The sequence below is a fragment of the Streptomyces sp. ME19-01-6 genome (assembly GCF_033793745.1).
Classification (GTDB): domain Bacteria; phylum Actinomycetota; class Actinomycetes; order Streptomycetales; family Streptomycetaceae; genus Streptomyces.
The window spans coordinates 627498-682170 of record NZ_JARAXF010000003.1; the positions used below are offsets into that span (position 1 = coordinate 627498).

The 54673-nt window shown below is 71.8% G+C and carries 58 protein-coding genes (1 of these 58 running past the window's edge); 30 read left to right on the forward strand and 28 right to left on the reverse strand.

Features of this window, described 5'->3' with window-relative positions; genetic code table 11:
• The 4 genes in view from PV419_RS09475 to PV419_RS09490 are tightly spaced (at most 5 nt apart) and all read right to left on the reverse strand, a layout consistent with a single transcriptional unit that may run on beyond the window.
• Positions 1–1381, reverse strand: partial view of an ABC transporter ATP-binding protein gene (locus tag PV419_RS09475; protein ID WP_319687407.1) — the 5' portion only. The gene continues 425 nt to the left of window position 1, outside the view; the window shows 1381 of its 1806 coding nt (coding positions 1–1381); it begins with the start codon at positions 1379–1381; its stop codon lies beyond the left edge, outside the window.
• The gene (locus PV419_RS09480; protein WP_319687409.1) at positions 1381–2298 is read right to left on the reverse strand and encodes an ABC transporter permease; all 918 of its coding nucleotides are present in this window, start codon (positions 2296–2298) and stop codon (positions 1381–1383) included. The genes PV419_RS09475 and PV419_RS09480 overlap by 1 nt, the downstream gene beginning before the upstream one ends.
• Entirely contained in the window at positions 2295–3254 is a 960-nt protein-coding gene (locus PV419_RS09485) for an ABC transporter permease (protein WP_319687573.1), read from the reverse strand. Before PV419_RS09485 ends, PV419_RS09480 begins: the two co-directional genes overlap by 4 nt.
• 5 nt (positions 3255–3259) lie before the next feature.
• A complete protein-coding gene (locus PV419_RS09490; protein ID WP_319687411.1) occupies positions 3260–4876 on the reverse strand; it encodes an ABC transporter substrate-binding protein in 1617 nt (538 codons plus the stop codon).
• Positions 4877–5108: 232 nt separating this feature from the next.
• On the opposite strand from PV419_RS09490, the gene PV419_RS09495 reads away from it, so the two are divergent.
• Positions 5109–6320, forward strand: coding sequence for a pyridoxal phosphate-dependent aminotransferase (locus tag PV419_RS09495; RefSeq protein WP_319687574.1), 1212 nt, complete (start codon positions 5109–5111; stop codon positions 6318–6320).
• Positions 6321–6352: 32 nt separating this feature from the next.
• On the opposite strand, the gene PV419_RS09500 is transcribed toward PV419_RS09495, so the two are convergent.
• Positions 6353–6952, reverse strand: coding sequence for a TetR/AcrR family transcriptional regulator (locus PV419_RS09500; RefSeq protein WP_319687412.1), 600 nt, complete (start codon positions 6950–6952; stop codon positions 6353–6355).
• Positions 6953–7057: 105 nt separating this feature from the next.
• Here PV419_RS09500 and PV419_RS09505 point away from each other — a divergent pair, with 105 nt between their 5' ends.
• Genes PV419_RS09505 through PV419_RS09515 form a run of 3 tightly spaced genes read left to right on the forward strand, consistent with a single transcriptional unit; the run spans position 7058 to position 8335 of the window.
• The gene (locus PV419_RS09505; RefSeq protein ID WP_319687413.1) at positions 7058–7306 is read left to right on the forward strand and encodes a hypothetical protein; all 249 of its coding nucleotides are present in this window, start codon (positions 7058–7060) and stop codon (positions 7304–7306) included.
• The gene (locus PV419_RS09510; RefSeq protein ID WP_319687414.1) at positions 7299–7754 is read left to right on the forward strand and encodes an alpha/beta hydrolase; all 456 of its coding nucleotides are present in this window, start codon (positions 7299–7301) and stop codon (positions 7752–7754) included. Before PV419_RS09505 ends, PV419_RS09510 begins: the two co-directional genes overlap by 8 nt.
• Entirely contained in the window at positions 7691–8335 is a 645-nt protein-coding gene (locus tag PV419_RS09515; protein WP_415925277.1) for an alpha/beta hydrolase, read from the forward strand. The genes PV419_RS09510 and PV419_RS09515 overlap by 64 nt, the downstream gene beginning before the upstream one ends.
• Positions 8336–8395: 60 nt before the next feature.
• Here the strand turns inward: PV419_RS09515 and PV419_RS09520 are convergent, their stop codons facing one another.
• The gene (locus tag PV419_RS09520; protein ID WP_319687416.1) at positions 8396–8887 is read right to left on the reverse strand and encodes a GNAT family N-acetyltransferase; all 492 of its coding nucleotides are present in this window, start codon (positions 8885–8887) and stop codon (positions 8396–8398) included.
• Positions 8888–8980: 93 nt separating this feature from the next.
• Here PV419_RS09520 and PV419_RS09525 point away from each other — a divergent pair, with 93 nt between their 5' ends.
• Positions 8981–9391 carry a hypothetical protein gene (locus PV419_RS09525; protein WP_319687417.1) on the forward strand — a complete coding sequence of 137 codons (411 nt, stop codon included), beginning with the start codon at positions 8981–8983 and terminating at the stop codon, positions 9389–9391.
• On the opposite strand, the gene PV419_RS09530 is transcribed toward PV419_RS09525, so the two are convergent.
• Positions 9381–9806, reverse strand: coding sequence for a hypothetical protein (locus tag PV419_RS09530; RefSeq protein WP_319687418.1), 426 nt, complete (start codon positions 9804–9806; stop codon positions 9381–9383). The genes PV419_RS09525 and PV419_RS09530 overlap by 11 nt on opposite strands.
• Positions 9807–9967: 161 nt before the next feature.
• A complete protein-coding gene (locus PV419_RS09535) occupies positions 9968–10597 on the reverse strand; it encodes a flavin reductase family protein (protein ID WP_319687419.1) in 630 nt (209 codons plus the stop codon).
• 88 nt (positions 10598–10685) lie between these two features.
• On the opposite strand from PV419_RS09535, the gene PV419_RS09540 reads away from it, so the two are divergent.
• The 4 genes from PV419_RS09540 (at position 10686) to PV419_RS09550 (ending at position 13070) form a co-directional block, all read left to right on the forward strand.
• A complete protein-coding gene (locus PV419_RS09540) occupies positions 10686–11339 on the forward strand; it encodes a class I SAM-dependent methyltransferase (RefSeq protein ID WP_319687420.1) in 654 nt (217 codons plus the stop codon).
• Between the two features lie 34 nt (positions 11340–11373).
• Positions 11374–11976, forward strand: a complete 603-nt coding sequence (locus tag PV419_RS53225) for a serine hydrolase (RefSeq protein WP_415925264.1) — start codon at positions 11374–11376, stop codon at positions 11974–11976.
• Entirely contained in the window at positions 11874–12503 is a 630-nt protein-coding gene (locus tag PV419_RS09545) for a serine hydrolase domain-containing protein (protein WP_415925265.1), read from the forward strand. The genes PV419_RS53225 and PV419_RS09545 overlap by 103 nt, the downstream gene beginning before the upstream one ends.
• A gap of 87 nt (positions 12504–12590) precedes the next feature.
• The gene (locus tag PV419_RS09550; RefSeq protein WP_319687421.1) at positions 12591–13070 is read left to right on the forward strand and encodes a nuclear transport factor 2 family protein; all 480 of its coding nucleotides are present in this window, start codon (positions 12591–12593) and stop codon (positions 13068–13070) included.
• Here PV419_RS09550 and PV419_RS09555 read toward each other — a convergent pair.
• The gene (locus tag PV419_RS09555) at positions 13060–13680 is read right to left on the reverse strand and encodes a TetR/AcrR family transcriptional regulator (protein ID WP_319687423.1); all 621 of its coding nucleotides are present in this window, start codon (positions 13678–13680) and stop codon (positions 13060–13062) included. The two genes, PV419_RS09550 and PV419_RS09555, sit on opposite strands and share 11 nt — an antisense overlap.
• Positions 13681–13783: 103 nt before the next feature.
• On the opposite strand from PV419_RS09555, the gene PV419_RS09560 reads away from it, so the two are divergent.
• Both PV419_RS09560 and PV419_RS09565 read left to right on the forward strand, forming a co-directional pair.
• A complete protein-coding gene (locus tag PV419_RS09560; protein WP_319687424.1) occupies positions 13784–15229 on the forward strand; it encodes an amidase in 1446 nt (481 codons plus the stop codon).
• Between the two features lie 58 nt (positions 15230–15287).
• Positions 15288–15800: an O-acetyl-ADP-ribose deacetylase gene (locus PV419_RS09565; protein ID WP_319687425.1), complete on the forward strand. Its 513-nt coding sequence runs from the start codon at positions 15288–15290 to the stop codon at positions 15798–15800.
• Between the two features lie 58 nt (positions 15801–15858).
• Here PV419_RS09565 and PV419_RS09570 read toward each other — a convergent pair whose 3' ends face one another.
• Positions 15859–16857, reverse strand: coding sequence for a GlxA family transcriptional regulator (locus tag PV419_RS09570; protein ID WP_415925278.1), 999 nt, complete (start codon positions 16855–16857; stop codon positions 15859–15861).
• A 148-nt stretch (positions 16858–17005) separates the two neighbouring features.
• Here PV419_RS09570 and PV419_RS09575 point away from each other — a divergent pair, with 148 nt between their 5' ends.
• From PV419_RS09575 to PV419_RS09585, 3 genes are read left to right on the forward strand one after another with little or no spacing between them, the layout of a single operon-like run.
• A complete protein-coding gene (locus PV419_RS09575) occupies positions 17006–17890 on the forward strand; it encodes an NAD(P)-dependent oxidoreductase (protein ID WP_319687428.1) in 885 nt (294 codons plus the stop codon).
• Positions 17887–18603: a maleylpyruvate isomerase N-terminal domain-containing protein gene (locus tag PV419_RS09580; RefSeq protein ID WP_415925266.1), complete on the forward strand. Its 717-nt coding sequence runs from the start codon at positions 17887–17889 to the stop codon at positions 18601–18603. The genes PV419_RS09575 and PV419_RS09580 overlap by 4 nt, the downstream gene beginning before the upstream one ends.
• Complete coding sequence (locus PV419_RS09585; RefSeq protein WP_319687429.1) at positions 18530–19078, forward strand: GNAT family N-acetyltransferase; 549 nt, start codon at positions 18530–18532, stop codon at positions 19076–19078. Before PV419_RS09580 ends, PV419_RS09585 begins: the two co-directional genes overlap by 74 nt.
• Before the next feature lie 112 nt (positions 19079–19190).
• On the opposite strand, the gene PV419_RS09590 is transcribed toward PV419_RS09585, so the two are convergent.
• A complete protein-coding gene (locus PV419_RS09590; RefSeq protein WP_319687430.1) occupies positions 19191–21020 on the reverse strand; it encodes a phosphoenolpyruvate carboxykinase (GTP) in 1830 nt (609 codons plus the stop codon).
• 270 nt (positions 21021–21290) lie between these two features.
• On the opposite strand from PV419_RS09590, the gene trhA reads away from it, so the two are divergent.
• From trhA to PV419_RS09605, 3 genes are all read left to right on the forward strand, one after another.
• Entirely contained in the window at positions 21291–22004 is a 714-nt protein-coding gene (gene trhA / locus PV419_RS09595) for a PAQR family membrane homeostasis protein TrhA (protein ID WP_319687431.1), read from the forward strand.
• A 79-nt stretch (positions 22005–22083) separates the two neighbouring features.
• Positions 22084–23700, forward strand: coding sequence for an MFS transporter (locus PV419_RS09600; RefSeq protein ID WP_319687432.1), 1617 nt, complete (start codon positions 22084–22086; stop codon positions 23698–23700).
• Between the two features lie 5 nt (positions 23701–23705).
• Complete coding sequence (locus tag PV419_RS09605) at positions 23706–24317, forward strand: TetR/AcrR family transcriptional regulator (protein WP_319687434.1); 612 nt, start codon at positions 23706–23708, stop codon at positions 24315–24317.
• 18 nt (positions 24318–24335) lie between these two features.
• Here PV419_RS09605 and PV419_RS09610 read toward each other — a convergent pair whose 3' ends face one another.
• Positions 24336–25364, reverse strand: coding sequence for an NADP-dependent oxidoreductase (locus PV419_RS09610; protein ID WP_319687436.1), 1029 nt, complete (start codon positions 25362–25364; stop codon positions 24336–24338).
• A gap of 120 nt (positions 25365–25484) precedes the next feature.
• The gene (locus tag PV419_RS09615; protein WP_319687438.1) at positions 25485–27518 is read right to left on the reverse strand and encodes a thioredoxin domain-containing protein; all 2034 of its coding nucleotides are present in this window, start codon (positions 27516–27518) and stop codon (positions 25485–25487) included.
• Positions 27519–27620: 102 nt separating this feature from the next.
• On the opposite strand from PV419_RS09615, the gene PV419_RS09620 reads away from it, so the two are divergent.
• Positions 27621–31043, forward strand: a complete 3423-nt coding sequence (locus PV419_RS09620) for a tetratricopeptide repeat protein (RefSeq protein WP_319687440.1) — start codon at positions 27621–27623, stop codon at positions 31041–31043.
• Between the two features lie 45 nt (positions 31044–31088).
• Here PV419_RS09620 and PV419_RS09625 read toward each other — a convergent pair whose 3' ends face one another.
• A complete protein-coding gene (locus PV419_RS09625; RefSeq protein ID WP_319687576.1) occupies positions 31089–31343 on the reverse strand; it encodes a hypothetical protein in 255 nt (84 codons plus the stop codon).
• Between the two features lie 7 nt (positions 31344–31350).
• The gene (mca, locus tag PV419_RS09630) at positions 31351–32223 is read right to left on the reverse strand and encodes a mycothiol conjugate amidase Mca (protein ID WP_319687442.1); all 873 of its coding nucleotides are present in this window, start codon (positions 32221–32223) and stop codon (positions 31351–31353) included.
• A 96-nt stretch (positions 32224–32319) separates the two neighbouring features.
• Between mca and PV419_RS09635 the strand changes: the two genes are divergently transcribed.
• Together PV419_RS09635 and greA are read left to right on the forward strand one after the other, a co-directional pair.
• Positions 32320–32730: a DUF4307 domain-containing protein gene (locus PV419_RS09635; protein ID WP_319687444.1), complete on the forward strand. Its 411-nt coding sequence runs from the start codon at positions 32320–32322 to the stop codon at positions 32728–32730.
• Positions 32731–32906: 176 nt separating this feature from the next.
• On the forward strand, positions 32907–33404 hold the full coding sequence (gene greA, locus PV419_RS09640) for a transcription elongation factor GreA (RefSeq protein ID WP_319687446.1): 498 nt from the start codon (positions 32907–32909) through the stop codon (positions 33402–33404).
• A 54-nt stretch (positions 33405–33458) separates the two neighbouring features.
• Here greA and PV419_RS09645 read toward each other — a convergent pair whose 3' ends face one another.
• The 3 genes from PV419_RS09645 to ilvA all read right to left on the reverse strand — a co-directional run bounded on the left by PV419_RS09645 (position 33459) and on the right by ilvA (position 36752).
• Positions 33459–34415: an ABC transporter permease gene (locus PV419_RS09645; RefSeq protein WP_319687447.1), complete on the reverse strand. Its 957-nt coding sequence runs from the start codon at positions 34413–34415 to the stop codon at positions 33459–33461.
• Complete coding sequence (locus PV419_RS09650; RefSeq protein ID WP_319687449.1) at positions 34415–35383, reverse strand: ATP-binding cassette domain-containing protein; 969 nt, start codon at positions 35381–35383, stop codon at positions 34415–34417. Before PV419_RS09650 ends, PV419_RS09645 begins: the two co-directional genes overlap by 1 nt.
• Before the next feature lie 112 nt (positions 35384–35495).
• Entirely contained in the window at positions 35496–36752 is a 1257-nt protein-coding gene (gene ilvA / locus PV419_RS09655; RefSeq protein WP_319687451.1) for a threonine ammonia-lyase, read from the reverse strand.
• A gap of 146 nt (positions 36753–36898) precedes the next feature.
• Between ilvA and PV419_RS09660 the strand changes: the two genes are divergently transcribed.
• From PV419_RS09660 to PV419_RS09670, 3 genes are all read left to right on the forward strand, one after another.
• Positions 36899–37399, forward strand: a complete 501-nt coding sequence (locus PV419_RS09660) for a MarR family transcriptional regulator (protein ID WP_319687453.1) — start codon at positions 36899–36901, stop codon at positions 37397–37399.
• Between the two features lie 113 nt (positions 37400–37512).
• Entirely contained in the window at positions 37513–38013 is a 501-nt protein-coding gene (locus PV419_RS09665; RefSeq protein WP_319687456.1) for a sigma factor-like helix-turn-helix DNA-binding protein, read from the forward strand.
• Positions 38010–38261, forward strand: a complete 252-nt coding sequence (locus PV419_RS09670; RefSeq protein WP_319687458.1) for a hypothetical protein — start codon at positions 38010–38012, stop codon at positions 38259–38261. Before PV419_RS09665 ends, PV419_RS09670 begins: the two co-directional genes overlap by 4 nt.
• Positions 38262–38296: 35 nt before the next feature.
• On the opposite strand, the gene PV419_RS09675 is transcribed toward PV419_RS09670, so the two are convergent.
• Positions 38297–39487 carry a cystathionine gamma-synthase gene (locus tag PV419_RS09675; RefSeq protein ID WP_319687460.1) on the reverse strand — a complete coding sequence of 397 codons (1191 nt, stop codon included), beginning with the start codon at positions 39485–39487 and terminating at the stop codon, positions 38297–38299.
• Between the two features lie 129 nt (positions 39488–39616).
• On the opposite strand from PV419_RS09675, the gene PV419_RS09680 reads away from it, so the two are divergent.
• From PV419_RS09680 to PV419_RS09700, 5 genes are all read left to right on the forward strand, one after another.
• The gene (locus tag PV419_RS09680) at positions 39617–40714 is read left to right on the forward strand and encodes a hypothetical protein (RefSeq protein ID WP_319687462.1); all 1098 of its coding nucleotides are present in this window, start codon (positions 39617–39619) and stop codon (positions 40712–40714) included.
• Between the two features lie 89 nt (positions 40715–40803).
• On the forward strand, positions 40804–41511 hold the full coding sequence (gene msrA, locus PV419_RS09685; protein WP_319687464.1) for a peptide-methionine (S)-S-oxide reductase MsrA: 708 nt from the start codon (positions 40804–40806) through the stop codon (positions 41509–41511).
• Between the two features lie 488 nt (positions 41512–41999).
• Positions 42000–42236, forward strand: a complete 237-nt coding sequence (locus PV419_RS09690; RefSeq protein WP_319687577.1) for a hypothetical protein — start codon at positions 42000–42002, stop codon at positions 42234–42236.
• Positions 42233–42358 (forward strand): hypothetical protein, encoded by a 126-nt coding sequence (locus PV419_RS09695; protein ID WP_319687466.1) that lies wholly within the window; start codon positions 42233–42235, stop codon positions 42356–42358. Before PV419_RS09690 ends, PV419_RS09695 begins: the two co-directional genes overlap by 4 nt.
• Before the next feature lie 154 nt (positions 42359–42512).
• Positions 42513–43220 carry an SAVMC3_10250 family protein gene (locus PV419_RS09700; protein ID WP_319687468.1) on the forward strand — a complete coding sequence of 236 codons (708 nt, stop codon included), beginning with the start codon at positions 42513–42515 and terminating at the stop codon, positions 43218–43220.
• A 234-nt stretch (positions 43221–43454) separates the two neighbouring features.
• Here PV419_RS09700 and PV419_RS09705 read toward each other — a convergent pair whose 3' ends face one another.
• The 3 genes from PV419_RS09705 to PV419_RS09715 all read right to left on the reverse strand — a co-directional run bounded on the left by PV419_RS09705 (position 43455) and on the right by PV419_RS09715 (position 45542).
• Positions 43455–44444 (reverse strand): BtrH N-terminal domain-containing protein, encoded by a 990-nt coding sequence (locus PV419_RS09705; protein ID WP_319687470.1) that lies wholly within the window; start codon positions 44442–44444, stop codon positions 43455–43457.
• The gene (locus PV419_RS09710) at positions 44441–44575 is read right to left on the reverse strand and encodes a hypothetical protein (protein ID WP_319687472.1); all 135 of its coding nucleotides are present in this window, start codon (positions 44573–44575) and stop codon (positions 44441–44443) included. Before PV419_RS09710 ends, PV419_RS09705 begins: the two co-directional genes overlap by 4 nt.
• Before the next feature lie 70 nt (positions 44576–44645).
• Positions 44646–45542 carry a DUF6924 domain-containing protein gene (locus tag PV419_RS09715; protein WP_319687474.1) on the reverse strand — a complete coding sequence of 299 codons (897 nt, stop codon included), beginning with the start codon at positions 45540–45542 and terminating at the stop codon, positions 44646–44648.
• 176 nt (positions 45543–45718) lie between these two features.
• Between PV419_RS09715 and PV419_RS09720 the strand changes: the two genes are divergently transcribed.
• A complete protein-coding gene (locus tag PV419_RS09720) occupies positions 45719–46168 on the forward strand; it encodes a DNA-binding protein (RefSeq protein ID WP_319687476.1) in 450 nt (149 codons plus the stop codon).
• 22 nt (positions 46169–46190) lie between these two features.
• Here PV419_RS09720 and PV419_RS09725 read toward each other — a convergent pair whose 3' ends face one another.
• The 5 genes from PV419_RS09725 to PV419_RS09745 all read right to left on the reverse strand — a co-directional run bounded on the left by PV419_RS09725 (position 46191) and on the right by PV419_RS09745 (position 51185).
• The gene (locus tag PV419_RS09725) at positions 46191–46952 is read right to left on the reverse strand and encodes a class I SAM-dependent methyltransferase (protein WP_319687478.1); all 762 of its coding nucleotides are present in this window, start codon (positions 46950–46952) and stop codon (positions 46191–46193) included.
• 141 nt (positions 46953–47093) lie between these two features.
• Positions 47094–47723 carry a GTP-binding protein gene (locus PV419_RS09730; RefSeq protein ID WP_319687480.1) on the reverse strand — a complete coding sequence of 210 codons (630 nt, stop codon included), beginning with the start codon at positions 47721–47723 and terminating at the stop codon, positions 47094–47096.
• The gene (locus tag PV419_RS09735; protein ID WP_415925267.1) at positions 47671–48114 is read right to left on the reverse strand and encodes a DUF742 domain-containing protein; all 444 of its coding nucleotides are present in this window, start codon (positions 48112–48114) and stop codon (positions 47671–47673) included. The genes PV419_RS09730 and PV419_RS09735 overlap by 53 nt, the downstream gene beginning before the upstream one ends.
• A gap of 52 nt (positions 48115–48166) precedes the next feature.
• On the reverse strand, positions 48167–48646 hold the full coding sequence (locus PV419_RS09740; protein WP_319687484.1) for a roadblock/LC7 domain-containing protein: 480 nt from the start codon (positions 48644–48646) through the stop codon (positions 48167–48169).
• A complete protein-coding gene (locus PV419_RS09745; RefSeq protein ID WP_415925268.1) occupies positions 48627–51185 on the reverse strand; it encodes an ATP-binding protein in 2559 nt (852 codons plus the stop codon). The genes PV419_RS09740 and PV419_RS09745 overlap by 20 nt, the downstream gene beginning before the upstream one ends.
• Before the next feature lie 372 nt (positions 51186–51557).
• On the opposite strand from PV419_RS09745, the gene PV419_RS09750 reads away from it, so the two are divergent.
• Positions 51558–52697, forward strand: coding sequence for a substrate-binding domain-containing protein (locus PV419_RS09750; protein WP_319687486.1), 1140 nt, complete (start codon positions 51558–51560; stop codon positions 52695–52697).
• Between the two features lie 160 nt (positions 52698–52857).
• On the opposite strand, the gene PV419_RS09755 is transcribed toward PV419_RS09750, so the two are convergent.
• Positions 52858–54618, reverse strand: a complete 1761-nt coding sequence (locus tag PV419_RS09755) for a S8 family serine peptidase (protein WP_319687488.1) — start codon at positions 54616–54618, stop codon at positions 52858–52860.
• Positions 54619–54673 lie beyond the last annotated feature (55 nt).

Genomic DNA, 54673 nt, shown 5'->3' on the forward strand with positions numbered 1-54673 from the left:
CGTCGGCGATCAGTACGTCCGGCTCGCCGGCCAGCGCCCGCGCGATCCCGATCCGCTGCCGCTGTCCGCCCGAGAGCTGCGCGGGCAGCCGGTCGGCGAGGGCCGGGTCCAGGCGTACGTCGGCGATGAGCTGCCGGGCGCGGGCGGCGGCCTGTGTACGGGAGGGGGCCGTGCCGAAGAAGCGCAGCGGCCGCCGGACCGCGTCGCCCACCGAACGCCGGGGGTTCAGGGACGTGTCGGCGTTCTGGAAGACGAGCTGGACCTTCCGCCGCAGGGACAGCGGCCGCCGCCGCGCCGGGCGGGCCAGGTCGTCGTCCGGGGGCGATGCGCCGACGGCATCGCCCGTCGCCGTCATCTCGCCTCCCGACGGCGCCCGCAGCCCCGCCAGCGACCACGCCAGCGTGGACTTGCCGCTGCCCGACTCGCCGACCAGCGCCAGCACCTCGCCGCGCCGCACCCGGAACGACACGCCGTGGACCGCGCGGCTCGCGCCGTAGTCGATGGTGACGTCGCGGACGGCGACCGCCTCCGGGGCGTCGGCGGGCACCTCGGCCCTCGGCCGGATCTCGCGGGTGCCGTCCTCGGTGACGAGGGCGAGCCCGGCGTCCGTCAGGCGCGGGACGCTGGCCAGCAGCCGCCGGGTGTACGGGTCGGCGGGCGCGGCGAAGAGGCGGCGGGTGGGCGCGGCCTCCACGACCCGGCCCGCACGCAACACCGCGACCTGGTCGGCCATGTGGGCGACGACGCCCAGGTCGTGGCTGACCAGGACGGCGGCGAGGCCGAGTTCGTCGCGCAGCGCGGCGAGCAGGTCCAGGACGCCGCGCTGGGTGATGACGTCGAGGCCGGTGGTGGGTTCGTCGAGGACGAGGACCTTGGGGCGGGCGGCGATGGCCATGGCGATCGCGACGCGCTGCTGCTGGCCGCCGGAGAGTTCGTGCGGGTAGCGGCGGGCGAGTTCGGCGGGGCGCGGGAGGCGGACCTGGTCGAGGAGGTCGGTGACGGCGGCGGGGTCGGCCGCCGCGTCGCCGCGCAGGGCCTCCGCGATCTGTCGGCCGACCCGCATGGAGGGGGTCAGCGCGTGCCCGGCGTTCTGCGCGACCATGGCGACCGTGCCGCCGCGCAGCCGCCGCAGCTCCTTGGCCGGGAGGGCGAAGACGTCCTTGCCACAGACCCGCACCGCGCCCGCGGTGATCCGCGAGCCGTGCCGCAGATGCCCGAGCAGGGTGGCGGCGACGGTCGACTTGCCGCTGCCGGACTCGCCGACGAGGGCGAGGGTCTCGCCGGGGCACAGCTCGAAGCCGACCTCGTGGACGACGGGGATGTCCCGGCCCCTGGAGCGGTAGGCGACGCTCAGGCCCTCCACGGAGACAATGGCGGTCATCAGGAGCCCTCCCGGATCCGGTCCACGCCCCACGCCTTGGACAGGCCGTCGGCCGCGAGGTTGAGCCCGACCACGAGCGTGGCCAGGGCGATGATCGGCGCCAGGCTCGCCATCGGCACGACGGTGATGGCGGTGCGGTTCTCGGCGACCATCAGCCCCCAGTCGGGGGTGGGCGGGTTGGCACCGAAGCCGAGGAAGGACAGGGAGCTGATCAGCAGCACCACCCACGACGCGCGCATCGCGAACTCCACGCACACCACGTCGGTGATGTTGGGCAGCACCTCGCGCCACAGGATCGACCAGGTCCGCTCGCCGCGCGCGCGGGCGGCGGTGACGTAGTCGGCGGGGACGACGGCCAGCGCGGCACCCCGGACGACCCGGACGACCTGCGGTACGTAGACGACGGCGATGGCGAGCACGATGACCGCGGGGCCGGTGCCGAGCGCGGTGACGACGACCAGCAGGGCGAGGATCGAGGGGATGGACAGCACGGCGTCCAGCACCCGCATCAGCGCGTCGTCCAGCCAGCCGCCGCGCAGCGCGGCCGCGCAGCCGAGGACGGTGCCGAGGGCGAGGGTCAGCACGGTCGCGGCGACCGAGACGCCGAGCGCGTACCGCCCGCCGTACAGCACCCGGGCCAGCACATCGCGGCCGTAACTGTCGGTGCCCGCCCAGTGGTCCGCGCCGGGGCCCAGCAGGGCGTGCGAGGCGTCGTTCACCGTCGGCTCGTGCGAGGTCAGCGCGGGGGCGAGCAGGGCGATCAGGACATGGACGGCGACGATCGCGAGGCCGATGGCGGCGGCGCGGGAGGAGCGTATGGTGCGCCAGGTGCGGGCGGCGAAGCCGGGCCGTACGGGCGGTCCGGCGGCCGGCCCGGCAGCGGCCATGGCCGCCTCGGGAGTCTTCAGGGAGCTCATCGGGTCCGCCCTCCTCGGGTCCTGAGCTTGGGGTTGAGGGCCATGGCGCCGAGGTCGGCGGCCAGGTTGCAGCAGACGTAGACGACCGCGCTGATCAGGGCGATGGCCTGGATGACCGGCAGGTCGCGGTTCTGCACGGAGGAGAGCATCAGCTTGCCGATGCCCGGGTAGTTGAAGACGTTCTCGACGACGGCCACGCCGCCGACCAGCCACGCCACATTGAGGGCGATGACGTGCAGGGTGGGCAGCAGCGCGCCGGGCAGGGCGTGGCGGGTGACCACGCGCCAGGTGGACAGCCCCTTGAGCCGGGCGGTGGTGACGTACTCGCCGGCCATGACGTCGATGACCGAGGTGCGGGCCATCCGCACGATGTACGCGGCCATCACGATCGCGAGCGAGGCGGCGGGCAGCCAGACGGCCGGGAGCAGCTGGCCGACGCTCGCGTCGGGCCCGTAGAGCACCACGGCGGGCAGGACGGGGACGGCGATGGAGAAGAGCAGCACCAGCACGGTGGCCACCACGAACTCGGGGACGCTCATCCCGATCAGGCTGACCGTGGAGATGAGGTGGTCGGGCCAGCGGTCGCGGTAGAGGCCGGCGACGACGCCCAGCACCAGCGAGCCGGTGACCGCGAAGAGGACGGTGACGACGGCGATCAGCGCGGAGTTGCCGAGGTACTGGCCGACCTCGCCGCCCACCGGCTTGGCGTTGACGAGCGAGGTGCCGAAGTCGCCGTGGAGCGCGCCCTTCACCCACTCGGCGTAGCGCTCCCACGCGGGCTGGTCGAGGTGGAGCTTGTCGCGCAGCGCGGCGACGGCGGAGGGGGTGGCGTCCTTGCCGAGCACCTGGGTGGCGACGTCGCCGGGCAGGGACTGGACGGCGAGGAAGACCAGGACGGAGGAGAGCAGCAGCGTGCCGAGCGCGGCGACGACACGGCGTACGACGAAGGTGAGCACGGTCCTCACGCCCCCTTCAGGCCGATGCCGAGGTAGTCGAACTCGAAGCCGTGCTCCGCGTAGCCGCGCACCGTGCGGGAGATGCCGACGAGCCGGTCGGCGAACATCGGGGTGATCGCCCCGCCCCGCTCGACCACCGCGGCCTGCGCCTGCCGGTAGAGCTCGCGGCGCCGCCCGTCGTCGGTCTCGCGGCGCGCCCGGTCCAAAGCTGCGTCGAAGTCCTTGTCGGCCCAGGCGGTCTCGTTGTACGAGGAGCCGCCCCGGAAGACCTGGTTGAGGAGCTGGTCGATGGGGCGGCCGGTGTACCAGTAGGTGGCCATGAGCGGCTTCTTCATCCAGATCTGGGTGTAGTACGAGTCGGCGGCGGCCGTCCTGACCCGGATCCGGATGCCGGCCCGCGCCGCGGACTCCTGATAGGCGAGGGCCATGGGCGTGAAGATCGGGTCGTAGGAGGAGGTGTAGAGGTCGACCGCCAGCCGCTCGTACCCCGCCTGCTTCAGCAGGTGGCGGGCCTTTTCGGGGTCGTGGGCCGGGTGGGTGGCCAGGTGGCCCGGGTCGCTGGGCGGTACGGGGTTGTCCCACCCGGCGGTGCCCGCGCCCTGGAGGGCGACCTTCAGGACGTGCTCGGGGTCGTAGGCGAGCTTCATCGCCTGCCGCACCCGTACGTCCGTGAAGGGCTTCTCGGTGGTGAGCATCGGCAGCACGTACCACTGGGCGTTCTTCGCCCGGGCGACGGTGGCGCGGGCCGAGTTGGCGACGACGCGGGCGGTGGCGAAGTCCAGGTTGGTCTGGGAGAGCAGATCGACCTGGCCGGCGAGCAGGGCGTTGGAGCGGGCCTGCATATCGGCGACGGAGTAGAAGTCGATGGCGTCCAGGACGGGCCGGCCGGCCCAGTGGTCCGCGTACGCGGCGATCCGGCCGGGCCCGGCGGCGGTGAAGGAGACCAGCTTGAAGGGGCCGGTGCCGATGCCGGTGCGGCCGATCGCGGCGGCGCTGCCGTCGGGGATGACGTAGCAGTTGTAGTGCGTGAGCAGGCTGGGGAACTCGGCGTTCGGGGTCTTCAGCGGGACGACGAGGGTGTGCGCGTCCGGGGTACGGAGCTTCTTGGGGTCGATCAGCGGAGCCAGCACGCCGGCCTGGGGGGAGGCGGTCTTGACGTCGAGGATGTGGCGCAGGGTGTAGGCGGCGTCGGCGGAGGTGAAGGCGCGGCCGTCGTGGAAGGTGACGCCGCGGCGCAGCCGGAACGTCCAGGTGCGGGCCTTGCCGTCGGGCTCCCAGGACTCGGCGAGGTCGGGGGCGAGGGCACCGTCGGGGCCGATCCGCACCAGCCGGTTGTAGAGGGCGCCCAGGTATTCGTAAGCGGACAGGGAGCTCGCCGGGTCCAGGGTCTCGGCGTCGGAGGCGGGCGGCCGGGCGATCCGCAGGGTGCCGCCGCGGTCGGGGCGGCCGGTGGGCCCGGCACTGGGGAGGGCGTCGGCCGGGGACGCGGAGGCCGCGCCCGAGCAGCCGCTGAGCAGCCAAGACGCGCCGAGCGCGGCGCCGCTCGCCGCCGCGCCGGCGAGCAGCGACCGGCGCGGTATCCCGGCCGCCCCCGGGGCGTGTCGGGGTGAGGTGTCGGACATGGGCCGGCCACCCTTCTCCGCTATTCGTTCAGCGGAACGATTCTTTGAAGTGCGTGAACGATAGTCATACGTCCCGCCCGGGCCAACCCTCCGGACGCGGAAATCAGCTCGGGAAACCGACTCGTTACCGGGCGCGCGCCGCCGTCCCATCCGCCCCGAGACGCCCCCTTACACCGTCGACGTGGCGAAGAACACCGAGCGGTCCTGGTTACACCGCCGTAAGGTGGCCGACATGCAGGTGATCCAGTCCACGAAGCTCGCCAACGTCTGCTACGAGATCCGGGGTCCGGTACTCGAGGAGGCGATGCGGCTGGAGGCGGCCGGTCACCGCATCCTCAAGCTCAACACCGGCAACCCCGCGACCTTCGGCTTCGAGTGCCCGCCGGAGATCCTGGAGGACATGCTCCGCAACCTCGGCGGGGCTCACGGATACGGCGACGCCAAGGGGCTGCTGTCCGCCCGGCGCGCGGTGATGCAGCACTACCAGACCAAGGGCATCGACCTGGACGTCGAGGACGTATACCTCGGCAACGGCGTCTCCGAGCTGATCCAGATGGCGATGCAGGGCCTCCTCGACGACGGGGACGAGGTCCTGGTCCCCTCCCCCGACTACCCGCTGTGGACCGCCGCGGTCTCGCTCGCCGGCGGCACCGCCGTGCACTACCGCTGCGACGAGCAGTCGGACTGGATGCCCGACATCGCCGACATCGAGCGCAAGGTCACCGACCGCACCAAGGCCCTGGTCATCATCAACCCCAACAACCCGACGGGCGCGGTCTACGACGAGGAGATGCTGCGGAGCCTCACGGAGCTCGCCCGCCGCCACAACCTGGTCGTCTGCTCCGACGAGATCTACGACAAGATCCTCTACGACGGCGCCACCCACACCCCCACCGCCGCCGTCGCCCCCGACCTGCTGACCCTGACCTTCAACGGGCTCTCCAAGGCCTACCGCGTCGCGGGCTACCGCAGCGGCTGGCTCGCGGTCTGTGGCCCCAAGGCCCACGCCGCCAGCTACCTCGAGGGCCTGACCATCCTGGCCAACATGCGGCTGTGCGCCAACATGCCCGCCCAGCACGCGGTGGCCGCGGCCCTCGGCGGCCGCCAGTCCATCAAGGACCTGGTGCTGCCCGGCGGCCGGCTGCTGGAGCAGCGCGACACGGCGTACGATCTGCTGACCCAGATCCCGGGCGTGACCTGCGTCAAGCCGAAGGGCGCGCTGTACGCGTTCCCCCGGCTCGACCCCACGGTCTACAAGATCAAGGACGACCGGCAGATGGTCCTGGACCTGCTGCGCACCGAGAAGATCATGATCGTGCACGGCACGGGCTTCAACTGGCCGGAGCCGGATCACTTCCGGATCGTGACGCTCCCGGCGAAGAAGGACCTGGCGGACGCGGTGACGCGGATCGGCACGTTCCTGGACGGCTACAGCCAGCCCTGACCCGCGACAGCCGGCCCTGACCCGCTCCGCGCTCAGCCTGCCCTGAGCGCGGAGATCCGCTGTTCCAGGGCGGCCAGCGCGGCGTCCGCTGTCTGTCGCCCGATCAGGATCTGCACATTGAGCCCGTCGGTGAAAGTGATCAGCGACTCCGCTTCCCGTTCGGCGTCGATGTCCGGCCGTACGCGACCATGCCCCTGAGCCACCCGGATCAGCAGGGCGAAGAGTTCCGCCAGGCCCGCGTACTGGTCACGCTGCACGGCCGCCAGCTTGGGGTCGATGGCGGCCTGGGCAGTGAAGGCCAGCCAGACCCGTGTCTCGGCGAGGGCCTCCTCGTCGACCGGCACGATCCCGATGAGGGTCTGTTCCAGCATCGTCAGGGCTGATTCCGGATCCGCGGCATCGGAGATCTTCGCCTGGACGCGTTCGGTGACCCGCTGATTCATGTGTTCCAGGACGAAGACGATCATCTCCTCCTTGGTGGAGAAGCATCGCTGCACGGCACCCACGGAAACACCCGCCCACTGTGCGGCGTCACGTATGGACGCGCCCTCGATGCCGCGCTCGCTGATGAGGCCGAAGACCGCTTGGGCGATCCGCCTCCGCCGGCCTTCGTGATCCACCTGTCTCGGCATGACACCCGAGTTTAAGCAATGCGTTCACCTCTGCTAGGTTCGCGATACGAGCGTATTGATACGCTCGTATTGAAAACACCGACGCGCAAGGCTGTAGGAGGTCGCATGGCGACGAGTCGACGTCAGGACACGAGCGGGCAGAGCACCCGCTGGATACTCGGTGCGGTGCTGTTCGTCCAGGGCTTCGGGACTGCTGCCACCGAGGCTCTGTGGGACACGGGGTTCGGTGTGGCCGGACTGCTCCGGGCGGCGGGACTGCCGTCGTGGACCGACTTCGTGGTCGGCGCCGCCGGCCTGGCGCTGCTGGTCTGGGCTGTGGTCCACCGCGCCGGGAGGAGGCCCGCCCGTGCCTGAGCCCGCGAACACCCCGGACCCCGGCCGTTCCGCCGAGCGGCGCGCGGGATCCACCGGGACCGGCCGCCGGGGCATGCTCCGGGCAGCCGCCCTGGCGGCGGTCGGCGCCGGCGGAGCGGCCGCGCTGACAGGGTGCACGTCGGACGCCCGAGCGACGGGCCGGCCGGGCGCACCCCGGCCGACCTTCGTGCTCGTCCACGGCGCCAACGAAAACGCCGCCTCATTCGCCCCACTGGTCACCGCCCTCACCCTGGCGGGCCACCGGGCGGTGGCGGTGGACCTCCCCGGCCATGAGCCGGAGGCGAACTTCCCGCTCTCCTATCAGGCGCCACAGGACCTCGCCGCCTTCGCGGACGCCCCTCCCCCGTACTGGCCAAGACAACGCTGGCCGACAACGCCCACCATGTCGCGGGCATCGTGCGCCGCCTCGCGGCGCAGGGTCCGGTGATCCTCGTCGGCCACAGCATGGGAGGCGGCACGATCACCCGGGTCGGCAACCAGGTGCCCGACCTGATCGCCCGACTGGTCTACCTGTCGGCGTTCTGCTGCGTCCGGCGCCGCAGCGCCCTGGACTGGTTCACCACGCCCGAGGCGGCGACGACGCTGCTTCCCACGATTCCCAGCGCGGGCGACTCCGAGCGGCTCGGCGTCGGCCGCACCAACTGGCGCTCGGCGGACCCCGAGTTCATCGCCACGGCCAAGCGCGCGCTGGCGGCGGACTACGACGACGCGGCGTTCCTGGCCGCCCTCAACATCTTCGAGCCGGACGAGTCGAACGCGGTCGCCACCGCCGACGCCCGTGGCACGCCGGCGACCTGGGGCAGGATCCCGCGCACCTACGTCCGCTTCACCAGTGATCGGGCGATCCCCCTGCCCCTACAGAACCGCATGATCAAAGAGGCGGACCGGGCCACTCCCGGCAACCGTTTCGACGTCCGCTCCGTCGAGGCGCCCCACATAGGCCCGCAGGACCCCCGCCACCTGGCCGCGACCCTCGGCAGCCTGACCCGATCAGCCCGGCCGGCCTGACCACCCCGGCCTGAAGTCCGGCCGGCCAGGCCGGGCTTCAGGCCCGCGCCGCCGCGCGGCTCAGCGAGATCGGAGCACCTTCTCCATCACCAGCTCCCCCTGCGCCGCCCCGACCTCCACGAACCCCCTGCGCCGATAGAAGGCGATGGCGCGCGCGTTGCCCGGCACCACATCGAGCCGCAGCACCCCGGCCCCCGCCCGCAGGCCCCACTCCTCCACGGCGAGCACCAACCGGTCGGCGACTCCGCGCCCGCGCGCGGCCGCGCTCACCCACATCGAGATCAACTCGACGACGCAGTCGCAGGGGCCGCGCACCCCGCCGGCCATCCCGGCCCCCTTCCCGTCGACCACGGCCACGACGTTGTACGAGCCGGGGATCCCCAGGCGGGCGCGCCACCGCTCCTCGCGGTCGCCGTCGCCCTGCCAGTCCGCGAGCCGGGACCCGAACGCGTCCGGCGCCTCCGCGAGCGCGGTGAGCCGCAGCTCCCGCCAGACGGCCCAGTCGTCCGGCGTCAACGCCTTCAACTCGATCGACCCGATCGACTCGATCACGCGACGAATCCTCCCGTCCCATCCTTAGCAAGAGCTCAACTTTAGACAGAGTCTAAGTTAGGATGGCCTCCTGAGATCCCTTGGAGGCCACCCATGTACGAGCCGATCCGCACCAAGTCGGTCCACACCATGGCCGAGCCCAGGCTCGACTTCCCCCACCGCTCGCGCGAGGAGGAGCTGGACATCCAGCTGGCGGGCCATCTCACCGCGCTGCTGACCGTGACCGACGAGCTGCGCGCCCTCACCCCCGCCCCCGGCCTGGACACCGCCGCCCAGCGCCTCACCGACCAGATCACCCGCCTCCGCGACGGCCGCTCCCCCTTCCGTGCCGCCCCCACCACGACCACCACCACCCCGGCCCACATCACCGCCCTCCACCAGCGCGCCCACACCCTGGCCGGCCGCGCCCTGGTCGTCGCCACCTCCCGCGACGACTCGGCCGCCACCGCCCTGGCGGCCGAGCACCTGGAGACCCACGCAGCGGCCCTCGGCATCAGCGGCTGAACCAGTCCTGCCCCGGCCTGGTGATCAGCGCCCCGCCGATCGCAAGGGGGAGAACGAGGCTGATGAGCATGGATGTCTCACTCACGTCCGCGAGCCCCAGCCATACGCACAGGATCCCGAGCAACGCGCCCACCACGGCCAGCGTCTCGACGATGACGATCACGGTCCACACCCACCCGAGCCGCTTCTGCGCGAAGACATTGGAGACGGCCAGCAGGACCGCCGCGGCGATGGAGAAGTACGCGAGACCCCGCGCCAGACCGGGCTCCGCGACCTCCTGGCCGTGGGCGAGTCGGCTGTCCACCTCGGACAGCAGCGAAGACCCGGCGAAGAAGTTGACCACGGCCTGGGCCCAGACGCCCGCCACGGCGAACTTGACCCTGCCCGGCATGCGCTCCAGGACCTGAGCCGCCACAGATCTCACCTTTCCCACGCCGCGCCCCACGGCCGAGGCGGACCCCCGGCACCTCCCCGACCGTCCCGCACCCCGGCCGGGACCGGTCCCGGCCGGGTGCGAATCACCCGGATGCGTGCGACTGGCATCCGCCAGGCCCCCACCGCACCCGACGGACGCGCTCAGTGCTCTGGCCGCCGCGGGGTGTCGGTGCGGGGAGTCTCGGTGCGGTAGGAGTGGCCCAACTCCGGCCCGAGTCCGAAGTAGTGACGGAAGTTGTAGAGGAGCGGGCTCCAGGCAGCGGGATCGATGTGGTCCGTGCCGTCCACGACGATACGAGGGTCGGCGTGGACCTTCCGTACGACGGCCTCGACGATGACGAATCCTCCGGAGACGTCCGGCCGCACCCGCTCGGCACGGGCCTCCAACTGGATGGGGCACTCGGCGACCCGCGGCGGCCGAACCACACGTGACGGCTCCTCACGCAGCCCCGCCGCCCCGAACTTGTCCGCCTCGAACCGGCACCCCTTCGCCTTGGTCGCCGGCACCGGACTCCGCCCGGTCAACGGCGCCAGCCGCTCCACCGTCCGCCACTGGGCCGGGGCGGGCAGATTGATCACAACATCGGGCCGGCCGCGCAGGTTCAGCGCCGTCTGGCCATCCCGCCCCAGCCCGAGCACCACCGTCTGCCCAAGCGCCCACGCGGAGGAGATCGGGGCGAGATTGAACGAGCCGTCCTCATTCTCCGTCGACAGGAGCACGACGGGTGTCCCGAAGTACAAGATGCTCGGCTCGATCACTATGTGGGTCATGGCTCGGACCCTAGGATCCGGACGTTTCGGCGGTCGCCGAAGCGCCCGTTCTCCGGACGCTGTCAGAGGCGGCTGACACGATCGCGCCATGACGGATCCTGCTGCCATCGCCGCCTACTGGGACACCGCCGCGGCCGACTTCGACGACGAACCCGATCACGGCCTGCGGGCCGGGCACACCCGCCAGGCGTGGGCCCGCCTCCTGGACCGCTGGATGCCGCCCGTCCCGGCCCGCGTGCTGGACGTGGGCTGCGGCACCGGCTCGCTCGCGCACCTGCTGGCAGCGGCCGGACACCACGTCACCGGCGTGGACCTCTCACCCCGCATGGTCGAGCAGGCCCACGCCAAGCTCACCGCCGCCGGTTTCACGGGCACCTTCCTCGTCGGGGACGCCGCCCAACCACCCACCGGTGAAGACCGCTTCGACGCCCTGCTCTGCCGACACCTGCTGTGGACCCTGCCCGACCCGCACGCGGCCCTGCGCCAGTGGACCGCGCGACTGCGCCCCGGCGGCACCCTCGTGCTGGTCGAAGGACGGTGGCGCGAGGCCGGGCAGAGCGGCGTGCCGTACGTGGCCAGCGCCGACACCCTGCCCTGGCACCAGGGGATCACCGCCGAAGCCCTGACGGCCGCCGTCCACCCGCTCGTCACCGAGCTGCGCGTCGAGGACCTCAGCAGCAACGACGAGCTGTGGGGCGGACCGGTGAGCGATGAACGGTACGCCCTGATCGCCCGCGCCTGAACCAGGCCGATTCGAGTGTCGGAAAGGGAGTCGTGTGACGTTCAGCGCCGAAGAACGGGGTCGCGTGGGAGAACTGCTGCTCGCGAGGGCCGAAGCCGACGACGCCATCGTCGGCGCCGCGGATCCCTGGGAGGGCGTGGACGCGGAGGCCGTGGCACAGGCTGCCCGGCGGCAGGCCGGGCGCCCCGTGCCCGGCGTCGAGGACATGGCGTCGTATCTCGCCGCCCAGGTGGCCGACGACTCCCACCGGGAGGTCATCGGCCCGCTGCTGGACGGCCAGGGCGCGAGCGGCGTCATCGTCCGGCGCGGCACGGTCATCGCGTCCTGGGGTGACCCGACGCGCGTCGAGATGGCGTACAGCGCGACGAAGAGCGTGCTGGCCCTGGTGGCCGGCATCGCCCACGACGACGGGATGCTGGTCCTCGACGAGCCGGTCTCCGTCCGCGTCGCGCTGCCGCAGTTCGCCGATGCCCATGGACGGGCCATCACCTGGCGCCACCTGCTGGACCAGACGAGCCAGTGGGAGGGCGAGCTATGGTCCAAGCCGACGTCGGTCGACGCGCAAAGCACGCGGGGGGCACCGAGTCGGCCGGCGGGCCGCCCGGCGAGGGCTGGGCGTACAACGACGTCCGCGTGAACCTCACCGCCCTGGCGCTCACCACCCTGCTCCGCCAACCGCTGCCGGACGTCCTGCGGGAGCGCGTCATGGCGCCGATCGGCGCCTCGTCGTCCTGGTCCTGGCACGGCTACGCCAACTCCTTCACGGACGTCGGCGGCTCCCGTGTGCCGGTGGTCTCCGGCGGCGCCCACTGGGGTGGAGGGCTGTGGATCAGCGCGCTCGACCTGGCCCGCCTCGGCCACCTGTGCCTGCGCGGCGGCCAATGGGGCCACAGGCAGGTCCTCTCCGCCCGCTGGATCGAGCACATGTGGACCCCGTGCCGGCACAAGCCCAATTACGGCCTGTCCTGGTGGCTCAATGACCACCAGACCGTATGGCCGACGGCCCCGGCGGCCGGACGCTGCGCCCGCGGCAACGGCGGCGGCCACCTGCTGTGGGTCGATCCGTCCCGCGACCTGGTCATCAGCTCCCGCTGGGGCACCGAAGTCGAGACCCTCCTCGCCGCGGTGTCGCAGGCGGTCCGACCAGGCCCGCCCCTCGCGTGAGGCGGCGGGCTCCCGTGTTCGCCGCAATGGCGCGCACGCGCCGAAAAGCCGTCGCGACACCACCCGTACCGCTGCTAAGAAGTGGAGATGTCCACCGAAACCGAAGCCGAGCCCAGCGCCCTGGACCCCCTGGCCCGCCTGCTCGCCGAGCGCGCCTGCGAGCGGCTGATCGTCGAGTTCCTCCGCCGTCTCGACCTCGGGGACCCCAGCACCGTGGCGGAGCTGTTCACGCCCGACGGCGCGTGGGAGTGGCCGCAGGGCGCCCGCCGGATCGAGGGACGCGGGGCGCTGCGGGACTACTTCGGGTCGCGGCCGGCCGACCGGCTGTCGCGGCGGATGTGTACGAACATCCTGGTCACCGTGGATTCCCCGACGACGGCCGCCGCCACGTCCTACTTCGCGACGTACCGCGTCGACGGCTACACCGGGGGCATGCTGCCGCCCCGTCTGCCCGCGAACGTGGGGCACTACGAGGACACGTTCCGCCAGGAGAACGGCGTCTGGCTGCTCGCCACCCGGTCCACGTTCCTGCCCTTCGGCGGCCCCACGGAGCGCGTCAGCGCGTAGCGTCAAGGCGTTCCCAGAGACCGGCCAGGTGCGTGTGCAGGACCTCATCGGCCTCCTCGGAGGTGAGGTGGCCGATGAGCACGTGGCTGGTGAGGCCGTCCGCGAGGGCGAGCAGGGCCCGGGCCTCGCGCCGTGGTTCGGGTGGCGCGGTGTCTTCGCCGGCGGGGGCGCTCTTGGCGGCCTCTGCGATGAGGCGGGCGAAGAGGTCCTGGAGAGCCGCGTAACTGATCCTCAGGGTGTCGGCGAGCGGCTCGCTGACGGCGGCCTGGGCGACGAAGGCGAGCCAGACCCGCGCCTCCGCGCGGTGTTCCTCGCGGAGCAGGGCGACCTCGGTGGCCGCATGGCCCAGGGCCGTGGCGGGCGGCTGGGCCGGGCCGCCGCTCAGCCGGGCCCGCACGCGTTCGGTGATCCGTTCGCCGACGTGGCCGACGGCGAACAGGAGCATCTCGTCCTTGCTGCGGAAGCAGCGCTGAACAGCCCCCATGGAGACCTGCGCCACGGCGGCGACGTCGCGCAGGGTCACGCCCTCCAGCCCGCGTTCGTCGGCGATGAGGCAGATGGCCTCGGCGATCCTGCGGCGTCGGCCCTCGTGGTCCACCTGCCTTGGCATGCCCGGTCGTCTCCTCCGTCTCCTTTTCCGATGCGCTTGCATCGATTCTAGGCTACGGTTCCGATGCAAGCGCATCGGAACGTACAGGGGAAGGGCAGGGGTTGTGCAGAACGCCCTGTGGAAGATGTCAGCCGCCGCCCAGGCAGAGGCGGTTCGCGACGGACACATCTCGGCCGTGGAACTGGTCGACAGCCATCTGGACCGCATCGCCGAGGCCAACCCACGGGTGAACGCGGTCACACAGCTGTTGGCCGAGCGCGCCCGGGAGGCCGCGGCGCAGACGGACCGCCGGCGGGCCGCGGGCGAGAATCCGGGTCCTCTGGCCGGCGTGCCGTTCACCGTGAAGGAGACCACCGCCGTCGAAGGCGTGCCGACCACGTTCGGGTCCGCGCGCTTCCGCGAACTGGTGGCGCCGGCCGACGCGCCGCCAGTGGCGCGGCTGCGTGCGGCGGGAGCCATACCGATCGGGCACAGCAACATACCCACCCTGATCCTGGCCGGGATGCACACCCGTAGCGAGTTGTTCGGCGACACCGTCAACCCGTGGGACCCGAGCCGGACCCCGGGAGGCAGCAGCGGCGGCGACGGGGTGGCCGTCGCCACCGGTATGGCCGCGCTCGGACTCGGCAACGACTCCGGCGGGTCGGTACGGATCCCGGCCTCGTTCTGCGGTGTGGCGGGGCTGAAGCCGACCACCGGGCGGTTTCCCGCCGACCACCGCGTCCTCGGCCCGGACGACCCCGGCCCCGCCTCCCAACTGCTGGTCACCGACGGGCCCCTGGCACGCGGCGTCGCCGACCTGCGGCTGGCGTACGAGGCGCTGGCCGGGACCGATCCGCGGGACCCGAGGGCCGTGCCCGTACCCGTATACGGTGAGCGGCTGCCTGGGCCGATGAAGGTCGCGGTCGTCGCCGACCCCGGCGGCCACGGCGTCCACCCCACGGTGCGCGGGGCCGTCGCGACCGCGGCCGACGCGCTGCGCGACGCCGGGTACGACGTGCGGGAGGTGGCGGACGTTCCGAGGTTGGACGAGGCGCTGGAGGCCTACAACCGGATCACCGTGACCGAGTTCGCCCCGACCTGGCCGGCCGTGCGGAAACTGCTCGGCGAAGGGGGAGATCGCTACATCGAGATGACCATGGAGCAGACCCCGCCCGCGACCGCCGAGGAGTTCATGGTGCTCATGGGCGCCTGGCTCAACATCCGCCGCTCCTGGGCGGAGTTCCTCGACGAGTACCCGCTGCTGCTGGGGCCGGTGTTCACCGAGCCGCCCGTCGAGCCGGGCCTGGAATCACGCGACAGGGCAGGACGGCGACGGGTCGGGGCGGGGATGCGCCTGTGCTCGGTGACCAGCTTCATGGGCGTGCCCGGGGTGGCCGTACCGACCGGATTGGCCGATGGGCTGCCGTCCGGTGTGCAGATCGTCGGGCGCGCGTTCCGGGAGGACCTGTGCCTGGCCGCCGCCCAGGAAATCGAGGACCGCCTCGGAGCGCTCACACCGATCGACCCACGCGGCCCGCGTACCGCAGCCCCTGCTGCCGCACGGTAGGGCGCGGCTACGGCAGCGTTGGCCAAGGACCGGTTGCCGACGGCTCCACAATGGGCCCATGAGCATCGTCATCGCCCTCGTCCGCGGCGACATCACCGACCAGCACGCCGACGCCATCGTCAACGCCGCGAACTCCTCCCTCCTCGGCGGCGGAGGCGTCGACGGCGCCATCCACCGCCGGGGCGGCCCCGAGATCCTGGAGGCGTGCCGGGCGCTGCGCGCGTCCCACTACGGCAAGGGGCTGCCGACCGGGCGGGCCGTGGCCACCACCGCGGGGCGGCTGCACGCCGAGTGGGTCATCCACACCGTGGGGCCCGTGTGGTCCGCCACGGAGGACCGCTCGGGCCTCCTCGCCTCCTGCTACCGCGAGTCGCTGGGGGTCGCGGACGGACTCGGCGCCCGTACTGTCGCGTTCCCCGCCATCTCCACCGGCGTCTACCAGTGGCCGATGGAGGACGCCGCCCGCATCGCCGTCGAGACGGTGCGGGCCACGGCCACGGCTGTCGAGGAGGTCCGGTTCGTCCTCTTCGACGAGCCCGCGTACGCGGCGTTCGCCGGGCAGGTCAGCTGACGGAGGCCGGGCCGGGGCCGTGCCCCCTTCGCGAAGGACGTGTCGTCGCTCACCGGACTCATGCCAGTGGCCGGGACTCGGGAACCGACCGGGGAAAGGCCCGCCGGTACTCACTCGGCGACACCCCGATGTGCCGGAGAAAGTGGTGGCGCAGGTTATTGGCCGTGCCCAGCCCGCTGAGTTCGCCGATCTTCTCGACGGGGAGGTCGGTCGACTCCAGCAGGGACTGGGCCCGTCCCAGCCGCTGGGTGAGCAGCCACTGCAGCGGGGTCGTCCCCGTGGCCTCCTGGAGCCGCCGGTAGAACGTGCGGGGGCTCATCGCGGCGCGGCGCGCCAGCTCGCGCACCGTCAGCGGCTGGTCCAGGCGGGACCGGGCCCAGTCCAGCACGGGGGCCAGCGCGTCGTCGTCGGTCGCGGGCACGGACAGGTCGATGAACTGCGCCTGACCGCCGGGCCGGTGGGCGGGCACCACCATGCGGCGGGCCAGTTGGTTGGCGACGTGGGCGCCGAGGTCGCGGCGCACCAGGTGGAGGCAGAGGTCGAGCCCGGCGGTCAGGCCCGCGCTGGTCAGTACGTCGCCGTCGTCCACGTACAGCACCGAGTCGTCGACCCGCACCTTCGGGTAGCGCTCGGCGAGTTGGGCGGTGTGCAGCCAATGGGCCGTGGCGCGCCGCCCGTCGAGCAGTCCGGCCTCGGCGAGCGCGAAGGCGCCGGTGCACAGGGAGACCATGCGGGCGCCCGCGTCGTGGGCGCGGCGCAGGGCCGTGATCAGCGCCTCGGACAGCGGCCTGCCCTCCTCGACGCAGGGGTCGGGCACCGAGGGCACGATGACCGTGTCGGCGCCGACGAGGTCGTCGAGCCCGTAGCGGGTCCGCAGTGCGAGCCCGGTGCCGAGGGGGTCGGCGTCCCGCGCCCCCTCGGCCGCTCCGGTGCCGCACAGCCGCAGGTCGTACCAGGAGTCGGCCAGGTCGGGCTGGGCCTTCCCGAAGACGGTGCAGGGGATGCTCAGCTCATACAGATCCCAGGAGGGGAGTCCGATCTCCTCGGTCACGACCACGGCCACGGAACCAGCGCTCATGCCCCGCAGCGTATGGCAGGAATTTGGTGGCCGCCGTCATCGGTGTCACTGTCCCCGGCCGTCGCGCGCTGCGAGCGTGGCAGCTGAGTGATCAACCGCCGTGTGCGGACGTATAGGGAGTTGTGAGTTGAACGCTGACCACCAGGCCGTCACCGTCATCGGACTGGGCTCGATGGGCTCGGCGCTGGCCTCCGCGCTGCTGGACCGCGGCCACCCGACCACCGTGTGGAACCGCTCGGCGGACAAGGCGCGGCCGCTGACCGACCTGGGCGCCCGCCCGGCCGCGACGCCCCAGGAGGCGGTCGCGGCGAGCCCGCTCATCCTCGCCTGTGTGCTGGACTACGAGGCACTGCACACCATCCTTGACCCGGTCACCGGCTCCCTCGCGGGCAAGGTCCTGGTCAACCTCACCTCCGGCTCGCCGGAGCAGGCCCACGAGATGGCCGCGTGGGCGCGGTCCCACGGCGCCGACTACCTCGACGGCGCGATCATGACCACCCCGCCCGGCGTCGGCAGCCCCGAGATGATGTTCCTGTACAGCGGCGCGCGAGCCGTCTTCGAAGCCCACCGCCCCACCCTGGCGGCCCTGGGCGACCCCCTGTACCTGTCCGACGACCCCGGCCTGGCCTCCCTCTACGACGCCGCGCTGCTCGGCCTGATGTGGTCCACCATGACCGGCTGGCTGCACGGCACCGCGCTGGTCGGCGCGGACAAGACGCGGGCCACGGACTTCACCCCGATCGCGATCCGCTGGCTGACCGCCGTGGCCGGATTCCTCACCGCCTACGCGCCGCAGGTGGACGCCGGCCGCTATCCGGGCGACGACGCGACCATCGACGTACAGATCGCGGCCATCGAGCACCTCCTCCACGCGGCGGCCTCGCGGGGCGTGGACAACGCCCTGCCCGAGCTGCTCAAGTCCACCATGGAGCGGGCCAAGGCGGCGGGGCACGGCTCGGACAGCTTCGCGGGCGTGATCGAGGTCCTGAGGAAGTCGGCGGACGACCAGTGACCACGCCCCCGACCACCGCTCACCCCACGCCGGAACCGGTGATCCCCGGCCACGGCGCGCCCTGGACCGAACTGCTGTCGGCCGCCGCCGAGGACTGCCTGACCGCCCTCCTCCAGGCAGCGGACCAGGACTGGTCACACCCCGCCCACGGCCTGGAGTGGACCTGCCGGGAAACCCTCGACCACCTCGCCCTCGGCCTGACCGGCTACGCCGGCCTGCTCATCGCCCGGCCACAGGACCGCTACATCACGCTCTTCGCCTCGCTCGACCCCGGGGCCCCGGTTCCCGCCTGCCTGGAGGGCATCCGTATCGCCGCGTCCCTCCTCACCTCCACGGTCCGCGACACGGCCACCGGCGTGCGGGCCTGGCATCCCTGGGGTCACTCCGACGCCGCCGGATTCGCCGCCATGGGAATCACCGAACTGGTCGTCCACACCTACGACATCACCCGCGCCCTCGGGCTTTCCTGGGCCCCGCCCGGCGGCCCGAGCGATGCCGCGCTGGCCCGGCTCTTCCCCCATGCCCCGGCGGGAGCCGGACCATCCGACACTCTGTTGTGGTGTACCGGACGTATCCCGCTGCCCGGCCGTCCGCGGCGCACCGAGTGGCAGTGGGACGGAATCCCCGAAGGAGACAGGCATGCCACACCTGCGTCAGGCCCGCGTGTCCGACCACCCCGCGATCGTGGAGCGCGTACGGACATGGTGGGGTGACTCCCGCACGCCCGAGCAGGCCCGCGAGTTGTCGCTGCTGCTGCCTAAGCTGTTTCTGCAGTTCTTCTCGGGCACCAGCCTGGTGCGGGAGGACGAATCAGGGGCGGTCGAGGCGTTCCTGGTCGGCTTCTACTCGGGCGACAACGACCATGATGCCTATATTCATTTCGTGGGGGTGGATCCGCGACTGCGCGGGCAGGGCGTGGGCCGCGGGCTCTACGAGGCGTTCTTCCGGGGCGCCACCGAGGCGGGCCGGAAGGAGGTGCTGGCGATCACCTCGCCGGGGAACACCGGGTCCATCGCGTTTCACCGGGCCATGGGGTTCGAGCTCGAAGCGGGCGACCGCGAGATCGACGGGGTGCCCGTACACAGCGACTACGACGGCCTGGGGCAGGCCCGTGTGTGCTTCCGCAAGCGGCTCAACGGCACGCTCGGCACGGATGGTTCAGCTCGAACAAGACCAAGGCTCACGTGATGACCCTCAGGGGGCCGGTGTCCAACGGCGCCTGCCGCGCCACAACGAGGCGGGGCCCCGCACACGGGTGCGGGGCCCCTGCCTGTTCGGCGCGGCGCGGCGGAGCCGTCGCTCAGCCGAGGCGCTCGACGAGCGCGCGGTGCTCGTCCCACATCTCCTGCGGCGTGTGGTCGCCGAAGGTGCGCAGGTGGTCGGGGACCAGCGCCGCCTCCTCGCGCCACACCTCCTTGTCGACGGTCAGCAGCAGGTCGAGGTCGGCGTCGGCGATGTCCAGGCCCTCGGTGTCCAGCGCCTCGCGGGTCGGCAGCACGCCGATCGCGGTGTCGACGCCCTCGGCCTTGCCGTCGAGGCGGTCGACGATCCACTTGAGCACGCGGCTGTTCTCACCGAAGCCCGGCCACACGAACCGGCCGTCGGCGTCCTTGCGGAACCAGTTCACGTAGTAGATCTTCGGCAGCTTGGCCTGGTCGGCGGTCTTGCCGATCTTCACCCAGTGGGCCATGTAGTCGCCCATGTTGTAGCCGCAGAACGGCAGCATGGCGAACGGGTCGCGGCGCAGCTCGCCGACCTTGCCCTCGGCCGCGGCGGTCTTCTCGCTGGCCACGTTGGCGCCGAGGAAGACGCCGTGCTGCCAGTCGAAGGACTCGGTGACCAGCGGCACCGCGCTGGCGCGGCGGCCGCCGAAGAGGATCGCCGAGATCGGCACACCCTTGGGGTCCTCCCACTCGGGCGCGATGATCGGGCACTGCCCGGCGGGCACGGTGAAGCGGGCGTTGGGGTGGGCGGCGGGGGTGCCGGCCCCGGGCGTCCAGTCGTTGCCCTTCCAGTCGGTGAGGTGCGCGGGCTCGTCCTCGGTCATGCCCTCCCACCACACGTCGCCGTCGTCGGTGAGCGCGACGTTGGTGAAGACCGAGTTGCCCCACAGGGTCTTCATGGCGTTGGCGTTGGTGTGCTCGCCGGTGCCGGGTGCGACGCCGAAGAAGCCCGCCTCGGGGTTGATCGCGTAGAGCCGGCCGTCCTCGCCGAAGCGCATCCAGGCGATGTCGTCGCCGATGGTCTCGACCGTCCAGCCGTGGATGGTCGGCTCCAGCATGGCGAGGTTGGTCTTGCCGCAGGCGCTGGGGAAGGCCGCCGCGACGTACTTGGCCTCCCCGCGCGGCGGGGTGAGCTTGAGGATCAGCATGTGCTCGGCGAGCCAGCCCTCGTCGCGGGCCATGACGGAGGCGATGCGCAGGGCGTAGCACTTCTTGCCGAGCAGCGCGTTGCCGCCGTAGCCGGAGCCGTACGACCAGATCTCCCGCGCCTCGGGGAAGTGGGAGATGTACTTGGTGGAGTTGCAGGGCCAGGGGACATCGGCCTGGCCGGGCTCCAGGGGGGCGCCGAGGGTGTGCACGGCCTTGACGAAGAAGCCCTGGTCACCGAGGACGTCGAGGACGTCCTGGCCCATGCGGGTCATGGTGCGCATGGAGACCGCGACGTACGCGGAGTCGGTGATCTCGACGCCGATCGCGGACAGCGGCGAGCCGAGCGGGCCCATGCAGAACGGCACCACGTACATGGTCCGGCCGCGCATCGAGCCCCGGAAGACACCCTGCTCCCCCGCGAAGATCTCTTTCATCTCGTCGGGGTGTTTCCAGTGGTTGGTCGGGCCCGCGTCCTGCTCGCGCTCGGAGCATATGAAGGTGCGGTCCTCGACGCGCGCCACGTCCGTGGGGTCGGAGGCCGCGTAGTACGAGTTGGGCCGCTTGATCGGGTCGAGACGCTGGAAGGTTCCCTTTTCCACGAGCTCCGCGCACAGGCGCTCGTACTCCGCCTCCGAGCCGTCGCACCACACCACCCGGTCGGGCTGGGTGAGCTCGGCGATCTCGCCGACCCAGGAGATCAGCTCCTGGTGGCTGGTGGGGGCTGCGGTGGTAGAGGAAGCCACATTGCTGGGCGCCACGATCGCTCCATCCCGCCGGGACCGCGCCGGTCCGGCGTTACTGATTGAGGGTTTGGGCGGATATGTGCACTCATACCCGCATTTTGGCTTTTGGGAGTTATGGAGACAGCTACCCCTTGGGGGCTGCGACCCGGATGCTCAGCTCATCCGGTGCCGACCGCGCTCATTTGATCATCCGACGGCTCGGGCATTCTGTCCAGTGGGCACAGGGTGACCATCACCACTCGAAACAGTGGGGTAACTTACGGTTGCGTAGGTAGCATGTCCGCTATGACTGCCGCCGCGCCCAAGCCCGCCGTTGACGCTCCGGTTGACACCACGCCGGGGCCCCCAGCAGCTCCGCCGGTCCCGGTCAAGCCACGGCTGCGTGGATGGCTGCACGCCGGCATGTTCCCCGCCGCGCTCGTCGCCGGCGTGGTCCTCACCGCCCTCGCGGACAGCCCGCGCGGACGTCTGGCCTGTGGCATCTTCACCCTCACCGCCTGCGCGCTGTTCGGCGTGAGCGCTCTCTACCACCGGGGCAACTGGGGCCCGCGCGCCACGGCCGTGCTGCGCCGGCTGGACCACGCCAATATCTTCTTGATCATCGCGGGCAGCTATACGCCCTTCACGCTGCTACTTCTGCCCGATGGCAAGCAGGAGCTGCTGCTGTGGCTGGTGTGGGCGGGGGCGCTCGCCGGTATCGCCTTCCGGGTCTTCTGGGTCGGCGCCCCGCGCTGGCTCTACACCCCCTGCTACATCGCCCTGGGCTGGGCGGCGGTCTTCTTCCTGCCCGACTTCCTGCACACCGGCGGCGTCGCCGTGATGACGCTCATCGTCGTCGGCGGCCTGCTCTACAGCGTGGGCGCGGTGATCTACGGCACCAAGCGCCCCAACCCCTCACCGCGCTGGTTCGGCTTCCACGAGGTGTTCCACTCCTTCACAGTGGCCGCCTTCATCGTCCACTACGTGGGCATTTCCCTGGTGGCCTATCAGCACGCCTGACGCCCGCCAGGCGCCCTGATTGACAGCCCACACCTTTTGAGAGTTACTGCCACTTGACGGTAACTCTCGGAGGTGCGCCATGTCCGCTGTCCCGGCCGACCCAGAGGTCCCGGATGCCCCGGATGCCCTGGACCCGCGTCGTTGGTGGGCGCTCGGTGCCCTCGTCGCCGCCCTGCTCGTGCTCGGCTTCGACACGACGATCCTCAACATCGCCCTGCCGCAGATGGCCACGGCGCTCGGCGCCGACACCGGCGAACAGCAGTGGATCGCCGACTCGTACACCGTCGTCTTCGCCGCCGGAATGCTCCCGGCCGGTCTGCTCGGCGACCGGTTCGGCCGCCGCTCGATGCTGGTGGCGGGCCTGGGGATCTTCCTGGTCGGCTCGGTCGTCGGCACCCTCGTGGACTCCGCGGCGCTCGTCGTCGCCGCCCGCGTGATCATGGGCCTGGGCGCCGCCCTGGTCTCACCCCTGGCCCTGGCCGTCGTGCCCACCTTCTTCGGTCCGAAGGAGCGCGCCAAGGCCATCGGAGCCCTCAGCGCGGCCGCGGCGCTCGGCATGCCGCTGGGACCGCTGGTCGGCGGCTGGCTCCTGGACCACTTCTGGTGGGGCTCGGTCTTCCTGATCAACATCCCCATGGCCGCGATCGCCATGGCCGTCTGCCTGTTCCTGCTCCCCGAGACCCGCGACCCGGCGGCCCCCAAGGTCGACCCCGTCAGCACCGCGCTGAGCGCCGGCGGGCTCTCCGCCCTCGTCTACGGCATCATCGAGGCGCCGCACCGCGGCTGGTCCGACCCGCTCATCTGCACCGCGCTCGCCGCGTCCGTGGCGCTGCTCGCCGGCCTGGTGCTGCGCGAGCGGCAGGCCGTACGCCCGATGCTCGACCTGCCGCTGCTGCGCCGGCCGGCCTTCCTGTGGAGCGCCGTCACCGCCACGCTGGTGAGCTTCTGTCTGCTGGGCCTGCTGTTCGTCCTGCCCCAGTACCTCCAGGCCGTGCTCGGGTACGACGCCTTCGGCACCGGGCTGCGGCTGCTGCCCATGATGGGCGGGCTGCTGGTGTCCGCCCGCACGGCCGGCCCGCTCGCCGCACGCCTCGGCGCCCGGTCCGTGGTCGCCGGCGGGCTGCTGGTGATCGCCGCGGCCGCGTTCCTGGGCTCGCGCACCCAGGTCGGCGACGGCTACGGGATGACCGCGCTGTGGCTGTCGCTCACCGGCCTCGGCTTCGGCTTCGGCATCGTCCCGGCCATGGACGCGGCCCTCGGCTCACTGCCCAAGGACCGCGAGGGCACCGGCTCGGGGCTCCTGATGACGCTGCGGCAGGTCGGCGGCGCCATCGGGATCGCCCTCCTCGGCAGCCTGCTCGCGGACGCGTACGACGACCGGCTGGACACCACCGGACTGCCGCCGGGCGCGGCGGAGGCCGCCGGCGACTCGGTGGTCGCCGCCCGGCTACTGGCCGAGCGCCTGCACAGCCCCGAGCTCGCCGCCTCCGCCGACCGCGCCTTCGTCCACGGCATGGACCTCACCCTGTTGATCACCGCCGCCGCCGCGCTCGCCGCGGCCGCCCTGATCGCGCGCTTCATGCCGGGCCGGGGCGCGCGAGACCCACGGGGCGGGCAGGACGCTCGGGACACACAGGGCGCAGCGGACACCGAGGCACCGGCCATGGCCGAGGAGCGCGCTGATGCCCGACAATGAGTTTCATGGCACGTACCACCCCCACGGCCCCGCCCAAGCTCGGACTGCGTGAGCGCAAGAAGATCCAGACCCGGCAGGCGATCCGGCGCGCCGCGTACCGGCTCTTCGAGGAACAGGGGTACGACGCCACCCCGGTCGACCAGATCGCGGAGGCCGCCGACGTCTCCCCCAGCACGGTCTTCCGCTACTTCCCGACCAAGGAGGACATCGTCCTCACGGACGAGTACGACCCGCTCATCGTGGAGCAGTTGCGCGCACGGCCCCTCGACGAGCCGCCGGTGACCTCCCTGCGCCACGCCATCGTCGGCCTGATCCGCCAGTACGCCGAGGACGCCCGCGGGGAGATGCTGATCCGGCTGACGCTGATCCGGCAGGTCCCGGCGCTGCGCGGGCGGATGAGCGAGGGCCTGACCCAGACCGGCGACATGCTGGGCGAGGTGCTGGCCGAGCGCAGCGGGCGGGCGACGGACGACCTCGACGTGCGGGTGGTCGTGGCGGCCGTCCTCGGGGCGCTGCAGGAGGCGGTCTTCCACTGCTTCGACCGCGGGCGGATCGAGGACATGGAGAAGGACATCGACTACGCGCTGGAGGTCCTGGCCCGCGGCCTGACCCTGTGAACCTCTGGGGCCGCCGGCTCACAGATCCACCAGCACCGCGCCCACATGCCGCCCCTCCAGCAGCTCGCACAGCGCGCGCGGCGCCCGCGCGATGCCCGACAGGCGGACGTGCGGAAAGGTGAGTGTCCCCGCCCGCAGCCCGCGGCCGAACTCGGCCGTCCACTCGGGGATCACGTCCATGTGGTCGTACAGCGCGATGCCCCGCAGCGTGATCCCGCGCGCGGTCAGCGCGACCGTGTCGACCTCCACCGGAGCCGTCGCACCGCCCGTGGCCTGCCCCGACAGCGCTCCGACGATCGCGAACCGGGCGCCCCGGCGGGCCAGGGCCAGCGCGGCGCGCAGCTGCTCACCGCCGACGTTGTCGAAGACCGCGTCCAGGCCGTCGGGGGCCGCCTCGCGCAGCTGCTCCTCGATCGGCCCGGCGCCCCGGATCACCACCGCGTCATAGCCCAGCTCCCGGGTCAGATACTCCGCCTTGCGCGGCGAGCCGGTGCTCCCGATGACCCGCTTCGCGCCCTTCAGCCGGGCGATCTGGCCCGCGAGCGACCCCACCCCGCCCGCGGCCCCCGTCACGAACACCGTGTCCCCGGACCGCACCTCGGCGCCGCGCACGATGCCCATCCAGGCGCTGGGCCCCTGGGACAGATGCGCGGCCGGGTCGGGCAGCGCGGCCGGGTCGAGCCGGTGCGCCTCGGCGGCGTCGACCACCGCGTACTCGCGCCAGCCGAACCGGTGCTCGACCAACTCCCCGACCTTGGGGCCGCCGTCGGGCCCGCCGTCGGGGGCGGCAACCACCTCCCCAACGGCCAGCCCCCACAACACCTCATCCACCCCATAGGGCGGCATGAACAGGTCGGCCTCGCTGTTCATCAGGGTGCGCATCACGGCGGTCACGGCCATGACCCGGTTGCGCACCAGCACCTGCCCGGGCCCCGGCCGGGGCACCGGGACCTGGACGAGTTCGAAGTGTTCGGCGCTCAGCGGCCGCGCGGGACGCGGGCGGACGGCGAGCCGCACCTCGCGGTGCACGGCGGGGACGACGGGCATCGGCGCTCCTCCATACGGTGCGCCACGGCGGCCGGGCCGCGCGGCGCGGGCCGGGCGATACAGCGACCGTAGGGCGCGCCGCTCATGACCCGGTCAAGCCGCGGGTCGCCGAGCGCTTCGTTACCCCAGCTTCCCCGCCAGCGCCCCCGCGTCCGCCGTGGGCGCGTCACAGGTGAACCGGCGGCATACGTACGCGGCGGGCCGCCCCTCCAGCAGCGGGCGGTCCAGCAGCAGCGGCACCTCCCGGGAGCCGGGCTCGCCGACCGCGATCACCGCCCCGGGCGCGGTGCCCAGGAGGGCGGCCCGGTGCAGGGCGCGGGTCGCCGGGTCCTCGCCGTGTCCGACGATGGCCACCTCACGCGGCCCGTCCAGCAGCGCCTCGGCCACCGCGAGACCCCACCCGATGAACCTCGGCACCCGCGCCCCGAGCGCCTGCACCACCCCGAGCGCGCGCTCGGCCGCCTCCCGGTGACGGTCCTCGCCGGTGACGGCCGCGTACGACAGCAGCGCCCCGGCCGCGGCCGTCCAGCCCGAGGGCGCGGCGTTGTCCGTCGGGTCCTGGGGGCGGCGGATGAGCGCCTCGGCGTCGTCGGCGGTGTCGTACAGCGTGCCGTCCTCGGCCGTGAAGCGGCGCAGCACGGTGTCCAGCAGCAGCCCCGCGAACTCGACCCAGCTGCCCTCGCCGGTGACGGAGGACAGCGCGAGGAAGCCCTCGGCGACATCCGCGTAGTCCTCCAGGACGCCCGCGTGGGCTCCGGCCGTGCCGTCCAGGGAGGTGCGGGCGAGCCGCCCCCGGTCGTCCAGGTGGACGCGCACCAGCAGGTCGGCGGCCGCGGTCGCGGCCTCGACGAGGTCGGGGCGGTCGAAGTACGCGCCGGTCTCGGCGAGCGCCGCGACCGCCAGGCCGTTCCACGCGGCGACGACCTTGTCGTCGCGGCCCGGGCGCGGCCGCCGCTCGCGCGCCGCCAGCAGCCGCTCCCGCACGGAGGCGAGGCGCCCGGCGTCGGCCAGTGCCTCACGGTCGGGGAGCCGCAGCACGGAGGCACCCTCCTCGAACGTGCCCTCCTCGGTCACGCCGAAGTACTCGGCGGCGAGCTCGGCGTCCTTCTTCCCCAGCACCTCGCTCAGCTGCTCCGGGGTCCACACGTAGTACGCGCCCTCGGCGTGGCCGCCCTTGCCGTCGTCGCTGTCGGCATCGAGGGCCGAGGCGAACCCGCCCTGTTCCGTGCGCAGTTCGCGAAGCAGGAACTCGGCGGTCTCCACGGCGACGCGTCGGGCAAGATCGGATCCAGTAGCCCGCCACAGATGGGCATAAACACGACACAAAAGCGCATTATCGTACAGCATCTTCTCGAAGTGCGGCACGGTCCAGGTCGCGTCGACCGCGTAGCGCGCGAACCCCCCGCCGAGCTGGTCGTAGATGCCGCCGCGGGCCATCGCCTCGCAGGTCGCCTGGACCATCTGGAGCGCGGCCTCCGAGCCCGTGCGGGCGTGGTGGCGCAGCAGGAACTCCAGCACCATGGACGGCGGGAACTTCGGCGCGCCCCCGAAACCGCCGTGCACGGCGTCGAATTCGCGGGTCAGCGCCATCAGCGCGGCGTGCAGATCCTCGGGGCCGGGTGGCTGGGCGGACCCGTACGCCAGGGAGGCCCCGCCGCGCCCGGCCAGGTCCCGCACGATGCGCGCGGCGACGTCCTTCACCTCGTCGCGCCGGTCCGCCCACGCGGCGCGGACGCCCTCCAGCACCTGCCGGAAGGACGGCATGCCGTGGCGCGGCTCGGGCGGGAAGTACGTGCCGAAATAGAACGGCTCGGCCTCGGGGGTCAGGAACACCGTCATCGGCCAGCCGCCCTGGCCGGTGGCGGCCTGCACGGCCTCCATGTAGACGGCGTCGACGTCCGGCCGCTCCTCGCGGTCGACCTTCACGGACACGAAGTGCGCGTTGAGGTGGTCGGCGGTCGCCTCGTCCTCGAAGGATTCATGGGCCATGACATGACACCAGTGACAGCTCGCATATCCGACGCTCAGCAGCACGGGCACACCACGGCGGCGGGCCTCCTCGAACGCCTCGTCGGACCACGGCCGCCAGTCGACCGGATTGTCCGCGTGCTGGAGAAGATACGGAGATGTCTCGTGCGCCAGACGGTTCGGCATGCCCCCATCCTCCCTCAACTCATGGCGAGCGCGAGTTATCCACAGGCCTGCCGGATATGAGCCAGAAACGGAACACTTGATGCTGGCAGGAGGGGGACGAAGATGCCGGGATCACCGACCGCGCTGCGGGACAGTCATCGGGGAGAGGTCGAGCGGCTGCTCGCGCGCGCCGTGGAGGAGGAGGTGCGGCGCTCCGGCGGGCGGACGGACGGCGGGGTGCTGCTGGGCCGCGCGCGGGCCGCGCTGGAGAGCATGGCGGCGACGGCCGCCGAGGAGTACGGCGCGTATGTGCGCGCGCTGGAGGAGTCGGAGGCGGAGAGCCGGCCGCTGTCGTCCCGGCTGACGCGCCGGCAGCTGGGCCCGCCGATGCTGGCCAGCGCGGTCGCCGCCGCCGGGGCCTTCGGCGCGGACCTCTCCTGGGGCACCTCGGTGACCACGGCGCTGGGCGCGGGCGTGATCGCGGCGGTGGCCGGTTCGGCGGCCGCGGTCCTGGGGCTCACGGCCGGACACTGGCCCGCCGCCCACCGCCAGGCCGCGCTGGCCGGCCGGCCGGGCGGGGCGGAGCAGCTGAGGCTCCAGTGGCTCACGGCCGTGGAGGTGCGCGGCATCCGGCCCTTTATCGACCGGCATCGGATGACGACGGCCGCCACCCGCGGAAGCGGCGGCGCGGACCGGATCTCCCGCTCCGCCTCGGGCGCCGGGGCCGGCTCGGGCAAGGGCAGCGCAGGGCGCGCGGGCTCTGCGGGCCGCACCGGCCAGGCTCCCCGGCTGCGCGGCGCGGACCGCAGCCAGGCGGCCCGCAGGCGCAGCGTGCTGGAGCAGTCCTTCGGCCATCTGCCCGAGGCGGACGGCCCGTTCGCCGGGCGCCGGGCGCAGATCACCCAGATCGCCCAGTGGGTCCAGCAGGCGCGGGCGAGCACGGAGACCAGACCGACGGTGGTGCTGCTGGAGGGCCCGCCCGGGTCGGGCCGGACGATGCTGGCGGTGCGGGCGGCGCACCATCTGCGCGACCAGTTCCGCGGCGCGTGCCTGGTGGATCTGCGCGGCGACAGCCCAGGCCAGGCCCCGCTGGCCACCCGCGACGCGCTGCTGCACCTGCTCAACCGGCTCGGCGCGCCCCGCGATCAGTTGCTCTTCCGGGAGCGGTCGGCCCAGGGGCAGCACGTCAAGCGGCTCACCGAGCTCTACCACCAGCATCTGACCGGGCTGCCCGTGACGATCGTGCTGGACGACGCCAGCGACGCCGAGCAGGTGCGCACGCTGGTCCCGGAGCGGTCCGACAGCCTGGTCCTGGTCACCTCGCGCGCCCCGCTCGCGCTGCCGCCCGACCTGGCCGCGTGGGTTCACCGGCTGGAGGTCGGCCCGCTGGACGAGCCGGGCGCCGAGGAGCTGCTGCGCGCCTCCGCCGAGGAGCCGACGGGCGCGGGTCCCTACGACGGGCAGTCCGTGGAGCGGATCGCCGAGCTGTGCGGCCGGCTGCCGCTGTCGCTGCGCATCGCGGGCTCCTCGCTCGGCTCCCGCACCCCCGGCCTCCTGGTCTCCGCCTTGGAGGCCTACGGCCCGGTGGGCCCCGTCGAGCGGGCGCTGTGGCTGCGCTACACCGACCAGACCGAGGACGCCCGGCGGCTGCTGCGCCGTCTCGCGCTGGCCGGGCGGGCCAGCCTGGGCGCCGCCGCGGCGGCCGCGCTGCTGGAGACGGACGGCCAGGAGGCGGTCCGCCACCTGGACGCGCTGGCCCGCGCCGGGCTGATCCAGCACGTCCGCGGCAGCCGCTATCGCCTGCACGACCTGGTGCGCGCCTTCGCCCACGGCCGGCTGATGGACGAGGAGGAGCCGGCCCGGCGCACCGCCGCCCAGGAGCGGCTGATCCGCAGCTATGCCGAGCTGGCGGACTCGGTGATCCGGATGGTCGACGGCAAGACCTCCACCCGCGCCGACATGTTCACCCGGGGCGCGGCGGGCGGCCACGGCTTCACCTCCCTGGACGCGGCGCTGCGCTGGCTGGACGACGAGTCGAGCTTCATCACGGCGGCCCTGCGCCATGCCGAGGGGGTGGACCAGTCCGCGGTGCTGCATCTGCTGGGCGCGCTGTGCGACTACTGCCTGCTGCGCGGCGACCTGTACCGGCTCGGCGAGATCAGCGAGCTGACCCAGGCCGTCGACCAGGGGCTGCTGATGCGCTCGGTGCAGTGGCGCACCGGCATCGCGGCCCGGCAGCTGGGCGAGCTGGACCAGGCCCGTACCACCCTGTCCTCGGTGGTCGACCTGTACTTCGAGGCGCAGCACGAGGCGGGCGCGGCCCGTGCGCTGTGCAGCCTGGGCATCACCCTGCACCACCAGGGCAATCTCACCGAGGCCGCGGCGAAGCTGACCGAGGCCATGGAGCTGCAGGCGGCCGACGAGCTGCGGGCGGACCGGGCGTGGACGATGCACGCGCTGGCCGCGGTGGAGCGCGACCGGGGCCGGCTCGCGAAGGCCCTGGAGCTGCTGGACGCGGCTCTGGAGCTGCACCGGGAGAGCGAGAGCGTGCACGGCCAGGCGTGGGCCCACTTCCAGCTCGGCCAGGCCTGCCTGCGCATGGGCGAGGTGCCGCGCGCGGAGCGGGAGCTGCGCGAGGCGCTGGAGGCCTACGGCCGCACCCACGACCAGCGCGGCGAGGCGTGGGCGCTGACCCAGCTGGCCCGCGCCCGGCTGGTGGCCGGGGAGGCGTCGGCCGCCGTCGACCAGCTGCGTCAGGCCCTGTCCCGCCACCGGGAGAACGAGGACGCGCGCGGCGAGGCGTGGACGCTGTACTACCTGGGCCAGGCGCTGGAGGAGCGCGGCGACCACGACTCGGCGGTGCGCGACCTGGAACGGGCCCGCACGATGTTCAGCCGGATGCGGGATGTGTACGGACTGGCGTGCGCCCGGCACCACTCGGCGCGGGTCACCCGGGATCTGCGGGCGGCGCAGACGGGCTCCCTGCTCAACAGCGGGTTCGCGCGGCAGCTGCTGCAGGACGCGCGGCAGGACTTCCGCCGGGTGGGGGTGGCCCATGGCGAGGCGTGGTCGTGTGTGGAGCTCGCGGTGATCGACGCGGGAAACGGCCGGGCGGAGCAGGCGCTGGACCTGGTGGAGGAGGCGGCGCGGCTGTTCGCGGGGTACGGCGACCGGCGCGGCGAGAGCTGGGCCCGGTTCCTGCGCTGCACGCTGCTGCCGTTCGCCTCGGCGGGCGGCTCGGTCGTCGGCACGGCGGTCGCCCAGGAGGAGCTGGTGGAGCTGCTGGGTGAGCTGCGGTCGGCCGACTGGGCGGGGGACGCGCGTCTTGAGGGGTGCGCGGAGGCGTTCACGCTGGTGCTCGAGCGTGGCGTGGAGCCGGAGACGGGCTGGCAGGCGTGGCAGCTCGGCATGGTGCCGAGCCGCCACGCCCGGGAGGTCATGGCGGTTCTGCCGACCGCGGCCGGCGCGCAGGGCGAGCGGGCCGACCAGGACGACCGGGCCGGCCACGGTGGCCGGGCCGATCAGGACGACCGGGGTGATCTATAGACATAAGCCCCGGCCTGACACGCCCTGACCGTCACTCCCTGGCGGTCAGGCCGTGCGCTCGCCCTTGGTGCCCGGGGCAGCCTTCGGGGATGCGGCGGCCGCGGTCTGCCCGGCCTCCGGCTCCTCCTCGAAGTCCACCTTCTTCATGTGCTTGTTCATGGACTTCATCAACAGCCACACCGCCCCGCCGATCAGCGCGAAGACGATGAAGCCGAGGACACCCGGCGTCACCTTGTTCTCGTCGAGCTCCTTGGCGAGCGGCACGAGATGCGTCATGGCGAGGGTGCTGGTCGCGCTCATCATGAGCTCAATTGTTGCGGATGCCCGCGAAGAGGTCGTCCTCGGGGAGGGAAGTGTCCACGAGCGACTTGGCGAGCTCGTACTCCTCCGTCGGCCAGACCTCCTTCTGGATGTCCATCGGCACCCGGAACCAGCCGCCGTCGGGGTCGATCTGGGTGCGGTGCGCGATCAGCGCCTTGTCGCGGATCTCGAAGAAGTCGGCGCAGGGTACGTAGGTGGTCAGGGTGCGCTCGGCCCGCACGAACGTCTTCCAGCGCTCCAGCCACTCCCCGTACGGCGACTCCAGGCCGCGCGCGAGCAGCGCCTCGTGCAGTGCGACGGTGCGCGGCCGGTTGAAGCCCTGGTTGTAGTAGAGCTTCAGCGGCTGCCACGCCTCGCCCGCCTCGGGGTACTTCTCCGGGTCCCCCGCGGCGTCGAAGGCCACCATCGAGATCTTGTGCGTCATGATGTGGTCGGGGTGCGGATAGCCGCCGTTCTCGTCATACGTGGTGATGACATGCGGCTTGAACTCGCGGATCAGCTTGACCAAATTCCCCGCCGCCTCGTCCACGTCCTGCAGTGCGAAGCAGCCCTCGGGCAGCGGCGGCAGCGGGTCGCCCTCGGGCAGGCCCGAGTCCACATAGCCCAGCCACTCCTGCTTGACCCCAAGGATCTCGCGCGCCTCGTCCATCTCCTTGGCGCGCACCTCGTGAATGTGCTCCTCGATGTAGGGGTCCCCCTGGAGCTTGGGGTTGAGGATGGACCCGCGCTCACCGCCTGTGCAGGTCGCGACCAGCACGTCCACCCCCTCGGACACGTACTTGGCCATGGTGGCCGCGCCCTTGCTCGACTCGTCGTCGGGGTGGGCATGAACGGCCATCAATCGCAGCTGATCAGTCAAGTCTCGATCCTCGGTGATTCGTCGTGGAAGACGGCTTCTATAGTGACCCAAACCGGGGGCGAATAATTCCGGGTCCGCCAACCAGGAGGGACGATCATGGCCACGGTGCGCGAGGGGCTGCCTGACGGGCGTTATGGCCGGTCGGCGGACCAGCGTGCCGACCGCAAGCTGAAGATCCTGGGTGCCGTGCTCGGCGCCGGGTTCCTTGCCATGATCGCCTGGTTTGGTTACTCGTATATCACCGGCCAGGACATCAGCGGCCGGGTGACCGGTTTCCAGGTGGTCTCCGACGGCGCCGTCGAAGTGCGCCTGGAGATCACCAAGGACACGGGCACCACCGGGGTGTGCACCGTGCGTACCCTGGATGAGCAGCACGGCGAGGTGGGGCGCAAGGACTTCACCTTCGGCAAGGGCCAGGGCGATGCGGTCAAGGTCGTGACGGTGCGCACCACGGCTCGGGCGACCAGCGCCGAGCTGGTCGGCTGTGATCCTGTGTCGGGCCACTGAGTCCCGTCTGACCTGCGCTGACGCGTTTCGTACGCATTGCGCCCAGATTCCTCCTCCCCGTTTCGAGCCGGAATTGTTAGGCTCGTGGTTTCGCCCGGCTTTGAAGGCGCACCCTTCTGAGTAGGGCGTTCATTTGTATTCCCAGCACCGATTCCCAGCACCGACGAGGAGCACCTGTGACCCAGACCAGCGAGAACGTCACCTGGCTGACCCAGGAGGCGTACGACCAGCTCAAGGCCGAGCTGGAGTACCTGTCGGGTCCCGCACGTGTCGAGATCGCGAAGAAGATCGAGGCTGCCCGCGAGGAAGGTGACCTGCGGGAGAACGGCGGGTACCACGCTGCCAAGGAGGAGCAGGGCAAGCAAGAGCTCCGGGTGCGCCAGCTGACGCAGCTGCTGCAGCACGCGAAGGTCGGCGAGGCCCCGGCGGACACCGGTGTGGTCGCCCCGGGCATGGTCGTCACGATCGCCTTCGACGGCGACCCGGACGACACCCTGACCTTCCTGCTCGCCTCCCGCGAGTACGCGAGCTCGGACATCGAGACCTACTCGCCGCAGTCCCCGCTGGGCTCGGGTGTGAACGGCAAGAAGGTCGGCGAGGACGCCTCGTACGAGCTGCCGAACGGCCGCACCGCGTCGGTGAAGATCCTGGAGGCCAAGCCCTACCAGGGCTGATGATCGCCCCGGCTGATCACCCCGACACCATCCCGACTTCGGCGACCGCCTCGCTCAGGCGGTCGCCGAGCGGTACTTACGGACCGCCAGCGTCCGGAAGGCCAGGATGATCAGGGCCGACCAGAGGACGGAGGCAAGCACGGGGTGCTGCATCGGCCAGGCGTCGGAGACCAGCCCCTCGGGGTTGCCGAACAGCTCGCGGCTCGCCTGCACGGTGGCGCTGAACGGGTTCCAGTCGGCGATATGCCCCAGGAAGGCGGGCATCTTGCTGGAGGGCACGAAGGCGTTCGAGATGAACGTCAGCGGGAACAGCCAGATCAGCCCGCCGGAGGTGGCCGCCTCCGGGGTCCTCACCGACAGCCCGATCAGCGCGCCGATCCACGAGAAGGCATACCCCAGCAGAAGCAGCAGCCCGAAGGCCGCGAGCGCCTTCAGCACCCCGTCGTGGATCCGCCATCCCACGATGACCGCGACGATCGCCAGCACCACCAGCGTCAGCGCCGTCTGCACCAGATCCGCGAGCGTGCGGCCGGTGAGCACCGCGCCGCGCGCCATCGGCAGCGAGCGGAAGCGGTCGATCAGGCCCTTGTGCATATCGTCGGCGATCCCGGCGCCCGCGCCCGCCGTCGCGAAGGTCACGGTCTGCGCGAAGATCCCCGCCATCAGGAATTCCCGGTACACGTTCGCGTCGGCGCTGCTCTGCCCCGGGACCATGATCGCGCCGCCGAAGACATAGCTGAACAGCACCACGAACATGATGGGCTGGACCAGGCCGAACACCACCACCTCGGGAATCCGCACCATGCGGATCAGATTCCGGCGGGCCACGACGAGCGAGTCGCGGACCGACTGGACGGGCCCGCTCCACGCCCGGGGGGCCACGGCGACGCGCGTACCGTGCGCCGGAGCCTGCCCAGGAGCCGTCCCAGCGGTCGCGCCAGCGGTCTCGCCGGAAGTCGCGTCGGTCGCCCCCGGAGTCGACTCGGGTGTTGTCTCGTCTACTGTGGCCATCACTTGACCTCCTCCTCGGCCCTGTCTCCCTCGGCACCGTGGCCGGTGAGCGAGATGAACACATCGTCGAGGGTCGGGCGGCGCAGCCCGATGTCGTCGATCTCCACCCCGCGCGCATCCAGCTCCCGGATCACCTCGGCGAGCAGCTTGGCCCCGCCGACGACCGGGACGGTGACCTTGCGGGTGTGCCGCTGCACGGCGACCTCACCCTTGCCGAAGCCCCGCAGCACCTGCTCCGCGACCTCGATATGGGCGGGCTCATGGACCACCACCTCCACCCGCTCCCCGCCCGTACGGGCCTTGAGCTGGTCGGAGGTGCCACGCGCGATGACCCGGCCGCGGTCGATCACACAGATGTCATGCGCCAGATGATCGGCCTCTTCCAGATACTGGGTCGTCAGCAGCAGCGTCGTGCCGCCCGCCACCAGCTCCTGGATGACCTCCCACAGCGCCTGCCGGTTGCGCGGGTCGAGGCCGGTGGTCGGCTCGTCCATGAACATCACCGGCGGGCTGACGACCAGGGCGGCCGCCAGGTCCAGCCGGCGGCGCATCCCGCCGGAGTACGTCTTGGCGACGCGGTCGGCCGCGTCCGCCAGGTGGAACCGCTCCAGCAGCTCGCTCGCGCGCGCCTTCGCCTCCCGCGCGCCCATCTGGTAGAGCTGGCCCACCATGCGCAGGTTCTCACGGCCGGTCAGGTACTCGTCCACGGCGGCGAACTGCCCGGACAGCCCGATCGAGCGGCGCACCCGATCGGGCTGGCGCAGCACGTCCACGCCCGCGACGCGCGCCTTTCCGCTGTCCGGCTGCAGCAGCGTGGTCAGCACGCGCACCGCGGTGGTCTTCCCGGCCCCGTTGGGCCCGAGCAGCCCGAGCACGGTCCCTTCCGGTACGTCGAGATCGACCCCGTCCAAGGCTCTGACATCGCCGAAGGTCTTCACCAGACCCTCGGCATAGATGGCACCTGGCATATGCGTCCCCCATCGGGCGTGCTCATAGAAGGATTTAACTTTCGCCCGAATTACCCCGCCTGTCCATGCCTGTGGAAAACAGCGAGGGCAGGGGACAAGGGGAAGAAGACCCCTACGGCAACACCCTGTAGCCCGCCTCGCGCAGCGCCTCCCGCACCTCGGCGCAGTGCTCCGGCCCCTCCGTCTCCAGGTGCAGCTCCACCTCGGCCTCGGTGAGCCCGAGCCGCGGATCGGTCCGTACGTGACCCACGTCCAGCACATTCGCATCGACCGCCGACAGTGCCGCCAAAAGGGTGGCGAGCGCCCCCGGCCGGTCCGTGAGCCGCAGCCGCAGCGAGAGATAGCGCCCCGCCGCCGCCATGCCGTGCCGCAGGATGCGCTGCATCAGCAGCGGATCCACATTGCCGCCCGAGAGCACCGCCACCACCGGCCCCTCGAAGGACTCCGGCTCCGCGAGCAGCGCGGCCACCGAGCAGGCGCCGGCCGGCTCGACGACCAGCTTCGCCCGCTCCAGACACAGCAGCAGCGCGGCGGCCAGCGCGTCCTCGGACACCGTACGGACCTCGTCCACGAGCTCGCCGATGATCCGGAACGGCACGTCGCCGGGCCGCCCCACCTTGATCCCGTCGGCCATCGTCGTGGGCGACTCGATCGACACCGGGTGCCCGGCGGCCAGCGAGGGCGGATACGCCGCGGCGCCCGCCGCCTGCACCCCCACCACCCGTACGTCCGGGCGCAGCGCCTTCACCGCCACCGCCACCCCCGCCGCGAGCCCGCCTCCGCCGACGCCCACCACGACCGTGCGCACTTCCGGGCACTGTTCCAGGATCTCCAGGCCCAGCGTGCCCTGCCCCGCGATGATGTCCGGGTGGTCGAAGGGGTGGATGAAGACCGCGCCCGTGCGCCGCGCGTACTCCTGCGCGGCGCGCATCGTCTCGTCCACGATCTGGCCGTGCAGCCGTACGTCGGCGCCGTAGTCCCGGGTGGCCGCGATCTTCGGCAGCGGCGCGCCCTGCGGCATGAAGACGGTCGAGCGCACCCCCAGCAGCGAGGCGGCCAGCGCGACGCCCTGCGCGTGGTTCCCGGCGCTGGCCGCCACCACGCCCGCGGCCCGTTCCTCGGGACTGAGCCCGGCGATCCGCACATACGCCCCGCGCAGCTTGAAGGAGCCCGTACGCTGCAGGTTCTCGCACTTCAGATGCACCGGCGAGCCCACCAGACCGGACAGATGGCGGCTGCCTTCGAGCGCGGTGACCCGAGAGACCCCCGACAGCATCTTCTGCGCCGCACGCACATCGTCGAGCGTGATCACGGACGCCGGGACAGCGGAAGACGAGGTACCGGAAGCGGAGGTAGTGCGTGGAGCCATGGTCCCAAGTCTCGCAGCCCGCCCCACGCGCACCAGCGCGGGCCGGATCGGCGCGGCAGGTTTCTGCAGCCCCCGTACGGGCGGGCCCCCAGCCGCGTACTCTGTGCCCCATCCCACAGACCACCGCATGAAGTGAGCCTTAGTCCATGCCCACCCAATCGGACATGACGACCCACCTCGACACCGGCGTACTCGACCTCCTGCAGCACCAGGTCGCGGTCTTCGCCCGGCGCGCCGAACAGACCCGCCTCGGCGGCGTCGGACAGGCCCGCAACTCCATGGACCGCGCCGCGTATCTGCTGCTCAACCGGCTCGACAAGGAAGGACCGATGGGAGTCAAGGCGCTCGCCGCGGGCATGGGCATCGACTCGTCCACCGTCACCCGGCAGGTCGCCCCGCTCGTCGACTCCGGCATGGTCAAGCGCACCTCCCACCCCGAGGACGGCCGCGCGGTCGTCCTGCAGCTCTCCCCGCGCGGCAAGGCCCGCCTGGAGGAGGTGCGGTGCTCGCGGCGCGCGCTGATGGCGCAGGTCACCGACGGCTGGACCGTCGAGGAGCGGGACATCTTCTGCGACCTGCTCACCCGTTTCAACGTCGCGCTGGCCGCCGCGCACTCCCCCGTGCCCCAGGCGGCGTCCGCATCCTGAGCCACTCCGCGGCACGCCTCTTGACCGGGCGGCCGCGCCTGCCGTGTCCTTGAAGCGGGCTCGTGTCCGGAAAAGGGGCCCGCGTCCTGGAGGGGACGGGAGGCGGAGGGCGGGTGCGCGAGAGGCGGGCAGCACGGGAGAGCCGCCGGGCCCGGGAGTTCGCGGTGTTCGCGGCGGGGGCGGGCGGTCGACTGCTGCGCGCGGCGACCCTGCTCACGGGGGAACCACCGGGACCACGGGGGGAACACAGCGCCGCCGAGCGCCTGCTGACCGCCGCGCTCGCCCGCACCTACGCCCGCTGGGACCGGCTGCGCGGAGAGGACCCGTACGACCACACCCGCCGGGAACTCGCCGCCCTCTTCGCCCACCGCGCCTGGCTCTACCGCCGGCCGCGCGGCGGCCTCCTGGGGCGGCTCACCCCGCAAGAACGCCTGGTGCTGGTGTTACGGCTGCACGAGGGCGTGGCGGAGGAGCAGGCCGCGGCCGCCCTCGGACTGCCCGTCGAGCGGGTGCGCGCGATCTGTACGCGCTCGGTGGCGCTGATGCGCGGCCGCCCCTCCGGGACGCGACGCCCGCGCCCGGAGCCCCGACGGGCGGCGGGGGCGGCGCCATGAGCTTCCCCGATCGCAAGGAGGACGAGGTCCGCCGCATGCTGGACGGCCCGTACCCGGCCGTGCCGCCGGACCTGGCCGACCGGGCGGCCGGGCGGGGGCGGCAGATGCTGCGCCGCCACCGCGCCGTACGGGCCGTCGGCTGGGTCCTGCTGATCGCCGCGATCATCACCTTCACCGTATGGGCCGCGATCGTCCAGCCGTGGACGACGCCGCCGACCGACACCACCCCTCCTCTGGAGGGCTGGTGACCGCTGAAGGCTGGTGACCGCGCCCGCGGACCGCGCTACGCGAGGGCCTGGCTGAGATCCGCGAGCAGGTCGTCGATCGCCTCGATGCCCACCGAGAGGCGGACCAGGTCGGCGGGCACCTCCAGGGCCGACCCCGCCGCCGAGGCGTGCGTCATCCGGCCCGGGTGCTCGATCAGCGACTCGACGCCGCCCAGCGACTCACCGAGCGTGAACAGCCGCGCCCGGTCGCAGACGTCGACCGCCGCCTGCTCGCCGCCCGCGACGCGGAAGGAGACCATGCCGCCGAAGGCCCGCATCTGCTTGGCCGCGACCTCGTGCCCCGCGTGCCCGGACAGCCCCGGGTAGAACACCTCGGTCACCTTGGGGTGCGCGACCAGCAGCTCCGCGACGCGCGTGGCGTTCGCGCTGTGCCGGTCCATCCGTACGGCGAGGGTCTTGACGCCGCGCAGCACCAGCCAGGAGTCGAACGGCCCGGCGACGGCGCCCATCGCGTTCTGGTGGAAGGCCAGTTCATCGCCGAGGCCGGGGTCGGCGACCACGAGCGCGCCGCCGACCACATCCGAGTGGCCGCCCATGTACTTGGTCGTCGAGTGCACGACGACATCCGCGCCGAGCGCGAGCGGCTGCTGCAGATAGGGGCTGGCGAAGGTGTTGTCGACGACGAGGCGGGCCCCGGCGGTGCGGGCGATGTCGGCGACGGCGGCGATGTCGGTGATGCCGAGCAGCGGGTTGCTCGGGGTCTCCACCCAGATCACCTTCGTACGGGGCCGCAGCTCGGCCCGCACCGCCGCCGGATCGGAGGTGTCGGCGACCGACCACTCCACCCCCCACCGCTCGGCGACCTTGGAGAAGAGGCGGAACGTGCCGCCGTAGGCGTCGTTCGGGATGACGACATGGTCACCGGGCACCAGAAGCGCGCGCAGCAGGCAGTCCTCGGCGGCGAGACCGGACGCGAAGGCGAGGCCCCGGCGCCCGCCCTCCAGCGCCGCCAGGTTCTCCTCGAGGGCGGTGCGGGTCGGGTTGGCGGAGCGGCTGTACTCGTATCCGCCGCGGAGCCCGCCCACCCCGTCCTGCTTGTAGGTGGACACCTGGTAGATCGGGGGGACGACGGCACCCGTGAGCGGGTCCGCCTCCTGCCCCGCGTGGATGGCGAGGGTCTCGAAGCTCTGCGCGCTGTGTCCCGCGCCGTCGTGCGGTGCGGGCTGCTGGGTGTGCTGCTCGGTCATGGGGCCGAGGGTAATGCCCACCGCGGTACCAGCGGGTTCAACGACCCCCACGGGCACATAGTCTGGGGCACAGACGTTCCGACTAGGGGTACCGGGTCCGAGGGACAGCAGGGGCAGCAGGGGACACACATGGAGTATCTGATCTTCCTCATCGCCATCATCATGATCGGCGGTCTCCTCGTCGTGCCCGCCGTGCGCGGGATCCGCGGCGAAGGCAAGACCATGCGCGGCGCGGTGCGCGCCACCGACCCGGACGCGTACGGCTTCGTACCGCCCGACCGGCTGGACGTACGGCTGCCCGGCCCGGACCGCGAGCTGATCGAAGCCCTGGAGAAGGTCCAGCACACCCAGGACTGGCAGCCCGCCGCCCGCCTGCTGGCCGCCACCGACGCGAGCTCCGAGCTGCGCTGGCAGCGGGTGCAGACGCTCGCGGGCGCGGCAGTCTTCGAACTGGCCCAGGCGCCGGGGCAGGGCGGCATGTGGCTGCGCACCTGGCGGGTCGCGGCGCCCGAGGACCCGGGCGCGGCCGCCGTGCACGCGGAGTTCCTGGTCCGCCAGGCGCTGCGCGACCCGTCGTCGGCGGACTTCCGGATGATCCTGGAGGAGGCCCGTACGGTCTGCGCCGAGGCGGCGCGGCTGGCGCCCGGCGACCCGGTGCCGTACATCATCGAGCTCGGCGTCGCCCGCGGCCTCGCGTGCCGGCAGGCCGACTTCGAAGAGCTCTGGTCCAAGGTCATCGAGCGCGCCCCGCACCACATGGGCGCCCACCTCGCCGCGCTCCACTACTGGTGCGAGAAGTGGCACGGCTCGCAGGACCTCGCCGACGCCTTCACCCACGCCGCCGCCGGCACCGCCCCGGCCAACAGCCTCCTGCCCGCCCTCCCCCTCTTCGCGGTCTTCGAGCACCTCCCGGAGGCCGACCTGGTGCGCACCCTGTACGAGAGCGCGGTCGTCACCCGCGCCATCGAAGGCGCCCTCTTCGCGGTCCACGAGGCCCCGGCCGACCACCCGGTCCAGCCGCACGTCCGCCACCTGCTGGTCTGGTTCCTGGTGCGCGCCGAGCGCTACGCGGAGGCGATGGAGCAGCTCCGCCACGTGGACGGACACGTGGGCGCGGTCCCGTGGTCGTACGGCACGGACCCGGCGGCCGAATACACCGCCTACCGGGCGCTGGCCGTGGCGGGCTGGGAGGGCCGGGGCGGCACCCCGGCGACGCTGCCGCGCTGAGGGAACGGGCGGCGTGGAATGGCCCACCGCCCCAGCCCGTTGTAAGGAGTGCACTCCGCACCCGCCCCGTGGAGCTCAGGGAGCCATCGATGCTGTTCAGCCGCCACAAGTCCCACCTCCCCTCGGCCGAGGAAGCGCTCAAGGGACGCGCCGAACCCGGTTTCCCGGTCCCCGAGCGCCACACCGTCCTCGGCAACCCCCTCACCGGCCCCTACCCCGAGGGCCTCCTCGTCGCCGACTTCGGCCTCGGCTGTTTCTGGGGCGCCGAACGCAAGTTCTGGCAGGCCCCCGGCGTCTGGACCACCCTCGTCGGCTATCAGGGCGGCCACACCCAAAACCCCACCTATGAAGAGGTCTGCAGCGGCCTGACCGCCCACACCGAAGCGGTCCGCGTCGTCTACGACCCCTCCACCACCTCGTACGCCGCCCTCCTGAAGCTCTTCTGGGAATCCCACGACCCGACCCAGGGCTTCCGCCAGGGCAACGACGTCGGCACCCAGTACCGCTCGGCCCTCTACACCCACTCCCCCGAGCAGCAGTCCGAGGCGGAGGCCTCGCGCGCCGCGTACCAATCCGTCCTCACCAAGTCCGGCTACGGCGACATCACCACCGAAATACTCCCGGCCGGTCCCTTCTACGCGGCCGAGGCATATCACCAGCAATACCTGGACAAAAACCCGGCCGGCTACTGCGGTATCGGCGGCACGGGCGTCAAGTTGGGTGACCCGTTCGAAACCAACTGGGGGGCGTCCTGCCCGACAGGCATCGCTCCGGCGCCGGAAGCCACGGATCAGTAGCCGACCAAGTTCACGTCTGACCCGACCGGCCGTGGCTCAGGACGACGCCACGGCCGGATCCCCCACACCGTCTGGGCGAGCTGGCTCCGCCGCGCGTCAGCCTTATGGCCTTGGCATGGGCTGCCACATCCGCCAGCACCGGTGGCAGAAGCTCAAGATGCTGATTGTGCGGCGGAGAGTGCGCGAGTTTTGCTCCGGGCTGTTCTCAGACGGAAAGGCGACGCTGGTCACGCTCGCGGCAGTGAGCAGCTTCATCCCGGGACTCGTGGCCCTGATACCCGGTGCCGCTGTCCACTGAGGTTCGCTGCCGGCCCATGCTCCAGCCCATCGCAGCATGCCCAAGAGTGCGACAGCGTCCACAGCATGGGCCACAGGGATCGCCCCCGCTGGAAGCTGAGGGTCTCCGCCTCACTCATTCGGGCGATGTGATCGAGCTTGGACTCGATACGCTGCTCCCAGGGATCAGAATCTCGCCCATGGGAGCAGCAATGACCACCTCCAGCGCCGGGCAGCCACTCATCCCCCAGCCACCTGCCACCGTCACGGCCCTCCGCCAGGCCGTCGCCCTCGTCCACATCCAGCGGCAGCCGAATGTCGCGAAAGAGTTCCGTCACTGGGAAGACACCGCCGAGATCGGTGACTCGACGCAGACCCGCCGCGCCGCATCCGCTCTCGGCAAGATCCTGGACGACGCATACGCCGCGCTCGGCCTCCCACCGCGGTGAGCACCGACTGGCGCTGGGAGTACGACCCTGATCACGCCCACGTCGCAGGCGGTATCCCCGCTCACGTGGTGGCCGAAGTGGAGCGTCTCGCGGAGCAACTGGTCAGCCTGGCCGGGCTGTGAGTCGACGTCAGCGATTTCGGCAACGGCCCCCGGCCGGGAGGCATGCGCCGCATGGACGCGGCGGACGGCTGGTTCCACTTCCTCAGCCACTCACCCCCATTGACAGGTCTAGAATGCACCAATCCCGCTAAGGCTCCATGAGTGGAGGACCCGCGTGCACCAAGTACTGTACTTCTCCGAAACCAAGTCGCGACAGTTCATGGGGCACAGGAAACGCCGCGTATCCATGAAGGACGTGAGTGCCGAGATATCGGTACCAGGCATCAACGCATCGCTATCTGCAACAGCAGAACCCGACGGCACTGAAGCCAGCGAGACGGAAACAGTCCTCAGAAGGTCATCCAAGGTCTTTAAGTATCTCAAAAAATCCGCACTGCATTACGAAGATCCGGACGTATCAGATGGCACCTGGATTCAGTTTGAGACAAGGCTGGCACAAGCCCTCGTATGGGTCGGCAACCTCCGAATGCTCTTCTTTGGCCCTCATCCCGGATCCACCGGCGACATCGCGCTACTGCTCTACGGAAATCCAAATCATCTCACTACGCCCCCTGGCATCGTGGCAGGCGTAGACGTTCACGACCTAGATTCATCTCACGATAGCCTCGCCGCCATGATTCAGGCAGCAGCAGCCGAATCCAACGAGTCAAATTTGCGAGGTACCGCAGGATTCCGGGATGGCGTAATCAAGATGGCCGAACGGGCCCAGCAGCACAGCATTAGCTTCCCCAGACTGTTTGGCTACGCCCAGGTAGTAGGAACTTTCGACAGCACTGATCGAATTTTTCTGTCGACGGAGGATGACGTTCGCTGCCCGTCCCAGCTTGTGGTGGCCTCGCCTCTCATCGTCGAGTACTCCTAGCCCTGGCACCAGGCGCGACAACCCCCAACTCCTAGGAGACTTCCTGCTCGACCGTGACGCGAAACTGCTCATCCTTCCTGTTCTTCGCGAAGCATGAGGTGAACGACGAGCAGCACGCCAACGGGTCACATGACACAACAGGCTCGGCGGCACGGGAGTCTCCTGCCCCAATCGGCGTGGCCCCGGCCGACAGCTGAGCGCTGCCGCCTGTCAGGGCCGGCTCCGCTGGGTGTCTCACTCCTGCAGACAGGTCAGCGCCTGCATGGCCTCGCGCTCTATGCGTGAAAGATCGCACAGGACGGTGCCTGCCTGTGCGAGGTACTGCGCATCGCCTGATTCGCCGGCTTTGGTGATCAGTGCTGCGGCTTCCGTCCACAGGGTGGCTGCCTCGGTGTACAGCCCGTGGCCGGTGCGCAGGTGGGTGCTGTCGAGTAGTTGGGTGCATTCGGCGAGGAAGTCGCGGTAGAGATTACGGAACAGGGCGCCGCCGGTGCCGGCCTTCTCCATCAAGAGGGCTGCCTGAGGCAGGTCCTGTCGCGGGTTGTCGGTCCGCTGGAGCCATGTGCGTACCAGCTTCCCGGCCTTCTCGATTCCACGGTGCCCCAGGTTGGCGATGGGCGGGTTGAGGAAGGCGTCGGCGCAGGCGGTGATGGCGGGAATGATCTGGCGCTGTGGGGAGGGCAGGTTCCTCGGAGCGGTGAGGGTGAAGGACCGGTGCTTGGCGGTCATCGGGCCGCGCGCGGCTCTGGCCTGGGCGAGGCTGGTCAGGCTGGTGGATACCGCTCCGCCTTGCTGGTCGGTGTCCACCAGGTGGGCGGCGTGGGCGTCGTAGCCGTACATGGCGACGACATGACCGCCGAAGTGCACCTTCGACCCGAAGTAGTCCAGGTAGTAGCTGTCGAGTTGCAGTCCGACCGGGTGGCCGGCGTCGATGGGGGCTGCCACGTTCTCCCACGCCCTGCGGGGGGAGGTGGTCTCCTGGACCAAGAGCTCCAGCCCGAGTCCGGTGGCCAGGTTTCTGGTGAGGTCGAAAGGCTTGACCCGTCCTCCGAGGAAGGGGAAGCCCATGTTCTTGCTGTCCCAGTAGATGAAGGAGAGACCGGAGCCGAGGCCGAAGAGCATGGGCTCGGACAGATCGAGTCCTTGGTGTCGCAGCAGCACGCCCAGAGCTGTGGTTTCGCAGTGCTGCGTACCGCGGGCATCGATGTCTTTCACCGTGGTCATGCCATGGTCTCCTGGACGGGGATGATCAGCCGGGTCATCAGTTCTTCTTGCGGTGCCTGTGCCGGCCCGACGAGACAGGCCTCACGTACGGGCGCTTGCGGGCGCAGCCCGCGCGCTCGCACCTCTTGCACGCCATCATGGTGGACTCTCCCACGGTGGGAGAGTCCACCGCCGGCGGAACTCCCGAGCGGGGCCGGCCGTCTACACGAAGTCGGCGAAGTCCATATTGGCTATCTCCAGGTTGACGGCCATCGACGCGGCCTCGGCGAGGGGGATGCGGGCCGCCTGGCCCGGAGTGTCGTACAGGTCCACCACGAACAGCGGGTGGGCCGGGTCCGCCAGGGTCACGGCATCCGCGAGCGCGACCATGGTGGTGTGCTCGTCGGGCGGCACCACAGCGGGGATCTGACCGGGCTGGAGATGCTCGAACCGGCGATCGTCGACGACGAGGGCGGACAGCTCCACGTCCTCGTAGAACTCCTCACCTGTGGGCCCCCCACTGCCCTCGTCCGGCTTGCCCAGGGCGTCCACGAGGGCACGCCAGCCCCGGTCGTCGGTGAAGTCGGTGCGGACCAGCAGCGTCGTCTCGGTGGCCGGCAGCGGGGGAAACGAGGCGCGGACCACCGTGGTCGGGGTGAGGACCGCCGGGGTGCCGCCGTCACCCTGGTAGATACCGAACCGGTCCATCCCCCGTACGAGTCCGTCGAAGCGGAGGGAGCCGACCAGCAGGTCCGCCAGAACGGGGCCGAGTCCGTCCGTCGGGACCCGGGCTCCCCGCCCGGGGATGTCCCGCAGGTCGACCAGCAGCACGGCATCACCGCCGTACACGGCGCGGATGTCCACGACGACGGCGACAGGCGGCGCCGCACCGCCCTCTTCGACGAGCGCGGGGAAGTTCCCACCGTGGACGTAGTCCCACTCGGGGTGCTCCGCAAGGCGGAGCCGCACCCCGCCGTCCCCGAGGGCGACCACCTGCCCGTCCCGCCGCCCGCCGAGGGCACGAAGGACCCCGTCCCACTGAGCCCTGCCCTCCTCGTAACAGGCACAGATCAGCAGCACTTCGCCGGGCTCAGGCTCGGGAAGCTTCGGGTACGGCATGGGACCTCCATCCCGGCAGGAACAAGAACAGCACGCGGCCGGGGGCAACACCCCGACACCCGGCCGATTTTGCCGAACCCCTCTGACAGCGAGGGAGTACATCGACCTGCCGGCTTTGAACGAATCGTTTACAACGATTAGTTGACATCACCTCGTGTGCGAGCCACCCTGATCTCATGCCACCAACTCCCGATCAGCACACCGATCCCTTCACACCCCCGCAGCCGGACCAGGCGCGAGCCCACCGCGTGTACGCGTCTTTGCTGCGCATCGCCGAGCGGCACGCGGCCACCGACGAGCAGCGCCGCCGGCAGGTTCATCCTTCGCTCATCGGGCCGCACGAGGCCGTCAGGCTCGTGTCGTTCCTGCTCAGTGGGGCGGCGCAGCCGGTTGACGGGGAGCCGGAGGTGGATCAGGCCGATATCACTGCCGCGTTGAGCCTGGTCCCGCTGGTTCGCGGGGAGATGGACGAACTGGAAGTCGGGCTCCTCCAGATGGCGCGGGGCCGCGGCATGACCTGGCAGGAGGTCGCCTTCGGACTCGGTCTCGGCACTCCGCAAGCCGCCCGGCAGCGTTACGAACGGCTGGCCAGCCGCGCCGCGGCCGAGGCGGACGGCCCGGGGTAGGAAGGCCCCGGATTCAGCGGGCTCAGGGCCGGATGGCGACCAGGAGATCGACCACGTACGTCTCCTCCACCATCCCGTCGGGGAAGATCTCGCCTATGCGGGCGCGCTCCTCGGTGAGAAAGGCGCGGGCGCCGGTTTCGCCGAGGACGAGGAACGCCGAGTGGCTGCCGATGTTGGCGAGATGCGTGTCGAGAGGGACGACGCGGCTCCAGCGCACATGGCGGCGGGTGACCCCGAGGCCCGCGAGGCCCGCGAGCTGGATGGCGCGGTCGTCGCCGGGACGCTCCTTTGAGGGGGACTTCACTCCGCAGTGGTGTGCGATGCGCTCGTCCTGCGTGGCGATCCACGGCACATCGAGGGCGCTGGTGTTCCACCAGAGCGCGAGCGCGCCGCCCGGGCGCAGGACGCGCAGCGCCTCGGGGACGGAGCGGGTGGTGTCGGTCCAGTGCCAGGACTGCGCGTAGGTGATGAGGTCGTGGGACGCGTCGGCGAGGGGCAGGGCGTTGCCGTCGCCTCGGACGATCGGCGCGTCGGGCAGCGTACGGCGGAACTGGGCCGCCATGCCGCCGCCGGGCTCGACGGCGGTCACGTCGGCGCCGCGCTCGCGCAGCAGGGACGTGGCGATTCCGGTGCCCGCACCGACGTCGGCGACACGGGCGCCGGCGAGGGGGCGCCCCATGAGTTCCTCGACGGCGTCCAGGAGGGCGGGCGGGTAGGAAGGGCGGTTCGCGGCGTACTGGGCGGCGGCCGCGTTGAACGAATGGGCGCGTGATGTGGCGGTCATGCGTCCATCCTCCTCCGCGCCCCGTGTGCTGGGCGAGTCAGGCGGGTTGAGGCGGGGCCGGCGTTGATCGTGCCGGTGCGCCTCGACGCGGCACAGCGGCAAACAGGCAACCGGGCGACCGGCAGCGGGGGCCTCAGGGCGTCAGCTCGCGGCCGTGCTCTGCGCTCGGGAGAGGGCGACGTCGAGGACGACCAGCAGCGCGTCCCGGACCGAGCCCATCTTCCGGGCGTCGAAGACGATCAGCGGTACGTGCTCGGAGACGTCCAGCGCCCACCGCACCTCGTCGAGGTCGTGCTGCACCTCCCCGTCGAAGGCATTGACGGCGACGGCGAAGGGGATGTCCTTGTGCTCGAAGTAGTCCACCGCCGCGTAACAGTCGTCCAGGCGGCGGGTGTCCACGATCACCAGGCCGCCGAGGGCGCCCTCGACCACGTCGTCCCACATGAAGCCGAACCGGTCCTGGCCCGGCGTGCCGAACAGATAGAGCTTCAGCGTCGGGTCGATGGTGATGCAGCCGAAGTCCATGGCGACCGTGGTGGTGGTCTTGCCGGGGGTGTGCGTGAGGTCGTCCACGCCCGCGGCGACCTCCGTGATCGCGGCCTCGGTGGTCAGCGGACGGATCTCGGAGATCGCGCCCACGGCCGTGGTCTTGCCGACCCCGAAGCCGCCGGCGATGACCAGCTTGACCGGCAGCGGCGGCTGCGCAGCCGATGGCTGTTCAGCTGCTGTCGCGGAGTGTGCCCCGGGAGTCGGGGACGGCACGGAGACCATCGATAACCCTTCGCAGTACGGAGATGTCCTGGGTCGCCTTGGCGTTCGGCACATGCACCACCAGATGCCCGGCGGTGCACAGGTCCCCCGCCAGCACCCGGACCACGTTGAGATGCAGTCGCAGCCGGGCGGCGAGCTCGGCCACCGACTGCGGGCGCCGGCAGGCGGCGACGAGGTCGTGGCGTTCGAAGGTGAGCGAGTCCAGGGCGGAGAGCCCGGTCGGGGTCGCCACCACCTGCGACTCGAGCGGGAGCGACAGCCCGGCGCCGCTCCCCGACACCCGGCCGGCGGTCAGCAGGAACGGCCGGATCGCCGAGGCGCGGCCGGCCGGCTCCGGCGGTTCCCAGGCGCTGCCCGCTGCCTCGTGCGGTACTGGTTCACCGGCGGCCATCATGATCCCCTTCTGAATGCCTGTGCCCTCTGCCCCTGTGTGGTGGGACGGGTCAGCCGGCCGGGGCGGCGCCGGCGTTCCTCTTCAGCTCCAGCACCAGCTGAGGAGTGAGCGCGGCTCCGGCCCGGTTGGCGAACAGGGCCATCTCATAGGCGATGTTGCCCAGCTTCGCCTCCTTCGAGGCCACCACGCCGAGAACGGCCCCGCTGCCGATGGCCGACACCAGCACATGACCGCCCTCCAGGTCGATGATGACCTTGTTGAGGCCGCCGAGGCCGTAGTTTCCGGAGGCGCCCGCGGCGAGGCTGGTGATGCCGGAGACGATCGCGGCGAGCCGCTCCGAGTCGGCCGGCTCGCGCAGTTGGGAGACGGCGATCAGCAGGCCGTCGGTGGACACCGCGATGGCGTCCACCACTCCGGCGGTCTCGCTGGCGAACCGGTCCAGCAGCCAAGTGAAGTCGGCTGCGGCGGCGCGCAGATCGGTGGGTTGCGCCCGCTCCTCGGAACTGCCGTTATCTGTCGGCGTGGTCACTGCCCGACTCCTTCCTGGATCGCTGTGGTGGGGACGCCGCTGGTTCCGTCGAGGTGGCGGCGCTGTCCCGCTGGGCCCTGCGTACAGCGGCCTCGAACTCGTCGAGTTCGCTGCGGACCGCCTCGGCGTCGACGGTTCGGCGCCCGGTCGGGATGACCTGGTCGGCCGACGTCGTGGTCGTGGCGAGGGTCGCTCCCCGTACCCGCCTGCGCAGCGAGCGGGGGGACGGTGCGTCAGAGGCGGCCGGCGGCGTGTCGGCGGCGGCGCTGGTGGTGGCCCGCTCGTCGGTCGCCGCGGTCCGCTCCGCGCTCTTGCGGTTCGGGATGCGCCGGGGCAGCCCGCCCGACTGCGCCGGCGCGGTGACGGGGGTCCGCACGGGCAGCGGCGTGGGCGCGGCGGATTCCCGCTCGGGCTGTGTCAGGGGGTCCGGCCTCGCCGGGAGTTCCCATACGGTTCCGGCCTTGGCCGCGTCCGTCGCCGTGCCCGCGTCCGTGGTCGGCGTCAGGTCCAGCGGGCTCACGGTCAGCATCAGCGCGGCCGGGATCCAGACGGAGCCGGTGACCCCGCCCCCGGGCGTGCGGCTCAGGGTGACCCGGATGCCCCAGCGCCGGGCGAGGCTGCCGACCACGAAGAGGCCGAGCACCTTGCTCGGTACGAGGTCGAGCCGCTCGCGGCGGACGAGCCGGGCGTTCTCCTCGTCGAGGCGTTCCGCGCTCATCCCGAGGCCGTGGTCGATGACTTCGATCAGCGCCCCGCCGTCCGAGCTGACGTCGGTGCCGGGCCGGACGACCACCTCGACGGGCGTGTGGGAGGGCGAGAAGGAGACCGCGTTCTCCAGCAGTTCGGCGAGCATCAGCGTCAGGTCGGCGATGATGTCGGGCGCGACGGTGATCTCCGTCTCGGCCCGCAGGGCCACCCGCTGGAACCCCTCGATCCGGCCGAGTCCCGCCCGGATGACGTTGGCCAGGGTGGTCGGCCGGGCCTCCACGTCGGTCTCCCGGATGCCGGCGAGCAGCATCAGGCTGTCGGCGTTGCGCTGGAGGCGTACGGCGATGTGGTCGATGCGGTAGAGCCGCTCCAGGACCTCGGGGTCGGTCTCCTCGCGTTCGACGGCGTCGATCAGCATGAGCTGGCGCGCGGTCAGGTTGGAGACGCGGCGTCCGACGTTGCCGAACATCTCGGCGACGTTGCGGCGGCTGAGGACCTGCCGTTCCAGCAGCGCCGCTGCGGTGACCTGCACCTGGTTGAAGGCCTCGGCGAGGTCGCCGATCTCGTCGCGGACCGGGACCGGGATCGGACGCGGGCGCAGCGGGGTGCGCTCCGCCGACTCGTCGTCGTCCTCGACCCGGGCGAGTTCCTGGCCCGCCACGTCGACCACCTGGTGCGCGGCGCCGGTGAGGGCCGTCAGGGGGCGTACGACCGAGCGGCGGACCAGGACGGAGAACGTCAGCCAGACGACGAAGCCGAGCAGGGCGAGCGCGAGCATGGCCAGCGCCTTGTGCAGGGCGCTTTTGGAGAGGGAGTCGGCCTGGTCGGCGATCTGTCCGATGAGCGACTGGGTGATGTCGAGGCGGGCCTCGGCCTGGCGGGTTCCGGCGGCCATCGCCTTGCGCAGCTGCTGCGGCGTCTGGCCCTGCAGGGAGGTCGGGTCGATCTCGAGCTCCGCGAACTGGTCCGAGATGCCGTTCTGCTCGGCTTCTTGGTCGATACCGCTGAGGGCCAGGACCTGGGCCCGGGTGGCGATCCTGGCGAACCGTTCCGCCTGGTAGTCGTAGACCGCCTGGGCGCTGACCGCGCGGCTGTACTCGGTGAGGGCGTTGGCGTCCTGGGTCTGCGCGGAGAACACCCCGCTCTCGAAGGCCGCGTGGGCGGCGTCGGCGCGCAGCGCCGCGTCGAGCAGCCGGATGACCGAGGACGACGAGGTGCCGGAGGAGGTGTCGAGCCCGATGCCGTCGATCAGGTACTCAACCGCGCCCGCGTACGCCGGGCTGATGCCGGCGGCGGAAACCGAGCCCCGTTCGACCTTGTCGCGCAGCACGGCGAGGCCCCGGACGTACTCAAGAGCCTGTGCCTCCTCCTTCGGCAGGCCCTGCTCGGCGAAGGCCTCACGCACGGCGTTGGCCTGGTCGTCGGTGGTGTCCTGCGCCTTGCGGTAGGCGTTGGTCGAGGGCAGGGCGGTGCCGGGCCGGAGCGCGTCGTGCTGCACGGACAGCAGCAGCGCCTGGCGGAGTTCGGCCTGGAGGTCGTTGATCAGCTCCGCGACCTGCTTGCTGTCGCGCACCACGTCGGCGGTGCGGCCGGCGTCCTGGGCCGCGTTCACCTGGCTGGTGACGCCGACGGCCAGCAGCACGCCGACGACCGCGACGGGCACGATCACCAGGACGTTGATTTTCCGCCGGAACGGCCATCGGTCGAGGAGGGCTCCCGCCCTCCGGCGGGAGCGCGGCGTCAGCGGCGCACTGTCGGACGAGTCGGGTTCGGAATCGGATGCGGGTTCGGGCTTGGATTCAAGCGACGGATCCGCCGTGTCCACAGACACCCCGGGCCTCCTTTCATATGCTTCTGAGCGGTGACCGAGGTGTTGTTGGTGCCGACCGCCGACGACCGGGGAGCGTGACTCTCTCACAGCGTCACCCGCACGCGCGACGACTCACGCCCGCGTGCGAGCGATGGAATCGCGCCACAGTCCGACCGGCGGTGAACACTACCGTTTGCGCGCAGGCATGCAAGGCATAGGCGATTAAGACCAGGAAACATGTGCTTTCTGCGGCATTTGCCCATGGACAAGGCGCCCTTGAGCACCCTTTGAACGCCCCTCATCGGAGGCCCCGCCACCCGAGAGAACCGGTGCCCGTACCCTGTTCCTCCCCCACCCCGAAGCCGTAGCCCTCTCTTGCCCGCGAGGAGACCCGTGCACTCCACCCGCAAGGCGGTCGCGACCGCCGCCGCGCTCCTGGCCGTGGCCACCGCCGCCGGCTGCGATCCGGATTCCGACACCGACGTCTCCGGTTCTGGCTCCGCCAAGCCCGGCTGTCCCACCGTGCTCGCCAAAGCCAAGCGGGCCGTCGCGAAGGCCGAGGACGTGGACGCCCCCTGGACCGGCCCCACCAGCGGGCCCAAGGCCGTGCGCGGCAAGACCATCGTCTACATCGCCCACACCCTGGCCAACCCTGGCCCCGCCGGAGTCGCCCAAGGCGTCGGGGAGGCCGCCAAGGTCGTCGGCTGGCACGCCCGGATCCTCAACGGCAAGGGCACGACCGCCGGCGTCAAGGCCGCCTTCAAGGAGGCCATCGACGCCAAGGCGGACGGCATCGTCATCAGCGGCTTCGGCCCCGAGATCGTCCCCAAGGAGATCCAGCAGGCCGACGCGGCGGGCATCCCGGTGATCGGCTGGCACGCCACCACCGCCCCCGGCCCCAGCAAGGATCCGAAGCTCTTCAGCAACGTGACGTCCAGGGTCGAGGATGTCGCGAAGATCAGCGCCGACTGGATCATCGCCCGGTCCAACGGCCACGCGGGCGTGGTCGTGTTCACCGACACCACGTCCGGCTTCCCCAAGCACAAGTCCGAGATGATCAAGAAGGAGCTCGCCACCTGCTCCGGCGTCAAGCTGCTGGAGTACAAGAACATCCCCATTCCCGAGGCCAACAGCCGCTCCGTCAAGGAGGCCTCCTCCCTGCTCAAGCGCTTCGGGGACCAGTGGACCTACTCCGTCGCCATCAACGACCTGTACTTCCGCCACGCCGCCCCCGCCCTGCGCGCCGCGGGGAAGGACGGCGACGGCGCCCCGTACAACATCGGCGCCGGTGACGGCGATCCGTCGGCCTTCGAGCGCGTCAACGGCAAGCAGTACCAGGCCGCGACCGTGCCCGAGCCGCTCTCCGAGCAGGGCTGGCAGATCGTCGACGAGTTCAACCGCGCCTTCGCCGGCCAGCCGGCCAGCGGATACGTCGCCCCCGTCCACATCACCACCGCCGCCAACAGCGGTGGCGCGCTGTCCTGGGACTCGGAGGGCTACCGCCAGGCGTACCGCAAGATATGGGACCGCTGACCAGGTGGGCATGTTGACCATCAGGGCGTCGGCGCCTCCTCGGGCGACAGCCCCAGGGCCTTGAGCTCAACCCAGAGCTCCCAGGCGCGCTCGCCCCGCACCCGCGGCGGCGGACCGCCGAACGCCGCCGCGGACCCAAGCCGCCACGCTCACGCGGACGTCACTGCGGGGAGGCGCCGTAGCCGGCCATGGGCGGGGCGTAGGACGCGACCGTGGGGGCGAGTTGTACGCCCGGGGCCAGGCCGAGGGCGACGAGGGCGTCGGGGAGGCCGCGGCCGGTGCGGGCCGCTTCCCAGGAGCCGGGGAGGGCCAGGGGGCGGCAGCTGGCGGCGATGATCTCGAACAGGCGCTGCACCCGGCCGGGTCCACGGGGCGGCAGCTGGCCGCGGAAGTCCTCGTGATGGGCGAGGACGAGGGCGGCGAGGCCGGCGACATGGGCCGAGGCCGGACCGGTGCCGTCCAGCGCCGCGTAGCCGCCGCGCGGCGAGCAGGACAGGACCGCCACGCCGGGGGCGACCGCGTCGACCTCGGGTCCGTACGCGCTGAACCGCGCGGCGAACAGGCCCTCCGGGGTCAGCGGCGGGCCCGCGTGGGTCGCCTGGGAGGTGTCGGGCGGGTACGAGCCGAAGGCGCCCAGCGCGCCGACGGTGAACACGGTGGGCAGCGAGCCGGGGAAGGCGACCGGGCCGCCGAAGTCGCCCGCCGGGGCGACGCAGGCGACGCCCGCGGCGTGGGCGTCGGCGAGCTTGCGGGAGACCAGTTCGGAGGAGTACGGGGTGGCCACCGCGACATGGGCGATGTCGACCTCGGTTTCGATGCAGTGGTCGAGCGCGGCGATCAGATCGCTGAAGTGGCCGCCGGGCAGCACCTGGCAGGCCTCGATCCGGGCGTCGACGGCGATGCCGATGACGCCGGGTCCGGTGTCGGCCGCGGCGATCACGCCCGCCGCGTGGGTGCCGGTGCCGATGGTGTCCTGGGCCCAGCCCTGTTCCGTTCCGCCGACCAGATCCGCCCCGGAGCGCACCCGGTCCTTCAGGTCGGGGTGGTCGGCGGCGACGCCCGAGCCGATGACCGCGACCTTCACCCCGAAGCCGCGGAAGGTGGGCGGCAGCCGGTCGAGACGCATGGCCTGCTGGCCCCAGCCGTACTGCTGCCGCTCCTCAAGTCCCGGGTACACCTTGGCCAGCGGGGTGAGGGTGACCAGGTTCTCCTGGGTCGCCGAGAGGTCCGGACGGTGGATCCAGCGGTCGACATAGCCACCCGCGGGGCGGACGTACAGGGCCTGGACGGACTGCGCCGACTCGGTGGCCAGCAGCAGCGTCGCCGTCCCGTCGGCGCCCGTGATGCCCTGGGCCGGCCAGGACGCCCCGATGAGGAACACCCCGGCCCCGGCCAGCGGCTCCTCGTCCGGGCCGCAGACCCGCAGCGCGATCTCCACGGGTGCTTCCAGCGGGGCGACCAGCCCCGGGTCGGCCAGCGGCATCATCCCCGCCACCGGCCCGGTGGCCGCGCCCGCGCCCGACCTGGTCAGCGGCAGGTCCGGCTCCACATGGACGTGCGCCGACCGCATCGAGGGCACCTGGTCCTCGGCCGCCTCGACCACCGCGATCTCCGGACAGGAGGCGGGCGGCCCCGCCGAGTCCGGCCTCTCCGAGGGCCGGAGCCGGCGGACCACCGTGACCTCCGGCATCCGGCCCAGCCGCTCGCACACCGCGTCCATGTCGAGCGCGGCCACTCCGGGCGGGAGCAGGTGCTGGGGCAGCGGGGTCACCAGGTACCGCTCGCGGCGCGGCCGCACCGCGATGGGGCGCCGCGCGTTCTTCTTGCGCGGCCCCTCCTCCCTGCCCGCGCCCGCGCGCCCGGGCTCGCCCGCGCCTCCGGATGCGCCGTCCCTGTCGTTCTCGGGCCTGTTCTTGAGCATCACGTCCACCTTCACCACGCCAACGTCGTCCTTGCGCTTGTGCTCCGGCGACCGG

What these genes read in the sequence shown, in the direction of transcription:
- PV419_RS09480 (WP_319687409.1), bottom strand. Translation starts at nt 2,298, where the DNA reads ATGAGCTCCCTGAAGACTCCCGAGGCGGCCATGGCCGCTGCCGGGCCG.
- PV419_RS09490 (WP_319687411.1), bottom strand. Translation starts at nt 4,876, where the DNA reads ATGTCCGACACCTCACCCCGACACGCCCCGGGGGCGGCCGGGATACCG.
- PV419_RS09495 (WP_319687574.1), top strand. Translation starts at nt 5,109, where the DNA reads ATGCAGGTGATCCAGTCCACGAAGCTCGCCAACGTCTGCTACGAGATC.
- PV419_RS09500 (WP_319687412.1), bottom strand. Translation starts at nt 6,952, where the DNA reads ATGCCGAGACAGGTGGATCACGAAGGCCGGCGGAGGCGGATCGCCCAA.
- PV419_RS09505 (WP_319687413.1), top strand. Translation starts at nt 7,058, where the DNA reads ATGGCGACGAGTCGACGTCAGGACACGAGCGGGCAGAGCACCCGCTGG.
- PV419_RS09525 (WP_319687417.1), top strand. Translation starts at nt 8,981, where the DNA reads ATGTACGAGCCGATCCGCACCAAGTCGGTCCACACCATGGCCGAGCCC.
- PV419_RS09535 (WP_319687419.1), bottom strand. Translation starts at nt 10,597, where the DNA reads ATGACCCACATAGTGATCGAGCCGAGCATCTTGTACTTCGGGACACCC.
- PV419_RS09540 (WP_319687420.1), top strand. Translation starts at nt 10,686, where the DNA reads ATGACGGATCCTGCTGCCATCGCCGCCTACTGGGACACCGCCGCGGCC.
- PV419_RS09545 (WP_415925265.1), top strand. Translation starts at nt 11,874, where the DNA reads ATGGTCCAAGCCGACGTCGGTCGACGCGCAAAGCACGCGGGGGGCACC.
- PV419_RS09550 (WP_319687421.1), top strand. Translation starts at nt 12,591, where the DNA reads ATGTCCACCGAAACCGAAGCCGAGCCCAGCGCCCTGGACCCCCTGGCC.
- PV419_RS09555 (WP_319687423.1), bottom strand. Translation starts at nt 13,680, where the DNA reads ATGCCAAGGCAGGTGGACCACGAGGGCCGACGCCGCAGGATCGCCGAG.
- PV419_RS09565 (WP_319687425.1), top strand. Translation starts at nt 15,288, where the DNA reads ATGAGCATCGTCATCGCCCTCGTCCGCGGCGACATCACCGACCAGCAC.
- PV419_RS09585 (WP_319687429.1), top strand. Translation starts at nt 18,530, where the DNA reads ATGCCACACCTGCGTCAGGCCCGCGTGTCCGACCACCCCGCGATCGTG.
- trhA (WP_319687431.1), top strand. Translation starts at nt 21,291, where the DNA reads ATGACTGCCGCCGCGCCCAAGCCCGCCGTTGACGCTCCGGTTGACACC.
- PV419_RS09600 (WP_319687432.1), top strand. Translation starts at nt 22,084, where the DNA reads ATGTCCGCTGTCCCGGCCGACCCAGAGGTCCCGGATGCCCCGGATGCC.
- PV419_RS09605 (WP_319687434.1), top strand. Translation starts at nt 23,706, where the DNA reads ATGGCACGTACCACCCCCACGGCCCCGCCCAAGCTCGGACTGCGTGAG.
- PV419_RS09610 (WP_319687436.1), bottom strand. Translation starts at nt 25,364, where the DNA reads ATGCCCGTCGTCCCCGCCGTGCACCGCGAGGTGCGGCTCGCCGTCCGC.
- PV419_RS09615 (WP_319687438.1), bottom strand. Translation starts at nt 27,518, where the DNA reads ATGCCGAACCGTCTGGCGCACGAGACATCTCCGTATCTTCTCCAGCAC.
- PV419_RS09620 (WP_319687440.1), top strand. Translation starts at nt 27,621, where the DNA reads ATGCCGGGATCACCGACCGCGCTGCGGGACAGTCATCGGGGAGAGGTC.
- PV419_RS09625 (WP_319687576.1), bottom strand. Translation starts at nt 31,343, where the DNA reads ATGAGCGCGACCAGCACCCTCGCCATGACGCATCTCGTGCCGCTCGCC.
- PV419_RS09635 (WP_319687444.1), top strand. Translation starts at nt 32,320, where the DNA reads ATGGCCACGGTGCGCGAGGGGCTGCCTGACGGGCGTTATGGCCGGTCG.
- PV419_RS09645 (WP_319687447.1), bottom strand. Translation starts at nt 34,415, where the DNA reads ATGGCCACAGTAGACGAGACAACACCCGAGTCGACTCCGGGGGCGACC.
- PV419_RS09650 (WP_319687449.1), bottom strand. Translation starts at nt 35,383, where the DNA reads ATGCCAGGTGCCATCTATGCCGAGGGTCTGGTGAAGACCTTCGGCGAT.
- ilvA (WP_319687451.1), bottom strand. Translation starts at nt 36,752, where the DNA reads ATGGCTCCACGCACTACCTCCGCTTCCGGTACCTCGTCTTCCGCTGTC.
- PV419_RS09660 (WP_319687453.1), top strand. Translation starts at nt 36,899, where the DNA reads ATGCCCACCCAATCGGACATGACGACCCACCTCGACACCGGCGTACTC.
- PV419_RS09670 (WP_319687458.1), top strand. Translation starts at nt 38,010, where the DNA reads ATGAGCTTCCCCGATCGCAAGGAGGACGAGGTCCGCCGCATGCTGGAC.
- PV419_RS09675 (WP_319687460.1), bottom strand. Translation starts at nt 39,487, where the DNA reads ATGACCGAGCAGCACACCCAGCAGCCCGCACCGCACGACGGCGCGGGA.
- PV419_RS09680 (WP_319687462.1), top strand. Translation starts at nt 39,617, where the DNA reads ATGGAGTATCTGATCTTCCTCATCGCCATCATCATGATCGGCGGTCTC.
- msrA (WP_319687464.1), top strand. Translation starts at nt 40,804, where the DNA reads ATGCTGTTCAGCCGCCACAAGTCCCACCTCCCCTCGGCCGAGGAAGCG.
- PV419_RS09690 (WP_319687577.1), top strand. Translation starts at nt 42,000, where the DNA reads ATGACCACCTCCAGCGCCGGGCAGCCACTCATCCCCCAGCCACCTGCC.
- PV419_RS09705 (WP_319687470.1), bottom strand. Translation starts at nt 44,444, where the DNA reads ATGACCACGGTGAAAGACATCGATGCCCGCGGTACGCAGCACTGCGAA.
- PV419_RS09715 (WP_319687474.1), bottom strand. Translation starts at nt 45,542, where the DNA reads ATGCCGTACCCGAAGCTTCCCGAGCCTGAGCCCGGCGAAGTGCTGCTG.
- PV419_RS09720 (WP_319687476.1), top strand. Translation starts at nt 45,719, where the DNA reads ATGCCACCAACTCCCGATCAGCACACCGATCCCTTCACACCCCCGCAG.
- PV419_RS09725 (WP_319687478.1), bottom strand. Translation starts at nt 46,952, where the DNA reads ATGACCGCCACATCACGCGCCCATTCGTTCAACGCGGCCGCCGCCCAG.
- PV419_RS09730 (WP_319687480.1), bottom strand. Translation starts at nt 47,723, where the DNA reads ATGGTCTCCGTGCCGTCCCCGACTCCCGGGGCACACTCCGCGACAGCA.
- PV419_RS09735 (WP_415925267.1), bottom strand. Translation starts at nt 48,114, where the DNA reads ATGGCCGCCGGTGAACCAGTACCGCACGAGGCAGCGGGCAGCGCCTGG.
- PV419_RS09755 (WP_319687488.1), bottom strand. Translation starts at nt 54,618, where the DNA reads ATGCTCAAGAACAGGCCCGAGAACGACAGGGACGGCGCATCCGGAGGC.